General features: G+C 37.9%; 33 protein-coding genes and 3 pseudogenes (2 of these 36 cut by a window edge). 8 read left to right on the forward strand and 28 right to left on the reverse strand.

Annotated elements, in window-relative coordinates; genetic code table 11:
* Positions 1–583 carry the final stretch of a glycosyl hydrolase gene (locus BWI92_RS19200; protein WP_095165757.1) on the forward strand. The gene continues 2,246 nt to the left of window position 1, outside the view, so 583 of the gene's 2,829 nt are visible here — the last part of the coding sequence; its start codon lies beyond the left edge, outside the window; the stop codon is at positions 581–583.
* Between the two features lie 298 nt (positions 584–881).
* On the opposite strand, the gene BWI92_RS19205 is transcribed toward BWI92_RS19200, so the two are convergent.
* The 8 genes from BWI92_RS19205 to BWI92_RS19240 all read right to left on the reverse strand — a co-directional run bounded on the left by BWI92_RS19205 (position 882) and on the right by BWI92_RS19240 (position 8,268).
* The gene (locus BWI92_RS19205) at positions 882–1,658 is read right to left on the reverse strand and encodes a hypothetical protein (protein ID WP_095165759.1); all 777 of its coding nucleotides are present in this window, start codon (positions 1,656–1,658) and stop codon (positions 882–884) included.
* 200 nt (positions 1,659–1,858) lie between these two features.
* Entirely contained in the window at positions 1,859–2,494 is a 636-nt protein-coding gene (locus tag BWI92_RS19210) for a hypothetical protein (protein WP_141234842.1), read from the reverse strand.
* Positions 2,495–2,886: 392 nt separating this feature from the next.
* A complete protein-coding gene (locus BWI92_RS19215; RefSeq protein ID WP_095165763.1) occupies positions 2,887–3,315 on the reverse strand; it encodes a hypothetical protein in 429 nt (142 codons plus the stop codon).
* Positions 3,316–4,206: 891 nt separating this feature from the next.
* Positions 4,207–5,052 carry a hypothetical protein gene (locus BWI92_RS19220; protein ID WP_095165765.1) on the reverse strand — a complete coding sequence of 282 codons (846 nt, stop codon included), beginning with the start codon at positions 5,050–5,052 and terminating at the stop codon, positions 4,207–4,209.
* Entirely contained in the window at positions 5,049–5,915 is an 867-nt protein-coding gene (locus BWI92_RS19225; RefSeq protein WP_095165767.1) for an energy transducer TonB, read from the reverse strand. The genes BWI92_RS19220 and BWI92_RS19225 overlap by 4 nt, the downstream gene beginning before the upstream one ends.
* A 13-nt stretch (positions 5,916–5,928) precedes the next feature.
* Entirely contained in the window at positions 5,929–6,453 is a 525-nt protein-coding gene (locus BWI92_RS19230) for a hypothetical protein (protein WP_095165769.1), read from the reverse strand.
* Positions 6,454–6,639: 186 nt separating this feature from the next.
* Positions 6,640–6,933, reverse strand: a complete 294-nt coding sequence (locus BWI92_RS19235; RefSeq protein ID WP_095165771.1) for a hypothetical protein — start codon at positions 6,931–6,933, stop codon at positions 6,640–6,642.
* A 159-nt stretch (positions 6,934–7,092) separates the two neighbouring features.
* Positions 7,093–8,268: a patatin-like phospholipase family protein gene (locus BWI92_RS19240; protein ID WP_095165773.1), complete on the reverse strand. Its 1,176-nt coding sequence runs from the start codon at positions 8,266–8,268 to the stop codon at positions 7,093–7,095.
* Positions 8,269–8,668: 400 nt separating this feature from the next.
* On the opposite strand from BWI92_RS19240, the pseudogene BWI92_RS28895 reads away from it, so the two are divergent.
* The 4 genes and pseudogenes from BWI92_RS28895 to BWI92_RS19255 form a co-directional block, all read left to right on the forward strand.
* A pseudogene (locus BWI92_RS28895) lies at positions 8,669–9,711 on the forward strand (beta-L-arabinofuranosidase domain-containing protein); the annotation flags it as partial.
* Between the two features lie 21 nt (positions 9,712–9,732).
* The gene (locus BWI92_RS28900) at positions 9,733–10,419 is read left to right on the forward strand and encodes a hypothetical protein (RefSeq protein WP_409024757.1); all 687 of its coding nucleotides are present in this window, start codon (positions 9,733–9,735) and stop codon (positions 10,417–10,419) included.
* A gap of 24 nt (positions 10,420–10,443) precedes the next feature.
* Positions 10,444–12,036, forward strand: coding sequence for a hypothetical protein (locus BWI92_RS19250; protein ID WP_095165776.1), 1,593 nt, complete (start codon positions 10,444–10,446; stop codon positions 12,034–12,036).
* An 8-nt stretch (positions 12,037–12,044) separates the two neighbouring features.
* On the forward strand, positions 12,045–13,103 hold the full coding sequence (locus BWI92_RS19255; protein WP_095165778.1) for a serine hydrolase: 1,059 nt from the start codon (positions 12,045–12,047) through the stop codon (positions 13,101–13,103).
* Between the two features lie 279 nt (positions 13,104–13,382).
* On the opposite strand, the gene BWI92_RS19260 is transcribed toward BWI92_RS19255, so the two are convergent.
* The 15 genes and pseudogenes from BWI92_RS19260 to BWI92_RS19335 all read right to left on the reverse strand — a co-directional run bounded on the left by BWI92_RS19260 (position 13,383) and on the right by BWI92_RS19335 (position 45,150).
* Positions 13,383–15,146 (reverse strand): RagB/SusD family nutrient uptake outer membrane protein, encoded by a 1,764-nt coding sequence (locus tag BWI92_RS19260; RefSeq protein WP_095165780.1) that lies wholly within the window; start codon positions 15,144–15,146, stop codon positions 13,383–13,385.
* 195 nt (positions 15,147–15,341) lie between these two features.
* Positions 15,342–18,739: pseudogene (locus BWI92_RS28905) on the reverse strand (TonB-dependent receptor).
* A gap of 172 nt (positions 18,740–18,911) precedes the next feature.
* Complete coding sequence (locus BWI92_RS19275) at positions 18,912–20,027, reverse strand: FecR family protein (protein WP_095165786.1); 1,116 nt, start codon at positions 20,025–20,027, stop codon at positions 18,912–18,914.
* A 237-nt stretch (positions 20,028–20,264) separates the two neighbouring features.
* Positions 20,265–20,894, reverse strand: a complete 630-nt coding sequence (locus BWI92_RS19280) for an RNA polymerase sigma factor (protein WP_095165788.1) — start codon at positions 20,892–20,894, stop codon at positions 20,265–20,267.
* 272 nt (positions 20,895–21,166) lie between these two features.
* Positions 21,167–23,446, reverse strand: coding sequence for a heparinase II/III family protein (locus BWI92_RS19285; RefSeq protein WP_217903452.1), 2,280 nt, complete (start codon positions 23,444–23,446; stop codon positions 21,167–21,169).
* A gap of 33 nt (positions 23,447–23,479) precedes the next feature.
* Positions 23,480–25,123 (reverse strand): glycoside hydrolase 43 family protein, encoded by a 1,644-nt coding sequence (locus BWI92_RS19290; RefSeq protein WP_095165793.1) that lies wholly within the window; start codon positions 25,121–25,123, stop codon positions 23,480–23,482.
* Positions 25,124–25,298: 175 nt separating this feature from the next.
* On the reverse strand, positions 25,299–26,513 hold the full coding sequence (locus BWI92_RS19295; RefSeq protein WP_095165795.1) for a sugar MFS transporter: 1,215 nt from the start codon (positions 26,511–26,513) through the stop codon (positions 25,299–25,301).
* A 464-nt stretch (positions 26,514–26,977) separates the two neighbouring features.
* Entirely contained in the window at positions 26,978–27,826 is an 849-nt protein-coding gene (locus BWI92_RS19300; protein WP_095165797.1) for an ROK family protein, read from the reverse strand.
* Between the two features lie 20 nt (positions 27,827–27,846).
* Positions 27,847–29,748 carry a glycoside hydrolase family 97 protein gene (locus BWI92_RS19305; RefSeq protein WP_217903453.1) on the reverse strand — a complete coding sequence of 634 codons (1,902 nt, stop codon included), beginning with the start codon at positions 29,746–29,748 and terminating at the stop codon, positions 27,847–27,849.
* Positions 29,749–29,882: 134 nt separating this feature from the next.
* Complete coding sequence (locus tag BWI92_RS19310; RefSeq protein ID WP_095165927.1) at positions 29,883–31,070, reverse strand: glycoside hydrolase family 88 protein; 1,188 nt, start codon at positions 31,068–31,070, stop codon at positions 29,883–29,885.
* A gap of 214 nt (positions 31,071–31,284) precedes the next feature.
* On the reverse strand, positions 31,285–32,313 hold the full coding sequence (locus BWI92_RS19315; protein WP_095165799.1) for a LacI family DNA-binding transcriptional regulator: 1,029 nt from the start codon (positions 32,311–32,313) through the stop codon (positions 31,285–31,287).
* Between the two features lie 354 nt (positions 32,314–32,667).
* Positions 32,668–38,322: a cellulose binding domain-containing protein gene (locus BWI92_RS19320; protein ID WP_095165802.1), complete on the reverse strand. Its 5,655-nt coding sequence runs from the start codon at positions 38,320–38,322 to the stop codon at positions 32,668–32,670.
* 155 nt (positions 38,323–38,477) lie between these two features.
* The gene (locus BWI92_RS19325) at positions 38,478–40,205 is read right to left on the reverse strand and encodes a RagB/SusD family nutrient uptake outer membrane protein (RefSeq protein ID WP_095165804.1); all 1,728 of its coding nucleotides are present in this window, start codon (positions 40,203–40,205) and stop codon (positions 38,478–38,480) included.
* A 36-nt stretch (positions 40,206–40,241) separates the two neighbouring features.
* Positions 40,242–43,844, reverse strand: coding sequence for a TonB-dependent receptor (locus tag BWI92_RS19330; RefSeq protein WP_095165806.1), 3,603 nt, complete (start codon positions 43,842–43,844; stop codon positions 40,242–40,244).
* 208 nt (positions 43,845–44,052) lie between these two features.
* Positions 44,053–45,150 carry a FecR family protein gene (locus BWI92_RS19335; protein WP_095165808.1) on the reverse strand — a complete coding sequence of 366 codons (1,098 nt, stop codon included), beginning with the start codon at positions 45,148–45,150 and terminating at the stop codon, positions 44,053–44,055.
* Positions 45,151–45,437: 287 nt separating this feature from the next.
* Between BWI92_RS19335 and BWI92_RS19340 the strand changes: the two genes are divergently transcribed.
* Positions 45,438–46,067, forward strand: a complete 630-nt coding sequence (locus BWI92_RS19340) for an RNA polymerase sigma factor (protein ID WP_095165810.1) — start codon at positions 45,438–45,440, stop codon at positions 46,065–46,067.
* A gap of 228 nt (positions 46,068–46,295) precedes the next feature.
* Here BWI92_RS19340 and BWI92_RS19345 read toward each other — a convergent pair whose 3' ends face one another.
* Positions 46,296–47,846 (reverse strand): glycoside hydrolase 43 family protein, encoded by a 1,551-nt coding sequence (locus BWI92_RS19345; protein ID WP_095165813.1) that lies wholly within the window; start codon positions 47,844–47,846, stop codon positions 46,296–46,298.
* Between the two features lie 264 nt (positions 47,847–48,110).
* Here BWI92_RS19345 and BWI92_RS19350 point away from each other — a divergent pair, with 264 nt between their 5' ends.
* Positions 48,111–49,133: a LacI family DNA-binding transcriptional regulator gene (locus BWI92_RS19350; protein WP_095165815.1), complete on the forward strand. Its 1,023-nt coding sequence runs from the start codon at positions 48,111–48,113 to the stop codon at positions 49,131–49,133.
* A 140-nt stretch (positions 49,134–49,273) separates the two neighbouring features.
* Here the strand turns inward: BWI92_RS19350 and BWI92_RS19355 are convergent, their stop codons facing one another.
* From BWI92_RS19355 to BWI92_RS19370, 4 genes and pseudogenes are all read right to left on the reverse strand, one after another.
* Positions 49,274–51,199 carry a sialate O-acetylesterase gene (locus BWI92_RS19355; protein WP_095165818.1) on the reverse strand — a complete coding sequence of 642 codons (1,926 nt, stop codon included), beginning with the start codon at positions 51,197–51,199 and terminating at the stop codon, positions 49,274–49,276.
* A 44-nt stretch (positions 51,200–51,243) separates the two neighbouring features.
* On the reverse strand, positions 51,244–52,263 hold the full coding sequence (locus BWI92_RS19360) for a glycoside hydrolase family 43 protein (RefSeq protein ID WP_095165821.1): 1,020 nt from the start codon (positions 52,261–52,263) through the stop codon (positions 51,244–51,246).
* Positions 52,264–52,589: 326 nt separating this feature from the next.
* Positions 52,590–54,055: pseudogene (locus BWI92_RS19365) on the reverse strand (MFS transporter).
* Positions 54,056–54,278: 223 nt separating this feature from the next.
* Positions 54,279–56,765 carry a glycosyl hydrolase 115 family protein gene (locus tag BWI92_RS19370; RefSeq protein WP_095165823.1) on the reverse strand — a complete coding sequence of 829 codons (2,487 nt, stop codon included), beginning with the start codon at positions 56,763–56,765 and terminating at the stop codon, positions 54,279–54,281.
* A 749-nt stretch (positions 56,766–57,514) separates the two neighbouring features.
* Here BWI92_RS19370 and BWI92_RS19375 point away from each other — a divergent pair.
* Positions 57,515–57,671, forward strand: the 5' portion of a protein-coding gene (locus tag BWI92_RS19375; RefSeq protein ID WP_095165825.1) for a LacI family DNA-binding transcriptional regulator. Its footprint extends 878 nt past the window's final position; 157 of the gene's 1,035 nt are visible here — the first part of the coding sequence; it begins with the start codon at positions 57,515–57,517; its stop codon lies off the right edge, out of view.

Consider the following 57,671-nt stretch of genomic DNA (forward strand, 5'->3'; position numbering starts at 1 on the left):
AGTTTCGCCAACCCTTCTCAAAGGAAAAGAATATCCATTTTTCAAACCGTCTGAAAATACTCAGGAACTCAAGGGAGATTGGCAAGTCAGTTTTGTAGAAGGTGGCCCCGAACTTCCTGCTACCAGAACTATTACTAATTTAAGCTCTTGGACTACATGGTCGGACGAGGCATTGAATCGCTTTTCGGGTACAGCCAGTTACAAAACTACTTTTGCCAAACCAGCAAGCAATGCACAAAACTGGATATTGGATTTGGGAGAAGTACACGAAAGTGCACGAGTAATTTTGAACGGTAAAGCGATTGCGACCTTAGTCGGACCAAGTTTTACGGTAACAATCCCTAATGATTTGTTACAAAACCAAAATACGTTGGAAATACAAGTTTCGAATTTGATGGCGAATCGTATGGCTTGGATGGACAAAAATGGAATGCCTTGGAAAAAGTATTATAACATCAACATGGCAGCCAAACGGTCAGAAAACCGTAATGCGGAAGGTCTATTTGATGCCTCAAAATGGTCACCAAAACCATCTGGTTTAGTTGGTCCAGTAAGATTAACTGAGGCAAAACGGGTTGAGTAAGCTTTAATGGTGAATTGTGAGTGGTGAATTGTGAATGTAAATTTTTAAATATCAACAGTTTACACTTCAACCCAATTAAATCTTTTTTCATCCGTGGCGAGTGTTCCACTCGACAACTTGCGACAGCATAGCGGACTACATTTACAATCTTTACTCAAAAACTTTTGGGGTGAGTTTTTGCTGTCGCAAGTTGGTTAGTGAGACACTGACCACGGAGGTAATAATTGAGCTGAACTTAGAGTTCATAGACCCAGTTGTACTAGGCTCCATACGATTACTAGTTAGGACTGTTTACAAATTATTGAAACATCTCTTTAAAATGAGCCTCATATTTGTCCTGAAATTCATTCCGCAATGATAGAATTAGATAGGTTTTGGCCAGATGAGTCATCATTTCTCCCCATTCTTTAAATTTATCTGACTGATACAACTCATAATCAACTTCTGTTAACTCAAAGGTACAGCGCTCCGCATAAGGACCTCCATGTACAAAGGAAGACAAAAGATTATACCTATTTAATAAATCAAATAATAAATGATGAACAGCCTTCAATTTGGGCTCTAGCTCTTGATGTGTAATTAAAAATTTTCCTATATTCTTTAGGTTGAAGAATTGACTTGCAACTTGGTGATAATTCTGTAAGTCGCTCTGTGAAAACCCAATTAGTCCAGGATAAATTTCTTTTAGTGCATTAATATCTACAGTGGATCTTGGAGATTTATTTTTTAGATCTTCGAGCTGCAATGAATATGTTTCTTGTTTGAAGAATTCTGAATTTTGATATTTGTCATAATAGTCCTGTCCAACACTGTCATTATTATCAACTTTAATTTTTATGAATAAGTAGTAGGCAATTAGAAAATGTTCAATTAGGCTTCGTAGTAAAACCGATGAAGCGTATATATTTCCGTCTGTCTTTAAAATACCATCTTTCAAATACTCGATTGTCTTTATTTTTTTAGAAAGTGCAGTTAAAGATTGTCTAAATGATGATTTTTCAATATCTTCATTTACCACCGTTTCAATATTTCCAAAGTAAATTTGACCTTTTAGATATCTTTCATTAGCTGTCATTACAATATTCTTTAAGTGTATATATTAAGTTTTATTGTTGGTCTTTTTTCATCCTTGCATGAGATAACTCTGAGAACGATTGAAAAGTTATTAAACATTTAAGTTCTATTTTTTATTTGCTCATATAGCGTTATTCTATCCGAAACAAGTTTCCCACTACTAACAGATATAGGCATAAGTCCCAACTATATCATTTTACTTCAATTTGTCTGTTTTTGGAGTTTGATTAAATCATCTACATAATTGCCATAAATGGCGATTGCGTTACCATTTTTTATGTCAAAATATGGTTTAGGAAACATAGTTTTGCGTTGGTCTTCTGATAAATGACTAATTGGAGACGAGACTTCTTCTTTAAACAAGATTTTCTCTGGTCTAATAGTAATCTTGTCTTTGTAATAATCGTTAGTGTATCTACGCGAATACGGACTTGCCCATTTATTATCAGCCGTCAAATACAAATCAAAATATTGGTATTTCTCATGATATAGCTCTCCTTTTTGAGGAGTAACAAAAAGAAGAACTGTCTTGAACTTTGAAAATGCAGGTTCACCATAATGGTCGTATGCAGTAAATGTGATCGTGTCTTGTCTGAACGAACCATTAATTACTTGTAATATTTTGTATTTGGCGCGATAGCGGTTATCAAGTTTTAATCCAACCGTTATGACTGTGTCTTTTCCCAGAATTGTCGTATCAGAAGAAGACTTTTGAGGTATGTATTTCACTTCTATTTTTTCTCCAATAAAGACCAACAAACTATCTTTTGAGGTTTGCCCGAATGACGAAGTCAGTGAAAGAAATAGTGTCACTAGTGTAATTGCTATAGTTTTCATAGAGTTGTAGTTAAATGATGTGTACGCAGAATGATAGGATATTGGGAATACCGAACAGAATCATTCAAATATACTTCTCATTTGTATTTGTAGTTAAAATTATGAAATAAAATTAAAGTGTCCCCATTCGGCTAAAAAGGCTTTCTCGGTGGTGCAGATTAGCCTGTGATTTCACCTCCATCAGTATCTTTCCGTGGCGAGTGTCTCACTCGACAACTCGCGGCAGCACAGCGGACTACATTTATCATCTTTACTCCAATGTATTATGGGTGAGTTTTTGCTGTCGCAAGTTGGTCAGTGAGATACTGACCACGGAGTTTGAATCTATCATTTTATAAAACCCCATTATATCTCATAATTTCTATTTTTTGAGAAGTAATGGGGCATTGAGTTTACTTATCGGCTGGGAACAATAAATAAAGTATAAAAAAGACTATAAACATTTCTAAGCAGATTACGGAAATAATAAAAATTCTATTTTTATTAATACCTAAATCATTAGTCTCATCGATGGGGATTTTTTCAATTTTCTTAAAAATTAGGGAATAAACATAATAGAACATACCACCGAATAATATTACTAATGGAAGTACAACTCTATAATCGTGACTATCAAGATGAACAGGTTTATCTAAAGACAATACAAATAACCGACATGTAATACTTACTATAAATAAGAGTGGCGGTATAAAAAAGAGAGAAAATTTTACTTTAAAGTCTTTATAGTTACTCTCAGCAGTATCATCAGGATATAACTGATGACTATAAAACCATGATTTATCTCTAATACTTAAAATTATTTTTAGCATAAAATTCGACATAATTATTACGTTTAATAGTCATTATTGACAGACAGGCTGTCCATTAACTGTTTCTGCGTAAACTGAAATTCCAATTGAAACGGCACTCTGTCCAACTGCAACTCATCCACCAAACACAACCTTCTTTCCTTGGCGAGTGTCCCACTCAACAACTCACAGCAGCACGTTGGACTACTTTTACAATACTTACTCAAAAGCTTTATGGGTAAGTCTTTACTGGCGCCAGTTGGTCAGTGAGCCACTGACTTCGGAGATAGATAGAAAAATTAAAAATTACTAGTAAAGCTTGTTGTTTTATATGTGTATAAAGCAACTCCAAATACGGCTGTAATTGTAAGAGAGAGAGCTACAATAAGAGTGTACCCTAAACTTTGTGTTAGTCTATATGTTATTTCCCCTGGTATTACTACCGCAAGAAACCCCACAAAAAACCCCAATTAAATGACTTAGTTCTAATTGGATAAAGCTTGGTGCCACATTTATGACAAATTGTTACATGATTTTTGTCAATTTTTAGTGTTTCCCAGAATGGGACTTTTTGATTACATTTGTCGCAGGAAAAGTTCACATTTTAAGAGAATTTATTATTTTAGTGACGCATTTAGGTGATAGTATTTAAAATTTAACTCAAATATAAATCATCTAAAACCTTAAAATCAATGCTTATTACATTTAACTTATTAAACGGGATGTATACATATACTTCAAAACATACTTTGAGGTAATATTCTTCTTTCCGTGGCGAGTGTCCCACTCGACAACTCGCGGCAGCGCAGCGGACTACTTCTATTATCTTTATGAAAATCCTAAGCGATAAAAGCGAGTTTTGCTGGCGCCAGTTGGTCAGTGAGACACTGACCACTGAGGTACTTGGCAAACAATCGCTATTTTCTATTTCTCCTTATTGAAAAAGTTATGAGGCCTAACATTTTGTTTAATGAGTGTTGTATCCATTTGGGATAAATTGATACTGCCTTTAAACGGTTCAGAGTAATATAAAATGGTATCATTGAGCATTTTTAAGCGTAAGGTCGTTTCAAACTCTCCTCTGTAAGCTATGATTTTTGTAAAAATATATGAATTAGGTTTTAGTGCTATTCCTCCATAACTGTTTCCACAACTGCTAAATTGCCAAAATTCGATCGGTTTCCAATTGCCATTCTTATCTTTTGCTTCTTGTATAATCATTAACCTTCCATCTTGTTCCTCCACTCTAATTGTTTTATTAGTTGGGTTAACTATGTAAACGGGATAGCCTTTGACCATCGTTTGATGATCCTTCCATGTTTTTAGTTTTGCCTGATAAACAAGGCTGTCAATTATTATTTGATTTTTGGATTTGGGTCTTTCATCGTTTGGAATGTCTTCAAAAAGGAACGGTGGAAACGCCCATTGATAAAGGTTGACCGAAACTAATTTTGTATTGTCTACCAATAATTTCAATCCATCATGTTCTCTTAAAGATTTGTATAAAGTATCACTACCGTTAAAGTCATCTGTAAAAACATTTTCGCTAGTTGTAGTTTCATTTACATCGATATTTTCACCAAACTTCCAAACCGCTTCAACGTAAGTTTGTGGTGTCGTCATCACTGCTGGAGAATAATAGTGTTCCGCAAGTTTCAATGTATCAGTTAATGGCGGAAATTTAAACTCATTACTACTTTTATCATTTTTGCATGATGTCAACGCGGTAAAAATCGACAACCAAAAGGTTAGTTCTCTTAGCTTTATCATCGGATGGCTTTATAGGATCTGTGAGAATGTAGGGAATTCCTAGGTTTTTTAACTCGATAATTCCCTTTCTTTTCGGTGTTAAGTATAACTGGCAATATATAATTCATACGAATGAATTTACCATGACTATATAAAATATCCCACTGGGGAATTGATTTGACTACTCTAATGGCTTCTTTATCGAAGTATTTGTTATATCCTCGAATAACCTCTGCGCGGTCTATCAATCCATGGGTATTTGCTGAAAACTGCACAAATACTTTTATTTCTCCCTTAATTTTCGGTAAAATGCTCCAATTGATTTTTCTTTCAATGAACTTCATTAATGCCTTTTGATTTGCTCTGTAAAAGGAAGTTCTAGATTTTGAGTTGTCATAAGATTTAATGCCCAAAAGTTTTCCCTCTTTAAATTGAAATTCTAATTCCTTTTCGTACACAGAACCGTAACCCATATGAACGTAATGTAACAATTTTCCTTGTGGCGAAATAAAAGTGTCAGTAACCCAAACTGCTTTTACTTTACCGTTAACACACTGATTGCCAAACAATTCTTTCAAGTCTGCCTTAGTTTCACGATGCTCTTCGCAACAACTAAATATACCTGTTAAATAAATTTCGTTGCTAATTATCTCCCATTCAGCATAATAACCTCGCCAGCAACTAGTTGAAGTACACTCATGCTTACTTCCAAAAAAGTTGGGGCGTGAGCTGCTTTTCGCATAAAGTTGTTCGAGAGGATTGGCATAAATTGGAATAGTATCTCCTTTATAAATCAGTAGGTCTGGTAATTGTGAACTCGAAAACCCTTTGAAAAATAAAAGTGTCCATAAAAGTAAAGTGTAGAAATGAGTGCATTTTTTCATAATGTACTTATGGCTATCGTTTCGATTCGTTCATTATTTGCCAATGTTTAATATCACTATCAAACTCCTCTTCGTCATCTGCAGGAGCATATTCAAGCTGAATACATGTCTTGGTAGAGTTGGTAAGTTCTTGAATCTCCTTCTGGATTTCAAGGGCTTTATCATAACTATCAATTAATTGTCCTTCATCTGTAAGACTATTTTCTTCGATATATATACCGAAAATGATTTTATCATCAAAAGTGAATTTCAAGATAACTCCATCGATATCCTTTTTATAATTAGATTTTGTTCCAATGTAAAAAGCAAACCCAATATTTGGGCGACTTAATCCATAGTCAATTACCTCACTCAGCGTATTCACTGGTATATAGGTTTCTTTCACTCCATATTTTTCATTGGAATAGATTGCCACCTCAACACCTTTTACTTCAAAATTCTCAATTAAATCTCGCTGACAATAAAAGTTCAAGAAAAGCTCTATCGTTTCTTTGTCCCTACTTTTGGAAATCCCGTATATGTCATAAAATGGAGGCATTATGTTACAAGTTTTATTGGTGGTACAGCTATTGATTGGGGCTTTTATTACAAATCTACTTTTATCTGCTGGGATTTATCTGTTTTCAATTTTATGTCCAAGGTCAATAAAAAATTGTCGTAACCTCAAAATATTATATATGCGATTTTTTGCTGACGCAGATTAGTCAATGGTGATCATTTACAATCACAGTTTACTGTTTTTCCCCTTTACTGAGGGAATTTCCTCAAGATAAAGGACGCATATTGAGTCTTCATGAACAGAGCCTACCATGATTTCACTATTATTCTCATAGTCTTCTTCATTTTTATGAAATTCATATAAATAAGTTGCCTTTTGGTATCTTAAGCGCATTGTTTGGCTTGTAATTTTTGCTTTAATACAGCTTCCTAAATGGGGTAGGAAAATATCCGCAGAGAGGCGTCTCAATAGAATAAATGATGCAATTATTAATAAAATAACAATTAGTATTTTTTTCATTTCTATTGCTTAGCTATTTATCTTGCTTCGAATCTCTATCCCTGTCGAGTGTCCCACTTGACAACTAGCGGCAGTACAGTGGATTATCATTCTGATTCTTCATTTTTTGCTGTAGCCAGTTGGTCATTGAGACACTGACCACAGATGTAAAAATCGTCATTATGCTGTTGGTAATTTATCTATCCAACTTGCTTTTTGAAGATGTTTTTTGAGTTTTTCTCGATAATCGCTATCCATGCCAGTCACTAACTTATTCTCCCCTTTCAGGTCTGATTGAAAACCATTTTTCTCTTGAACAAAATCTGCCACGGCTTCCCCTAATACCTTCATTAAAGGTAACATGTTGACATCTGCCATATTGATTTTCGCTAATTCTTTGTTACTAAGTTGATGTAGAGAATTAGCATCGATATTGTCTAATTTCCTGAGCGATTTATTAGGTAATTTCTTTATAGACTCTCGATCCAATGAAAGTTGAAATCTTCGAAAATCGAGTCCTTTCATGAGTGTACTTCTTAGAAAATTGACCTGCATTTCACTAGCATCTTTGCTCGATTCATCCATTACGTAATCCAACCAAAATAATACATCAAGTCCTTTGGGCTCGGCTATTTCTTCGAGAGGTACAAACCGAAACAAGCTTGCTGTACCAAAACTAAAAACAGTTGTGTTGTCGGAACTATATTTGTCTTTTCCATTATAGTGAAATGCCTCCATAAGCGCCGCCATCACAGGATTATTGTACACGGTAGTACCTCCATCGATAAAGCGTTCAAAAGGTTGAAAATACGTGGGCGCCGACATCGTAGCCTCCACCACAGCACGCATCAGAGCATCTTGATAGGTATCTACAATTTTAGAGCTTTCATTTTTATTAAAAAAAGTAAAAAACGTTTCTTCGCCAGCAACCATATCTTTGGCGGTGAAAAATAAATCTATTCCTGATGATTCGCCTAGATTTTTCAATGATTTATTACCGAAAATATCTTTACAAATAGCCCTGTAATTGATTTTATCGAATTGAGGAGGATTTGTGTAACGATTACCAAACGCTCGATCTTTAAAGATCTTTGTCGCTAAATCTTCATAGAGGGCTTCTATTTCGGTTGCGGATTTTTGATTCGCAATCAAACTTGCGATAATTGCTCCAGTAGATGTTCCTGCCACCATATCTACCCATTCATAGATAGGTGCACCTACGATTTCTTCTATTTTTTTTAAAAGCTGAATGGTAAAAATGCCTCGAATTCCTCCCCCATCAAAACTAATAATCACCTTGTTGTCTGGTGCAATATTTAGGGCTTGGCGTGCTTTAATTTTTGATTCAGTTGACATAAATTTTGTGTGTTATTGTTCGACCTGAAAGTGGGAATATTCTCGCAAACTAGCAAATTAGGTTTATTATATTTATTATCTGGTAAAAAATAGTATTTATCACATTTTTCAAACCCAAAAATTTAGAACATAAAGACGTTTGAAAGATAATTTCTAAGAAAAAAAGGGTATCAAATAGGTCGTCGACTCATCTTTTCTGAAAACAAACCTTTTAACTATGTTCAGAAAAGGATTTTTCATTCTTGGAATAGCGTCACTTTTTTCATATTCCATTGAGGCTCAATCTCACTACCCCGGTCAGCATCAAGACAAGTTTGTCTTGCACGACCAATTATTTTCGCCCATTCAGGCTTTCGACTTACATCAAATTCGTTTGTTAGATGGGCGTTTTAAAGAAAATATGCTCCGCGAACAAGCATGGATTAAGCAACTGGATACCAAACGATTACTCCATAGTTTCAGAAATAATGCGGGCATTTATTCAGCCAATGAAGGTGGATATTTCGCCATGAAGAAATATGGTGGATGGGAATCGCTCGATTGTGATTTGAGAGGTCACACGACTGGGCATTTGTTGTCTGGTTTGGCATTGATGTACGCTCAAACGGGTGATGATTATTACAAAATCAAAGCTGATTCTTTGGTAAAAGGACTAGCAGAGGTGCAAACCGCCTTGAATCAGGATGGCTATTTGAGTGCTTTTCCTCAAGAATTAATCAATCGAAATTTGGCTGGAAAAAGTGTGTGGGCACCTTGGTACACTTTACACAAAATCTACGCAGGATTAATTGACCAATATTTGTATTGTGACAATAAACAAGCGCTAGCAATAGCAGAAAAGATGGGCTTGTGGGCGTACAAAAAGCTCCAACCTGTCTCGCCTGAACAACGACGTATCATGCTTCGCAACGAGTTTGGGGGCATCAATGAGTCTTTCTATAATCTGTATGCAATCACGGGAAAAAAGAATTTCAGTGGCTGGCTGAATTCTTTTATCATAACGAAACCATCGACCCACTAAAGGAGGGAAAAGATGTACTTGACCCCAAACATGCCAACACCTTTATTCCTAAACTGTTAGGACTCGCTCGCAATTATGAAATTGTAGGAAAAGGCGATGCCGATACCATAGCAGCATTTTTCTGGAATACCGTCATCAACCATCACTCTTTTGCCACAGGAAGCAACAGCGACAAAGAACATTTTTTTAAGCCCGACGAACTTTCCAAACACCTTTCGGGCTACACTGGCGAAACCTGTAATGTGTATAATATGCTCAAGTTGACACGCCATTTATACACGCATTCGGGTGATGTCAAATATGCCGACTATTACGAAAAAGCCTTATTCAATCATATCCTTGGTCAGCAAGACCCCGCTTCGGGCATGGTGGCGTATTTTCTCCCGATGTTGGCAGGGGCTCATAAAGTATATAGTACGCCCGAAAATTCCTTTTGGTGTTGTGTGGGAAGTGGCTTTGAAAATCATGCGAAGTATGGCGAAGGTATTTACTATCATGATGCCAATTCGGTATTTATCAACTTATTTATAGCGTCTGAATTAAATTGGAAAGAACAAAATTTTAGTCTAAAGCAAGAAACCATTTTCCCACAAAATGGACAAATGAAGCTTACCGTCACAGCAGCACCTTCACAGCCTTTGGGAATCAAAATTCGTTATCCATCTTGGGCAAAAAGTGTAAGTGTAAAGTTGAATGGAAAGGTTCAAAAACTCAATAATCTTGCAGGAGAGTACATCTCATTGTCTCAGAAATGGAAACCCAACGACATCATCGAAGTGGAATTTCCGATGGAACTTAGCCTAAAACCCACCAATGACAATCCCAACAAAGTTGCCATCATGTATGGTCCCATTGTGCTAGCAGGCAAAATGGGAACCGCTCAGATGAACAGTCCAGCCCCCTATTCAGATGCGACTGTGTACAACGACTATTATAAATATCTATACCATGTTCCTTCGGATATGATCACAAGTTTACACCTCAATCCACAAAACTTGACATCTACAATAGAGAAGCTTTCCAATGAGACATTAACCTTCAAAACAAAGACTGAGGGCATTATTTTGCAACCACTTTACGATATTCACCGAGAACGCTATGTCGTGTATTGGGATATGATTCATGACTAAATTTTCTTGGCTAAAAATACTTTTATGAAGAAGCTACACATCATTTTTACCCTCCTATTGCTGGGTATTTTCTCACATACGTACGCACAAGTCTGGCAATGGTCAACACCAGTGGAGGGGCTCATTAGCGAGGAAACCAACGCCAATCCGCAAGCCTTTTTGTGGATTCCTGAGAATTGTAAGGAAGTGAAAGGCGTGGTCGTAGGAATGCACAACATGATAGAAGAAGGCATGTTAGAAAACGAAAACTTCAGGAAAAAGCTTACCGAGCTAGGTCTTGCCGAAGTTTGGGTTACACCCGTTTTAGAATTTTCTTTCGATTTTCATAAAGATGCCCCAAAGCATTTTCAAACCATGATGGATGCCCTTGCCAAGGTTTCGGGATATACCGAATTATCGAATGCTCCGATTATTCCCTTAGGGCACTCAGCCATGGCGACTTACCCTTGGAATTTTGGTGCGTGGAATCCTGCCAGAACTTTGGCAATCATTTCTGTTCATGGCGATACACCCCAAACCAACCTGACAGGCTATGGCAGAGCTAATCCAGACTGGGGAAATAGAACGATTGAAGGTGTGCCAAGTTTATTTATTATGGGCGAATACGAATGGTGGGAAAAACGACTCGAACCAGGTTTTCAATATGTTTCCAAACACCCCAAAACACCGATTACTTTCTTTGCTGATGCTGGACACGGTCATTTTGACTATAATCAATCCATGGTCGATTATGTAGGATTGTTTATTGAAAAAGCTGTTAAATATCGACTTCCCAAAAAAAGCGGAGAAGCCTTACAACCAGTATATCCTCAAAATGGCTGGTTGATTGACCGTTGGCGAAAAGACTCCTTACCTATTTCTCCAGCTCGCCCCTATTCGCAATTTACAGGAAATAAATACACGGCATCTTGGTGTTTTGACAAAGAACATGCCCTAGCAACAGAGGCATTTTATGCAAAAGCCCGTAGCAAAAAAATGCAATATTTAGGATTAGTTCAGGAAGGGAAAATGCTTGTTCCATCCACCAATCATGCTCAATATCAACCTATTTTCAAACCTCTATCTGATGGCATTAGTTTTCGTTTCAAAGCTTTTTTTAGTGATACTACCAAAACTAAGGAGGTCACTAATCACGCCAAAACACCGATTAAAATAGACCGTATTTGTGGTCCTGTCAAAAAACTAGATGATAGTACTTTTCAAATCAGTTTTTACCGCATGGGATTTAACAACAAAAAACGAAGTAATGCTATTTGGCTATTGGCGCATAATGAGGGCGATGAGATCTATAAATCTGTTGTTCAGCAATTTGAACTAAAGTTTCCTTTGCGCAATACGCAAGGTATCACACAAGAAATTTCTTTTGAAGCTATTCCAAACTCCCAAAAGAATGTGCGTTCTATTGCATTAAGAGCTACCACAAATGCAGGACTTCCCATATATTTTTATGTCAAAGAAGGTCCTGCATTCATCAAAAATCAGCGATTAGTTTTCACCAAAATTCCACCAAAATCAAAGATGCCTCTTAAAGTAACCGTTGTAGCTTGGCAATATGGCATTATTGGAAAAGTACAATCTGCTGAACGTGTCGAACAAAGTTTTTGGATTGAAAAATAAGACACTCTATGAAACAACTCCTTATTATTCTTTGCTTGTGTGGGTGTTTTTGGTCAGCTTTTGCTCAGAAAACACCCAAGCGCTTTGTGTCTATTCAACAAAAAATTCAAACTTGGGTAGATAGTGGTCATTATGATGGCGCTTCAATCGTTGTTTTTCAAAAAAATAAAAAGATTTACCAAGCCTGTTTTGGAAATTATGACAAAAATAGAGTTGTTTTCATTGCCTCAGCTGGCAAATGGTTGGCAGCAGCTACCATTGGAGTTTTGGTAGATGAGGGTATCCTCCATTGGGACGATCCTGTAAAAAAATGGCTTCCCGAATTTAAGGATGCTAAGGGTAAGGCGACTTTAGCGCAACTTCTATCACATACTGCTGGCTATCCTGATTATCAACCCCAAGGTAATCCTGTCGATATATCTCAGGAATTAAAAAGCTCTGTTGACAACATTCTTTCTTTACCTGCTGATACATTATCAGGAACAAAATTCAAGTATGGAGGATTGTCTATGCAAGTTGCAGGTAGAATAGCAGAATTAGCTTCTGGTAAAAGCTGGGAAGAATTATTTCAAGAAAAAATTGCTCGCCCCCTTGAAATGACTCATACTCATTTTACTCCAGTCGATTCATCTGGTGGACATGCACCAATGTTGGGCGGCGGTGCTCGCTCTACCCTTCAGAACTACGCCAATTTTCTATCCTTGATTTTCAACAAAGGGGTATATAGAGGCAAAAGGATTTTGTCTGAAAAGACCATTTCTTTTATGCAGTCAGACCAAATAAAGTGTGCGAAAGTTCAGGCTGGGGAATTTGTCGAACGAGCAAGAGGGCGAAAGGGAACAGATATTTATGGCATAGGCGAATGGCGAGAGGAAGTGAACCGTCAAGGAGAAGCCACGCTCCTAAGCAGTCCTTCATGGGCAGGTGCGTATCCATGGATTGATAAAACCAACTGTATATATGGCTTCTTCCTGACCCATGTAACAGGTTTCAAGAAAGGGTTTTCGCCATTTTATACAAGTCATCAATTAGCTTTAGACGTCAGAAAAGTACTTTCTCAAAAATAATGTTGCCCTAGTTAGAGTTTTCTAGTTAAGTATCAAGTTGTTGTTTTTGCTGACGCAAGTTTGTTGGAAAAAATTCCAACAAAGGCAAAAAATAAATGCATAGCCCTCATGGGAGTTTTCTCTAATGAGCAGGGCGTAAGCAACTAGCCAAGTATCGCAAGCAACATCAAGTCAATTTGTTGCTGACGCAGGTTTGTTGGAAATAATTCCAACAAAGGCGCAAAGGTTAAAAAAAGAAGCCCTCGTTGAATTTATTTCCATCGAGGGCTTCTCTTTTTTTTACCAGCCTGGGTTTTGTACCATTTGCTTGTTACGGTCTATTTCAGATTGTGGAATTGGCCAGAAATAATGTTTTTTCTCAAATACACGTGTTTCAAATACTGCTCTTTGGTAAAATTCGGTATCTGTAAAACTCGTGCCTTTACTTACATTCATCCCATACATAGGTCCACCTTGAGTATTATCGGCAGTTTTCCAACGACGTACGTCAAATAGGCGATGTTCTTCAAATGCTAGTTCGATACGGCGTTCGTGACGAATACGCTCACGCATATCCGCTTGTGACAAGCCCGTTGGCAAAGCTGGAATACCTGCACGCTCACGCACCAGATTGACATATTTAGCAATATCCGCACTATTGGGACTATACTCGTTTAATGCCTCTGCATAGTTCAAATACATTTCTGCCAATCTAAAGTAAATCCAAGATTGAGTTGTATATCTATTGTTGGGAACATCACTGTTTGGACTTACAAACTTGGTTAATAAATAACCCGTTTCGGTATGGTCATGCGAACCATTTTTTCCAGAAGCACCAGTTGCATACAACTGTATTGGCGTTCCTGACGCTCCTGTAAACACCCATGTATCATGGTTGTAAAGAATACTTACATAAAATCTTGGTTCACGATTGAGGTACATATTCCAATCAAGTGCTTTGGTATATTTGGTATCTGCTGTTGATAAACCTGTTTCAACATAGCCCGAACCTGCTTCATCGATCCGTTTACCGTTGGCCATGTGGTAGGCATCTATCATCTGTTGGGTTACACCCAAACCATTCCAGCCTCTCATCTGGCGAGGTGCCGCATGAACAGTCCAGTTACTGATCCCTGTACTCGGACGGCTCCAAATTACATCGGCGTTCCATCTATCAATAAAAACATCACGATAAGAAGCAAAAGGGTCTAAAGCTCCTGTTGCATCAAACTTCTTATATAAACCGTTTGGCATTACATCGATGACAGCTTTGGCTGCATCAGCGGCTAATTTCCATTTGTTGACATCATAAGTATTGGTAATTAATGGCTTACCGTCTGGATTCTTAAAGTCGGAATAATCTTGATTATTACCGTTGAACATGGGACTTGCTGCATAAAGAAGTATCCTAGCTTTCATCGCCAAGGTAGTTCTTTTATCTACACGACCATAATCAATAACATTTTGTGTAACAGTGGGTAAATCTTTAGCAGCCAAGTCTAGTTCATCTACAATATATTTCACACACTCATCATAAGAATTACGAGGCTTGGTAGTTTCGGAAATCGAGGCGTCTACTGGAATAATATTGGGTAATAGCACAATAGGACCATACTGGCGCAACAATAGAAAATAATAATAGGCTCTCAAAGCTCTTGCCTCCGCTTTTGTACGAAGATTAATACCCTGAGTTACACCTTCACATTCAGCACATTTTTCTACTGAATTGATATATACCGATGCCGCACGAATTCCTTTGTAATAATGGCCATACCTATCATAGGGAATTGAAGTGGGTCCCCAGTTGCCTGTATTAACCGAGTTGGCGCCAATACTTGTCCACACAAAATCTCCCTCATCAGATACAGGAGTTAAATTTGCATAAGGGTCGGAAGGGTCTGGTAAATAGCTGTAAACATTGGCAAGATACTTTTCTACTTCCAATCGGGTGGTAAATACCGCATCGATTGTGAGCATATCGTCAGGTTGTTTATCCAGAAAATCATCGCATGAAATACTCAATGCGCTTATGACGAATAGGAAAAAAATAGAGATTCTTTTCATAGTGATATTTTGAAAAAATTTAGCCTAAGTAAGAAGATGTTATTAGCTAACAGTAAGTAAAAGACGTTATTAGTTAATAGTATATCAGTTATTGCAATGCACTCATAATAAGAATGATACTGTCAAAACATGCTACATTTATATTATTAATTTAATCTTTCCTTTTACTTATATCCATGATACGTTTGTCAAAGACTACAAATTGATGTTAACCCCAACATTGATATTTTTTTGAATAGGATAAACAGCCCCACGTCCATTCCCCAATTCAGGATCCCAATAATCAAATCCACTCCAAGTCAATAAATTTAGCCCTGCTACATAAAAGCGTAAAGTATTCACTTTGAGTTTTTGTGTGAGCTTCTTTGGAATAGTGTATCCTATTTCGACCGTCTTTAGGCGTAGATAAGTGGCATCTCGCAACCACCATGAAGACGAACGAAAATTGTTGGAGTTTGTGCCAAAAGATAACCTCGGAAAAACTACATCTTGACTTGGATTTTCGGGAGTCCAACGGTTCAAAGCACTCACATGTACATTGCCTCTGAGACCTCCCTCTGAGAATGGATAAAAACCTACGCCACCCAACATAAAGCTCATCGTACCAGCACCTTGAAAAAATGCAGAAATATCAAACCCTTTAAAACCAAGCGTTGTTCCAAAACCATAAACCAATTGTGGCGTAGGAGGATTTCCTATAGCCACTTCGTCATACGAATCAATCAATCCATCACCGTTTACGTCTTTGTATTTAATATCGCCTACCCTAACTGGGCCAAAAGTTTGTTTGGGAGAGGTCGTAATTTCATCTTCACTTTTAAATAAGCCTTCGGCTATCAAACCAAATGGTTGTTGGTATCTTTTTCCTCTTCTATTTTGATAAGTATATTTATAGTCTGGGGCATCATCGTTGAGGAGGGTATTTCTCACATAGGTTACATTTGCTTTCAAGCCAAGGTTGAGTTTACCGATTTTTTTGTTGTATTCCATGTTGGCATCGATACCTTTATTTTCAAATTCCCCGATATTTCCCCAAGGATTATTTTGAAGTCCCAAGGTAGCAGGCAATGAATTTCTTTGCATAAAAATGCCCGTTCTGATTCTCTTAAACACATCTGCTTGGAGGTAAAACCCTCGAAGAAATCGAAGTTCAAGACCGATATTAGCTTCGGTTTCACGCTCCCATGTCAAATCTGCTCCCCACTGATCTTCTCCTCTACCTCCAAAACCATTATTAACATCTTGTCCAAAGGTATAGCCTCCATTACCTCCACCAACGGTAGTAAGATAAGCAAAGCGACGTCCGCCAATTTGGTCATTTCCTTTAAGACCGTACGAACCTCTCAGTTTGAGGTATTGAATAGCATCGTTGTCTTTGAAAAAAGGTTCTTGAGAAACAATCCAACCAGCAGCTACAGCAGGAAAAATCCAAATCGCTGTCCTTTGGCAAAGTTTTCCGAACCATTATACCCAGCGTTAAATTCCAGAAAATATCTTGACTGATAGCTATAAGACAAGCGCCCCACCAAGCCCTGCAATCTAAATGGCAAAGAGCTAATAGCATCGGTAGCATCAGCATTTTGATAATCTTGCTGATTGTACAAAATCAATCCGCTGACGGTATGCCCCCCAAAGGTTCGGTCATAATTCAAGTTGGCTTGCATGTATATACGTCTATTTCCACCTGAAGATTTTGAAAAGCCCAAATCAGCGTTTCCATTCACCAACTTAGTCAGTAATAAGTTACCACTGGCATCTCTTGTAGGAGCTGTGTAAGTATCTACCGCAGAACGAGTGCGCTGAATAAAGTGATAATTATATCCATCAAAAGCGAATTTTCCAGAAATCTTCAACCCTTGGGTGATACTCGATAAATCTTGGTTTAATGTCAAATCTGATTGAATATTATTTCTCCATTCGGTAGCAAAACCCTTTCCTGTTAAGGACTGATAAGGATTCGTAATACCATTGACGCCGCCATACACAAACCCCGCAGGATTGTTGTACGGGTAGGTGGGTGCGTAACCTATTGGTGTGTTAAAGAGGGCATCGCTCCAAATGGTTGGCGCCCCTACACCAGGGTAGTTCGCTGTAATCAAAATACCGCCCAAGCCTAGTTTTAATTCAGTCGTTTTTCCTAATTTAACATCTGTATTGGCTCTGAAGTTGTAGCGCTTCAGACCTGCATTGGTATTATATCTGTTCAAATTGTCACCTTTCCAAATACCCTCCTCATCATAATAGGTGGCCGACACAAAATATTTAGCATTGGGCGAACCACCCGAAATATTCAAATTAGCTCGTTTGGTTGGCGTATTTTTCTTCACTAACAAATCTATCCAGTTTACATTTGGATAAAGGTAAGGGTCAACACCAGAAGCGTATTTGGCAATAACCTCAGGTGTATAAGGTGTGACAAAATTAGGATTAGAAGCCAACTGAGCTTCATTATAAAGTCCCAAATAGGTAGGTCCATCTACCATTTGAGGCAACATCGTTGGCGAGTTTGAGCCTGTTTCATACTTAAAACTAATAGAAGGCTTGTCATTTGTTCCTCTACGAGTAGTCACTAAGATTACGCCATTAGCACCCCTGATACCATAAACCGCCGTTGCCGAGGCATCTTTTAACACAGAAAAAGATTCTATCTCTTCTGGTTCGATATTATTGATAGGTCTTTCTACACCATCCACCAATACCAACGGAGACGCGCCTGCCCCAAATGTACTAATACCGCGTACCCAAAACTGAGCGTCATCATAGCCAGGCTCCCCGCTTCGTTGAACTGCGATTACCCCTGCCACTTTACCAGCCAAAGCATTATTCAGTGAGCGTGGAGCAGCAGATTTAATGTCAGCCATTTTCACTGTAGTAATAGCCCCTACAACGCTTTCTTTTTTCTGTTCTCCATAACCTACCACCACTACTTCTTCAAGCGCTTGGTTATTTACTTGCATTATGACTTCAACTTTTGAGCGACTGCCCACTGAAACTTCCTGCGTTTTGTAGCCCACAAACGAAAACACCAACACAGCACTGTTATTGGGTACTTGTATCGAAAACTTACCATCTGCATCCGAAGATACCCCTTTTGAGGTTCCTTTGATAGAGATATTGACCCCTGGCATTGGCTGGTTTTTCTCATCCAATATCAAACCTGTTACCGATTTTTCATAAATATAATCGAGCAACATGGGTCTCAACGAAAGCATCGACGAGAAGAGCGATTTGTTGGCCTTACTCAGGATAATTGTGGTACCCGAAACTTCATAATCGATTCCTAAGGGCGCAAGCAGTTTTGTTAGAATATTCTTAATCGATTCGTTTTGCGCCAAAATCGTCACATTTCGCTCAGAACCAATCAATTGAGGACTATAGACAAAACTCACAGAAGCGTTTTTTTTAATTTGTCGCAAAGCCATGTCCAAGGGTTTATTCTCCAAATGAAGAGCAATTCTTTGGTTCAAACACTCTTGCCCATGATTTTTATGTGCCACTGCAAAAGTTGCACATAAAAAAATTAACAGAATTTGATAAAGAGAAAAGCGCATGATTTTCAACAAAATCTTAATTTGTTTCGTAAATTTTTTCATAACTTGTTTTGACTTTTGTTAAGAATGAGCAAAATAATCCCAGCCCAACCTATTAGCGTAGGTTGGAAGTTGTTAGCGCAACATGTTGGGAAAGTCAAGTCGAAGGTGCTCCAACACCTTCGACTTTTTTGTTGAAATGGGTACTAAATCTTGATATAGAACTGTTTATAGGCTAATTACATTTCTTAGCATGTATGACTATCTGGCCATCTATAACTTCGTATTTAGCGTCGATTGCCCTGCAAATGAGGTCTAGCTTTTCGAACAAAGGTTGATTCCCCAGCTCGGCAGTAATTCTGCAGTTTTCCATCAGGGCATTGTCATACACTATTGGGATGTTATAAACTTCAAAAAGCTTTTCAAAAACTTTAGTCACAGGACTATTTTCAAAAACCAACGATTTACTAAAATCTGCACTATTTTTCAGAGGTTCTGGGATTTCGACCAAAGAGCGTTTCATTTGATTATCAATCCTATTAAATACAACCTTCTGGTTTGGGGTAAGCATCATTTCTGGCTTTTTATCCAACACTTCATCCTCAAGACCTAATGGAAAAACTGCCACTTTACCTGTTTTTACGATTACTTTTACCTCATCGGCTTTATCGTATGAACTAATCGTAAAACTGGTCCCAAGAACCCTAGTAGCCAGCTCATTGGCATATACAACAAAGGGCTTACTCGGATTTTTCACTACCTCAAAAAATGCTTCACCACTCAGATACACAGACCTTTGTGTTACGCCAAAAGGATTGGGATAGCTAATTTTGCTGTTTTTTGAAAGTAATACTTGGCTACCATCTGGGAGTTTTACCATTTTTTCATGGTTCCCATCGTTGCTTACTTCCACCAATGCTTTCTCAATAGCCTTTGTTCTTTTATCGTAGGCTGTTTCTGAAAAAGTTAACTTTTTGACGGTATCTTGGTTTGTTATCAAAGCAAAGCCAATTATTGCAATGGCCAGAACTGCAGCGTATTTGAGCCATGGTAGCCAAGAAAGAACTTTAATATTAGGTTTAGAGGTAAATTCTTTATTGTCGAGTTGTTTTCTTTTTTCAGAAAAACGTTGTATTTCATCGTTTAACTCACTTTCTGTAATCTCATTCTGCGCATTTTGGATTTTGAGGATAATTTCCTTAGCAATCATCACCTGATGCGACTTCTCAGAATTTTCTAGTAACCATTGGTTCCAAAACTGATTATCTGTCTCAGACTTTTGTAGAACCCATCGGCAAAAGGCATCGTCGAGAATAAAATCCTTTGTATTATAACTCTTATAATTTTGCATAGATAAATTTGGATTATTAGCCTTTGTAATATGATATAGTACGAGTTGGACACTCAATACTCCTTGTTTTAGAAAAATTTCAAAAAAAATTAAGACAAACAAATAAGTCACTAAAAATCAATAAGTTAATTATCATAAAATAAAAAACAGCAATTACAATTTGTCATAAACAAGCATAACCAAAGTCAAAACTTTGGTTGCGATAATCAAAATATGAAGATTGGATTTAGTTTATTTTTAGATTTTTAGGAAAAGAAGATTAATAAAAGGTAGGATTAAAAATTCGGCCAGCATCACTAAATTACGCTTTAAACTCGTAAGGGAGCGATGCAAAAAGTTGGCAACAGTTTGTTTCTCAATATTCATAATTGAGGCAATTTCTTCGTTTGAGAGACCTTTGTAATACTTAAGGAAAATTACTTCCTGCTGCCGTTTAGGAAGTTGTGAGATAGCATCACGAATCGTCTGCTCATTTTCTTGAAGCAATTCAGCGTCGATCCACTCCGACTCAATTGATTGGCCATCCGAAAGAAAATATAATTCATCGTTAAGATCGGTAGATTCTCCTAATCTTTTTTCAAGTTTCAGTTTTCGGAAAAGATTATTTCTTAAGGCTTTAATTAGGTAAACTGTTACATAGGGGCTATCAACTAAACCTTCTCGATGTGACCACATTTCAAGAAAAAGATCTTGAACACAGTCTCTAATAAACTCTTTGTCTTTCGTAAATCGAGTGGCATAATTGAACAGTTCACGGTAGCGCAATGCAAAAATTTGGTCCAAAGCCTCTCCATCACCACCTTTAAATCGTAACCATAATTCACTAACTAAGGCTTCATCACGAGGTATATTTTCATTCATTTTCATAGAAATTAGTTAAAGTTTAGAAATTCATAGTTTTGGTTTATTTGTCTTTACTAATGAGTAAAAAAAGTAATCAGTAAATAGTACATCAGTTATTGGATTGCACTCATAATCGGCAGGATACTTTCTAATTGAGGCACAGATATATTATTTTATCTTTCCCGTTACTTTTCTAGGCTTAATTTTAAAAAATGGAGGTTTTCATACTGGTAAAAGTTTCTTTTGATATGAAATACTCACAGAATACTTATAATCAAAAGAAACTTTTGATATTTCTACTTTTGTAAATTTATAGAAAAAATTCCTTTTTGAAAGTCTACTTTCTGCATTTGACCATTTACGCTTAAACTATTGGGTTTTAATGGAGCGGCAAAACTTGCCCTAATCAGCGGTTGTCCTGTTATTTGGATATCATAATTGGTATCCTTTGCCTTTACCACAAGTGATAATTTTGACAATGAACTAAACAACGTTTGTTGGTCTTTTCTAATAAAACTACCATATCCGATAAAATAATCCAAAATCGTATTGGGCTCATTTTCGGGATGCGACACCGCCGTCAAATAGGCATCTGTTGTAATATTGCCAAAGGTCTTCACACTATTGAGGTGCATCAAACGTCCGTCTGCTTTGAGATTGAGATACACATCAGTTACTTTCCCATTTTGTTTGATTTTTACTCCAATCATATCCTCTCCAGTCATTCTTTCTATCTCTGGAATATTGGTATCATTCACTGAATCTTTCAGAATAATGGCGGTAATAAACTTGGTTTGACGAACCTGTTCTGGATAAGCAATACCATAATATTTTTCTTGTTCCTTCACATTGTCCTCCTTAGGTGCCAAGACCTCATTCAGAATCATTTTTTCGGGAAAATCATGGTTAAACCCAGTCTCTACCAAGGTTTCAGGGAAAAGAGGTCTGACCAACACAGCCCCATTTTTATTTACAATACTAATATCTCCACGTACTTTCTGAGACTCGCCAGCTGGGTGTATAAGCCACTCAAATTTTCCTGTCTCGTGCGCCTTTACATCGTCGATTACTAAGATTACTTTTCCAATCCACAAAAAATGTCTGAAATTTCGACTGTAAATCGAGGAGGTTGGTCCTGTGCCGTTAGATAGCACATATTTGATATCACCTGCGTCCAGTAAATCAGTCATTTCGCCACGCAAGGGAGCACCATGATACTGTTGCTCGGTTGGTTGATATTTTCCATTGAAAGTCAACACATTGTGCGCAGGACTTTGAAAAAAGTAAGCAGGGTATTCTTTCGAAGCATACCAACTATGTCCAGCGTCTTTAATCACAAATTCTCCCTTATGTAATAGCAAAAATGAGTTTACATCTGCATGAGAGTGATTCCAAGTATGTCCAGATTTTACTGCCAACAATGTCGAATTTTTCTTCCAAGAATCCCTGAGTGTTGCCCAATCCATATCCTCATACAGTTGCGAAGTAGGGAGATTTGGTAATTGAGGTAGTTTTGAAAAATCTGGATGATATACTAATCCCATTGGCGCATTTTTTGCCAAACCTTCACGGTGCTGTCCAGTTTCGATACTGTTCAAATACCACAAAGAATTAGGGTTTTGATATCCTAGAGCCCATAGTAATTTTACAGGTCGCTCGCCTACAATATTTTTATGACTATCGCCAAAAGTCAAAGAATACATCATTCCATCTCGAGGATATCCTACATTCATAAAAAATGAAGGAATATTTTTGAGTAAAGGAATATCAGGTTGTTTTACTTTGGGCAATACATTTTGAAAGGCCAAGCGAAATAATAGATACTCAGAAACACCAAAAGAGGCATAATTTACACTTTCATACATACCTCCGTTGGCGTCCCAAGTTTTAACCTTATTTTGTAATTGGTCGCCCGCAAAACCAAACCATTCCTCTGAGGATTCACTCAAATCTTTTAACCATTTTCCAGATTCTGGCACCTCATCTTTGACCGAGAGCAAAGCAACACCCGCCATATACACACACGAAGACCACCAGTTATGCCCCATTGAATTGAGTGTATGGATTCTTTTTTCGGGTAAAAACCACTCGTCTAAAGCAGGACGAATACCCATGCGCATCAAGCCTGAAACGATGGTATTCTTTTCTTCTTTAGACAATTGGTCATAGATACCCTCAAGTCCCATCGTTACTATCCAGCAATTACCCGCAGTTCGCAAGTCTGAAGACCAAGCTGGTTGACGTTTCAGCATTTCTGGATTTGACCAAGTGTTACGGGTACAAAGTTTTAAGAGTTGCTCTTTTACTTTGTCGGCATACATTTGCTCACCAGTCATCAGGTAGGCCAAACTCAAATAATCTATTTTATCTAAATCAGGTTTTTGAAGTTGTAGCTTTGCAACTGAAAGTGCCTCCTCCCAGTTTTTACGAATCTCAGTATCAGTTTCTATTCGTTTTTTTAGAAGTGTGATACGTTCTGGTGTGAAGAATAGATTTTGATGTTTTTGTGCGATAGCCTTCATTTCCATGAATGGGCTAATCAAGAAAAGGAAAATAAGCTTTTTAAAATGCTTCATATTTTTACGCTAGAAAAATGTTTTATAACTAATTTATTTCTCGACTCTTACCCAATCAAAATCGGCATAACCAGCATCATTAATCGAGTCTTCACGGGTAACAAAGAGCCCAAATTTTGCGCCGATCCAACGTCCGACTTCTGCCTTAAAGGCCTCTCCTACCTCTACAAAATTCTGATTGTCGACACTGTAACTAAATTTACACAAACCACCTTCTTGGACTTTCACACGAAAATAAATCGCAGATTTTGGGTCGAATTGAGTAATTTTTGTTTCTATTTCTGGCTTATGATTATCGGCATCTTTACAAGTGGTATAGGTAAGCCAAACACCATCTTTCGTAGATTTTAAAGCAATATTGGCATAACTGAAACCCATGATAGCAAGTCCAACTTTTTCATTGGTGAGTCTGTCATTTGGTGTAAATTGAACTTTAGTGGTGACCGTAAAAGTAGGCGCAGGAAACTTTTGTAGCAATACATTCGGAGTCCACCAAAGGTTTTCGTTGGAGGGAATTTTATCTGAAAATAATCGCAAAACCCCTTTGCTCGGGTACATAAACGACCATGTGGGTTTTGGATTTGCGTTCCACTGCCATTGAAGACCCAAATCCAAGCTATTAAACTCATCTGTATCTTGAGGAGTTTCTATGACCGCAGGAAGAACACTTTTGGGCTTTTTGTAGGTCATGACAGGTTCACCCTTGCCATCACGATCGGGGTCGATACCAATGACTGGCCAATCATTCTTAAAACTCATTGGTTGTAAATGAACCACACGACCAAATACTCCTTTATCTTGAAAATGTAAAAACCAATCTTCGCCAGTAGGAGTTGTGACCCAAGCTCCTTGATGTGGACCATTAATAGTCGTTTTCCCTTGATCCATTACAATTCTTCTTTCGTAGGGACCATATATATTTTTGGAACGAAACACTAATTGCCAACCTGTAGCTACTCCACCAGCTGGGGCAAATACATAATAATAACCATTTCTCTTGTAAATTTTAGGCCCTTCCAGTGTTGGGTCAGTCTCGTGTCCATCTATGATAATTTTGCCAGCATCCAGCACTTTGGAACCATCCGTATTCAAAGATTTTAATACCAGAATGCTCTTTATACTCGCGCGACTTCCTGCATATCCATGAATCAGATAGGCCTTTCCATCCTCATCCCAAAAAGGACAAGGGTCAATTAATCCTTTGCCTGCTTCAACCAATACGGGCGTAGACCATGGCCCAGTTGGGTTTTTGGCACGAATTACATAAATCCCATAATCAGGATCTGGATAATAAATCAAAAATTCACCTTTGTGATATCGGATGGCTGGCGCCCATACCCCTTTTCCATGTTGTGGGGTATCAAATACCTCTTTTGGTGTTTGAACAGTCAATGCATTTCCAATTATTTTCCAATTAACTAAGTCACTAGAACGTAGAATCGGAAGTCCAGGAATATTTTCAAAAGAGGAAGAAACTAGGTAGTAATAATTTCCAACCCGAATAGCGTCAGGGTCCGAATAATCTGCATGAAGGACAGGATTTTTGTAGGTTCCATCACCATTGTCGGCCACCCATGCTTTTGACACAAATGGCGTTTGTGCCAGTAGTACTTTATCGTTAAAGCATAAGCCACCCAATAGCGTTATTTTGAAAAGTAGGTTTTTGAATGAATCCATTGATTTTAGATTAAGACGAGTATTGTTATATCAAGAATTTCCCTTAAACAAGTGATGTAGGTTTACTTGCTTAAGGGAAATCAATTTTCTGAAATAGAAAAAGTAATTTTGATATACTCAAAATTGAGTTTCTGAGATAAGGAGAAAAAATTGATGTTAGAATACCCTACTTGTATTATTTTTTTATTTTATATAACCAAAAAGCAAAGCTTGCAATTACTAGGTAGCAGACAATCGGTAAATAATAAGCTTGTGCTACATTTTGATTGGCAACTAATCCCATCAAAAGTGGAAAAAATGCGCCTCCAACTACTCCCATCGAAATAAAAGATGCTCCCTGTTGGGTATGCTTACCCAAACTCTTGAGACCTAAACTAAAAATGGTTGGAAACATGATACTGAAAAAGAAATTAATCATCATCAAAGCACCGTAAGATACCCATCCCCAAGCCTGTGCCACCAGCAGACACGACATGATACTGCCCAAAGCAAAAATGCCTAGAAGCTTGTTAGGCTCGATGTATTTCATTAAGAAAGTCCCTACAAAACGTCCAAGTGCCATCATAGCCATAAAGATTATCATGTAATTTGCCGCCTGCTCATCAGAGAATCCCATCACATCATGCCCATAATTGATAAAAAACGACCATGTTCCTGCCTGCGCCGCAACATTAAAAAATTGTGCAATAACTGCCCAAATAAAATGGCTTTGTCTCCACAATGGTTTTTCTTCAAGTGAGATATCTGCCTCATCACCATGATGACCAACCTCCAAATTAGGAACTTGGATCAAGGAGAACAAAACAGCAATAATAGAAATTGCAATGCCAATAGACACATACAAGCTTTTTACAGAGCCTAAATCACTGCCTTCGTTACCACCTGCTCTCAACAAAAAATATGAGCCAATGGCTGGGCCGATAATCGTACCAACAGCGTTGAATGATTGTGAAAAATTCAGCCGTTGATCGGAGGTCTCCTGCGAGCCAAGTGCAGCGGCGAATGGATGTGCAACCGTTTCTAAGGTAGCCATACCACATCCGAGGACAAATAGCGCTAGACGGAACATTCCAAAAGACTCGGCATTGGCAGCTGGAACGAATAAAAATGTTCCTGAGGCAAACAAGGCTAAGCCAAACAACACCCCTGCTTTATACCCAAAACGTTTCATGAATAACCCTGCAGGAATACTCATAATGGCATAGGCTCCGAATACTGAAAGTTGAATTAAACCTGATTGGGCTTTACTGACATGTAATACATTTTGAAAATGTTTATTTAACACATCGCTCATGGCGTGTGCTACACCCCAAAGTAAAAACAAAGAGGTAACGAAAGCGAAAGTCATTAGATACTTGCGCTCCGTAAGGGAAGCCTTAATATTGGACATGGATTATAAAAACTTTGGGCTAGAATAAGTTATTGGGCAAAACTGAATTGATTGTACCCGCAATAGACATTAAGATATACTTCACAAGCGAATGTATTTCTTTCAAAATCATGAATACATTTAGTATAAAATATTAATCATTAAAAAATTGATTCACCATTCATGAATAGTACTACACGAATGGTTTACAACTATTGCAACTTGGGAATTGCTGATTCTAGGAATAGAGTAAAATACCTCTATTCCCAAAATATATCCGAATAATTCAAAACTCCGAATTAGGGTTGTACTAAGGATTTTAAAACTTTCTATTTCGGATATCGGATGTTGGATTTCGGAGGTATAAGCTTTTATGTTTTGTAAAAAATAAAGGTATTTTACTTTATTTCCGAAATCAGAAATCCCAAATCCGGATTTATTAGTACAGCACTAACTCCGAATTCAACAGTATTAGGTACTGATGCTTACTTGTTACTGAGAGCACCGAGCAGAGCTGCCTCTTCATTCAAAATGGCCTTTCTGAGCTGTATAGGAGGTTGATATTCTGAAAGCTGTTGGGAAAGGTTTGGAAAAAACTTTTCAGAAGCATTCGCAATATTACCACCAATGACTACCACCTCAGGAGTAAACTGTTTGATGAATCCATGTACAAATGAGGAAAGGTTTTGTCCAAAATCCTCAAACAATTCACGTACGGCCTCGTCTGAAGAATACAACTGAACTAACTGTTTTACTCCCTCAACTGACTTCTGGGTTTTGAGTTGATAAGTGCTTACAAACCAACGGGTAGAGATATAATCCTCCGCAACTCCTTCCAACATAGGGTAATTGATACCTAGTGCCATATCTCGGGCTTCATTATGTTCGTAAATCGAGGTGCCTAAACCTGTACCAAGCGTAATACCCATACCTCGGTCAAAACCTTTACCAGCACCGAAGCGCATTTCTCCCGCTAAAAAAGCCTCAGAGTCATTTCTGAATACGATGTTCTCAGGGGCTATTCCAAGTCTTTCCGAAAATTCTTCCTTGATATTTAGTCCGTACAAGGCTTCGTATTTGTTGACGTTTTTCATCAAACAAATTCCTGTCAAATAATCGAAAGGTCCTGGCATTGCAATACCAATCTGCCCCTCTACCGAACCACCCAGTGCTTCTCTGATTGTATTTGCCCAAGTACCCAAAATTTCTTCGGCAGTTCCATGAGGGTGAACTTTTGCTCTCGACAAGGTAGCAGTAAGTACCTCTCCTTTATGTAAATCAACTTGGGCGGATGTAATATGTGAGCCTCCAATATCAACTCCTATATGTTTCATAATTAACCTGTTTCTCTAAACTATTTTTCCTCCTCAAACCAAATTGCATATCCTCCTGACGCTAACAAATCTACCTCTAACTTACTTGTATGATCAACACTGATTGTTTTCAATCCGACCTTAGTGGCGGTTGTTGCAGTTGCATCATCAAAATAAAGATGTGCTTTGTATTTTTTCCCAACTGCTAAAAAACCAAAGTCGAGATTAAGTTTACGAGCAGTATTGTTAGTCATACTACCCAAAAACCAGTCATTCCCAGACCTACGAGCTATCGTAACGTACTCGCCAATCTTACCATTTACAACCTTTGTTTCATCCCAAGTAGTTGGTATTTTGCGCCAAAATTCTAGTTCTGGCTCATCCTTACTTTGTGAAGGTTTGTCATACCAGAACAAGGTCTGAATAGGACTGTAATATACCGCTGCCATAGCTAACTGATGCGCATGCGTAGTTTTGATTCTATTGGTGTAATAACAAATCGTATAGTCAGCAGCGCCACCGATATATCTGGTAAATGGCAAAGTAACATTATGGGTTGCATCTGGCATCTCTTCATTGCCTCGTATACCTTCAGCCGTCATGAGGTTAGGATAGGTTCGCATTTCACCTGTTGGTCTCCAATCGTCGTGGATGTTCACCATTAAATCATTGGCAGCACATTTTTTAATAGCCTCCTCAACCCAAGACGTCCAATGTTGAGAACCTACCTGCACAAAACCAAATTTGATTCCTTTAATACCCCATTTTTTATAGAGAGGGAAAATCTCATCAGCCTGTTTGACAAGCGACTGGAGATTGACGTATAACCAAATACCTACTCCTTTTTGCTGACCATAAGCTACTACAGCTGGCATATCAATTGGAGCGACCACTTTGGCTGCGTCAGTGTCCCAGGTCAGCGCTGGACCGTACCATTTCCAGTCGAATAGAATATACTGTAGGTTATTTTTGGCGGCAAAATCTATCGCATCTTTGGCACCTTGCGTGGTCAGAGTCATTTCACGTATGATTTTCCCTGGCTTAATCCAATCTGTTTTAGCAATCTTGTTAGCAGGATTTAGATTCAGGAGAATATCATTATTTTCAATGAGTTGTCCTTCCGACTCCCCCACCATAACTACTCGCCAAGGCGTGCCAAAATAGGTAATAGCATCAACTCCACCATATAAGCTAGTTTGAATGGTATTCTTTTTGGTTTTGGAAAGCGCAAATTTTCCACGCGCATAATTCACCATTTCAGCTTCTGCCAAACAAGCCCACAACCCATTTGAAAGTCGCAAAGGCATAGGTCTTTCTCCTGAATCTACCCAATCTTTGAGAGGAAGCTCTTGGTACTTTCCTTGTGCCCATTGTGTGTAAAATGCGGTTGTTCCTTCAGGCATGGCAAACTCGGTGTTCTCCGCGGTAATTTGGTAATATGAACCTTTGGGATTTTCAGGAAAAAAATAACGAAGTGCCAAACCTTCATTATACAACCTTACCTGAATATCCATTTTATAGTCATGGTTACCAGCCTTTTGAAACGAAAGTGCCGTAGAAGTGTAGCGATTCTTAATGACTGATCGCTCTCCGTATAAAGGTTTCCAGACAGAATCAACCTCGGATGTACTCGCTTTGGTAAACTCCATATCTTCACACCATTTGGTAGTTTTGTCTACTTTCAAGGCCATTGCTAATTCTGACAAATGATTATCCAGCTGAATGTCAAGCTCTGACTCCAAAATGATTGGGGTATTTTTATAGCTTAATGTGTAATAAATAGCTTTGTTCCCTTTTTTGTCAAGCTTTTGATAAAGTTGACAGAGTAATTTCCCATCAGGTGATTTGACAGTTTGAAGTGTTTGAGTAATAAGTCCTTTTTGGGCAAAAACATAGGTTTGCATCAAAAAAATACACAAGGTTATGGTAAGTTTTCTCATCATGATTTTAGAAATGATTGTTTTTTCTGAGTTGCTCATCCGTCTATTCGGGAAAACTATCTAATCCCAATAGGTGTAAAACTAAAACCCCAATAGACGGGATGAGTAGGTACATTCGGAGGTTAAGTGATAAAAATTCAGTTACGTTTGAGTAATTTCTTATATTTCAACAAAGCTTCTAAGTAGTAATAATCCCCATAAATTATCGATGCATCCACTTCCCCGTTGATTGGTCTATTTCCTGTTGAATGTAGAAGAAATGCATTGTTTACCTTCCTGCTTTGGTATTCAGGGGATGACAAACTTTCTACCATTTTTTTGGCTTTTGAGAGATACAATGCCTTTTTTGTTGGGCTTTTTACATATGTTGCCAATTCAAATAAGGCCGATGCTGTCACTGCTGCTGCGGAGGCATCTCTCGTGGTATTAGGTATCTCAGGAGTGTTAAAATCCCAGTACGGAATCAAGGAATTATCTGGCAAATTCCTCAAATACACATCTGTCACTTTCTGCGCAAAATCTAAGAATTGAGGATTTTTGGTGAATCTATAGCACATCGTAAATCCATAAATAGCCCATGATTGACCTCTCGCCCACATAGTGTGATCTGCATAGCCCTGATGAGTTATTCCTTTAATCTTCTTACCCGTCAAAGAATCATACAAAACGACATGATATGAGGTGTAGTCGTCTCGAAAATGATTCTTCATGGTTGTCAATGCATGTTTTTCGGCTATGTTGTACAGCTCTTTATGCTTCCCATATTTTGCTGCCCAGAATAGCAGTTCGAGGTTAATCATATTGTCGATGATGGTGTTATGAGCGCCAAACTTTTTTACTTCTCTGGGCCATGACAAAATAGTTCCGACCTTAGGATTATAGAGCGTCGCCAACGTATCAGCTGTGGCTAATATTACCTTTTTGTATGATGCATCAGCCGTAAGTCTGTAACCATTTCCATAGCTACAGAAAATCTGAAACCCTAAATCGTGGTCAAACGCTTTTTCTTGGGATAGAGGTTTTAGTTGCTTGTCAAATCTTTTCGCTTGGACTTTAAACTCAGGATTTTTGGTACCCTCATACAAATACCACAGTGCTCCAGACCAAAAACCGCTACACCAATCTTTGTAATCGACATAACGCCAGTCTGTTTTATCCTTATCAATACTTCTTGGAATATTCTTTCCTTGACCTTCTTTTGGTAAAGACTGTATCGTTTTTAGCGCTTGATTGGCACAATAATCAATTTCTTTTTGAGGATTGAATTGTGCCTGTACAGTCCAAGCCAAACACATAGATAAACACGTTGTAATTAGTTTTCTCATAGCAATCATGTTAGCTTAAAGGATTAAGCTATAAATAAAAAAAGGGATATACATAAAAGGGCTGAAGGCTATAAGCCTTAGGCCATAAGCTAAAAGTTTAAAAGTATTATTTATGATAAGGAAATAGCTTTGCCTAACGCCTACGGCTTACAGAGGGTAATAATGCAATTTTGATTTGCATTATTACTTTCCTATCTACAATTCCAGTATTCCACTAAGCATTTTTGCGCGTTTTACTTGACGAATCTCTAATGATAAGATGTGCAGGTAAAACGGTTGTTCTGTTGGTATATTCGTTGGTATCTTGCATGTGTTCCAACAAATCGTTAATCAATTGTTGGGACATTTCCTGAATCGGTTGAGCGATGGCAGAAATAGAAGGTTGATGAATGCGAAACAAATCATTATCATCAAAAACCATCATCCCAAGCTCCTCTCCTATTTTTACACCCAGTCTATTAAGCAATTCTATTCCTGTGATTGCTAGATAGTTAGTGGCAAAAAATATCGCATCAATATGAGGTTCCGTGTTGAGCAGATGCTCAATTTCGGCCATGATCAAATGCTCTTTAGCTGCACGATACTCTACTTTTTTAACATAGGAAACCAAACGGTTTTCATAAATTGCTCTTTCGTATCCAAGTAAACGATCAATCATTTGCGGCTGTACGGAGTCAAGCGTGACGAACGCAATATTTTTATAATCTTGAGAAATCAGGTATTTGGCTGCTTGATACGAGCTTTCAAAATTGTTCATACCTACATAACTCACATCCAAATCATTACAATTTCTATCAAACAAAACTACAGGTAACTTACTATCAATCAAATATTTGATTTCACTATCAATACCCTCTGTAGGGGTAATAATATATCCATCGACATTACGATCTCTAAATGTGTCTATCAGTTCTTTGGCTTTTTTAGGATCGTTTTTGGTACTGCTATAAATAATTTTGTAACCATTTTCGTAAGCCACATTTTCGATATGTCCTGCAACACTCGCAAAAAACGGATCGGCAATATCCTCTACAATCAAGCCAATCACATTCGTTTTACCTGTTCGAAGGCTTTTGGCCAAATGATTCGGTCTGAAGTTATTTTCTTCAATAAAAGCTGTTACTTTTTTAGTTAATTCAGGACTAATACGTTTTTCTTTGGCCTTGCCATTAAGAATATAAGACACCGTAGCCGTAGAAATTTGAAGTGCACTTGCCACCTCTTTGATAGACATTTTTTTCATCTACAAACACAATCGTTTTAAATTTTTCGGGAAGTAGCATACAAGTTAAACGATTATTCTCATATAAAAACCTGGTTTTTGAAAAAACACACATCTGCATTCATTCTGTACCGCTATTCTAGCTTCAAATTGTTATTGAATTAATAATGTATCTTATACCCTAAGTACAATTTCTGTGGAGCTTACAATAGTAAGATGCCAATTTTTACATTTGATACCCTTTTTTAATAAAAAATATATAAAAAAGTTTTTGGGGTAAAACATAAGCACGTAAGCATGCGTATGGGAGGATTAGCAAGAGAGGCAAAAAATTAGAGAGCCTTAAAAAGACTCTCTAATTCGTAAAAACCTGATCTATTTTTGAAGGATTAGCTTCACAGATGGCAAATTTCCAACTTGGACATAATACACACCTGTTATCAAGGAGTCTGGTAAATTGAGATCTATTGTTCTCGCTTCAACAGCCTCTACTATCTTCTCTGTAATAAGCATCCCTGTGCTGTTATATACTCGAATTGGTACAGCATTTTCTATCTTTGCATCGTTTTTCAACTTTAGTTTAACGTTGCTCTGGGAAGAAGGATTTGGGTATACCGAGTACTGCAACAACTCTGAATTAAGAAAGAGGTTTTCTTTTATGACATTACTGGACATATTATTTGGCTCTGAACCAAACAGCAAGTTCCCCTGATAATACACTGAAATATTGGCATTGAGCGTTAATGCATTTCCGTTAACATTGAGATAGGAATAGTCATCATTTTGGTTAAAATTACTCCAGTCTGCTTTTGCAATTCTAAAGTTAATATTCCCCGAATTGGATAGCGGATAAAGTACTCCAGCACTAGGATTAAACCCAAGATCAAAATACGAATCTGCCCCTTGCTTGTTTGCAACACTTCCAAATGTTCCAGTAACTTGGGCATTCCCCAATTGTACAAAGTCAAAGAATGCGTTCAAATTAGCCGTTCCATCTTTCGTAAACCAATAGCGAACTTTGATATCCTTGTAGTTCAGCTGAGTATTTCCCTCATTATTCAAGGTTAAATATGTGCTAATGGTATTTGAATTAGGCTGTGATTTTGAATTCGCATAAACTTTCAGTGTTTGATTTATTGGGATTGAAGAAGGCTCTTGTCCCCAAATCAATTTACCATTTCGGTAAACCGTAATATTATTCACATAGACCGAGGTATTGGTATTTGTCCACGAATAATCGTTTTGTTCATTCAAATCCGACCAATCTGTATTGGCAAATCTGGATTGGATAACCCCTGAGTTCGCATTTGCTCCCAAATTACCTGCCGCCGCTAAAAAGCTATATTCTACATATCCGAGGGTATTGTTTCGAGGTGTTGCCAAATTAGTGTAACTCATCTTCACATTCGAATTACCCAAGGCAACATAATCAATCCATGAATTGATACCCGAATAGTTCTCTGGGGTAAACCAGTATTTCACGGTCAATTCGTTGTAAGGAATAGCATGATTACTTTCGTTAAACAATGTCAAAAATGGTTTTATTTGGTTGTTAGTCGTACTATTATCCCCATTTTGATATTTTATTTTAACTGAACTCAATACCGAAAAACTCCTAGAGATATTAGCAGCAGGATTGTAATTGTCATTTCCTGCCTGTGATGCTGTAATTTGGACGGTGCCCACGCCTACAAGGTTAATTTGTCCATTCGAAATTTTAGCAATACTGGTATCTGAGCTACTCAGCGAAATACCTAGACCAGCACTTGAATAAACCACAGGAGTAAAGTCTGCTTCATCGATAAACTTATTGCTAATTTCCTCAAAAGTAATTGACTGTTCTAGCTTTTTGATTTCCACATTTGCTACTTCGCTGATAGGAGAAACACATCCATTAACTAGGCAAGTAGCCGTGATTTCGTAGTTTCCTATACCAGAAAGTGTTAGCGTATTTCCTGAGGTATTATTTGACCAGCGAACGGTACCAGAACATCCAGACGCAGTTAATGTAACAGTATTTGGCATATAATATACCCCTGAGCCAGAAATACTCGGAGCTGTCAATGAGACTCCTACCTCCACTTGCAAGGTATCTGAATTTTCACCATCTGCTAAAGCATAAATGACTGTATGCATTCCAGAAGATAAACTTGCAGGATCGAATACACTTACGGGATTACCATCTACTGTAAAAGTCCCACCAGAAGGGGTTCCTGTAAGTGTTACAGCAGGAGCATTTTTACAGTAAAACGAACTAAGATTCGTAATATTCACTGGCACATAATATCTGTTGCTCAGAACAAAACTCGACAGTGGTGAAACATTATCATAAGAAACAGTAAGGCTGTTATTTTGACCTAATTGTGGCGTGCTATTGGCTACTTTTTCCCAAGTATTTGTTGAAGAGTTATAACGAATAAGCTTCATTCCTTGAGTGGCGCTTGCCCCTACATTCAAATCAGAAGTGTTGAATCCAAACTTTAAAGAGCTACTCACAGCATTGTTCGTTTTCAAACTCCATGTACGATTAACGGCTTTTTCGGTAGTTTGAGCCTCCAGCCCACTTGGTGCAAAACCTGTTTGAATACTAGCCTCAACAATTGTTGAAGCACTAGGAGTAATCGTTACAGGGTTATAATTGGTATTAGACACACCAACCCAAATTGGTGTCGCAACACCAGCAATTACAGCTTGTTTGTATAGGGCATTGGGCGCCATCGTAAACCATAACTGACCCGAACCGTTGGTCGTATGACCGTTGGTACTAATAGGCGCCGTTGTCAAATTTAAAGGAGTTGTCGAAGCGTCGAGTACGCCCCCATCTGCGACATTTACAAAGATATTTTGTGTCGCCACATTTTTTGCCATTCTAACATCAGACCCCAATTTTAGCGTACCTTGATTTCCGACATTAATAGTAATGGTCTGAACCGCCGAAGGATTAGAATTACTTGTATTTGAATAGACCACAAAGTGTGCTTGGCTTACATCTAAAGTTCCTAAAATATTGTAAGTCATATTCCCGAAGTTTGAGGTTCCACCTAATTTCAGCGCTGCCACTGTATTATCTTCTGTAGCATTGGTAGGAGAATGAAAAGAGCCATTTGGATTAGAAATCTTTACCGTTTTTCCTGCATTAATGGTCAATGTTTTATTGGAAGTACCTGCCAAAAGAGAAAAGGTATTTATTCCACTCGACTGCACACTGTTGTTTCCAAAATTCATATCCATATCAAAAATGATATTCTGGATATTGTTACCTGTTGGTTGAAAACGGGCAATATTCACGATGCCAGTTCCCGTTACCGTTGGAGAACCGCTTCCGCCGAGGTAGAGTCTAATACCTTCTCCTACCGTACTATTACCCGTAGAAGTACCTCCCAACGTTCCGTCCACTCGTACTACAGCATCTGTTCCATTAACAGTCAAGCTAAATACCGAACCACCAGGAGCTGTTGAAGATTTGTACACGCCTGAACTTTGAATAGAAAAACTCTTTGCCACGGTTAAGTTACTTGAGGCTGTCCAATTTCCACCTACAAAGACATCGCCATTGGTAGTGATTGCCCCAGTATGCGACATTGTACCATCCATAATAATGTTATTTGCTACTGTAAGTGCAACTGTCTCGGTAAGTGTAGCTTGCGGATTTACGGTCAAACTTTTACACGAACCTGCTACTGAAGATAAGGTCACAGTATGTCCTGCTAGAATATGAACATTCGTATTGGCATTTGGAGCAATAGTAGTTGAGCTTGCAATTCCTCCTTTTCCATCAGCGATATTCCAAGTGCCACCATTCCAATTCATATTGCCAGACGAAAGGTAATCCCCAGCAGCAATACCCGTTACCAATAGTGTACGACTCACACTCTGAGCGGGAGCATAATCATCACTTCCTACTTGAGAGGCTGTGATTAAACAAGAACCAACCCCTACAATTTGAACAAGTCCGTTCACGATCGTGGCAACTGAGGTATTTGAACTTGTGTATATTATTGGTAATCCAGAGCTTGCAATAGCTTCTGGATTGAAGTTTGCAGCACCAAATGACTTCGTCGCAATAGACGGAAAACTGATGGTTTGAGTAGGTAAAGCACCTAGGTATTCCACCACGATATTATCCAATTTGAAGGCGTTTGAAGTTCCTAAGATTTTTATTCTCATGCTTTGAACTCCTGCATGTAGACTTACCTGAGGTGCAATGGTAATTGTTTGCCAAGTAGAATTTCCATTTACAGGAATTTCAAATTCACCAGTCTTATCGCTTCCGTCAAACTCGATTTTGATTTTACCACCAGCAGCAAGTATCAAAGCATTGATATTGAGTTTAAAACGTCCAGCAGTTGGCACACTCACGGTATAGTTTAGCCATTCGCCAGCTTCTAAGGACGTAAGATGATAAGAACCATTTCCATGACTTTCGATATCAACAGCCTCGTTTGGACGATATTGACCGCCAATATTAGTGCTACTTAAATCATAATAGGTCTTATTCTGGCCATCGGTCGGGATATAATCAAAGTTCTCTGCTTCGATAGTGGCAGGAAAACTTGGAATGGCAAAGACAGGTTTTCCATCGACAAAATAACAGGCATCACCAGGAGAAAGAGAGGTTCTATGAAAAGTAAGTCCGCCCCAACCAGGATAATCCACTTCAAATCCTTGACTTTCTACCCCTAACTCTTGCGTAGAAATGTCATAGGCACGTTGAGTCCATTTATATTTATCAGCACTAACACCTATTCTGTCGCGATAATGCCCCAATACCATTTCGGTAATAGGCGCACGGTCAAATTTAAAGCCAGTTGCTCGAGTGGTGGCGGTTTTTCCTTCATTGAGTGGATTCATTCTTAAAGATTGCCACCTACCAGACCTATCCCTACGGCTAATAAACTCACCTGATTCTACGGTTGGTTCCCAAGGACTTGTCTGGTCGGGGTATGGATAATTGAGAGACACATTGTAACGATAGCTATACTCCATGCCTTTAAGCAATCTATTATCAAGAAAACCATAGATGTCGTCTCCCTGATTCCAAGCCATTTCACAAATAGTCAAAATATTTCCGACTCCGTTTAAAGAGTGTGTTTGATCTCTAGCACTTTCTTGACATTGACCATTTTCCCAAACATAGTTTTGAATTAACTCATTATAACCATAGTCAGGAACAGCATTATCAAAGCCATTCAACGCATATACCTCTTGGTACTCATTCGATGCACTTGTCGGAGTTGTACCATTGATCGGTGGTCCAGCTGGATAAGGAAGGTCATCTGCGCGGTGGGGTAAACCTTTTAGATATCTGATAGAGCGTTCATACATCACACGGTTATCCAGAAAAATACCCATAGCCGCAACACCTCTCATTCCGAAGATTCCTTGGTTTCCGTGTCGCCCAGCATCTCCATTGTACATAAACCAATAGAAAGTAACTTCTTCGCTGTTAATCTGGGACGTTGGTTCTATGGTAGAAGAATAACCCGGGTAAACCAACATTGACTTAAATCTTTCGAGATCTGTGCTGTTCCAACCGCTGTAGGTATGCTTAATTATTTCGGCACCCTCCAACAATTTCCATATTACACGACCAGCATCCAAGCTTCTGGTACCACCAGTCTTGATTCTTTGCAAATAGGACCAAGCATTAAAAATCTCCACAGCCTTTTTGGCATGACGTTCATCACCTGTTACATACCACATGAGGGCATTACAATAAGCTGCAAGTCCATCGTATTTGATGTCATCATAATTGAAACCAGATATGGTCGAAACCGTTGCCAAAGTTGTACTACCATTGCCTCGAACAGCATAGCTATAACTGGCATAGGGACTTTGAGAAAGAGATTTAAAGGAGGATTTCCAAGGCTCTACTCCAGCAGCAACCATGGCTTTCATTCTGTCTAAATCTGATTTTTTGTGAGATATACCGGGGTGAATAAAGGTTTGAGCCTGCGTATGGACATACGGCATTAATCCTACAATTATTAGAAATAATAATCGTAGTTGCCACGTTAAATTAGTTTTCATGTCAACGTTTAGTAAATGTTAGAAAGTCAAATTGCGAGGTTTTAAGTAGAAGTGTAGGATGTTTAAAAAGAGTATCAATAAGAAGTGAATAGGTATGTTAGGAATAACGTATAGGGTCTTACTTTGTACCCTATACGTCATCAGATTATTCAGGATTACCAGCCAGCGTTTTGCTTCAAATTTGTATTTAGCTGAATTTGTTGGGAAGGAATTGGTAATAGGTAGTTACGTTCTTGCCATCTTCTGCCTGTCTCGATTCGGTAGATACCATTCGAAATGTTGTTTCTAATACCCGTCCAATAAGTTTCGTAGGCTGTACCCGTCCATTGAATCCCTTGAATATCCATGGGCAACTCTGTTTCAGCCGTTTTCCAACGAATCAAATCATCTCTTCTGAAACCTTCAAAATACAATTCTATATTTCTTTCACGACGAATTTCTGTACGCATATCCAAGCCATTTGCCGAAACGAATGCATTGCTTAACCTTGGCATCGTCTTGTTTACACGATTTCTTACCAGATTCAATGAACGATTTAAGTCGACATCAGAGATAGAACCATTTCTTTCATAAACCGCCTCTGCATAGTTTAACAGTACCTCAGCATAACGAATTACAGGGAAATCATATCCTTCTTGGTTATCGTCCAAACGGCGTTCGGTCGCCCATTTCTGATTGGCATAGCCAGAGTTTGAATTTGATTTGTGTTTTCCTCTCGAAGCCGCTATATCAGCCGCATCTCCTTTCCATGTTACACGGGCACCAGGGTTTTCGTTATCCCAATAATAATTTCCATCAATCATCATGTTGTAGCGCATACGATTATCTCGGTTTTGAAACTCAGATGTTGTGGTCGCAAAGCCTTTGAATAAAGGCGATTTATCAATGGGCAAACCATCCTGACAAAGATATTGCGTAGCAAACTTGCGTGTTACCCAATAAATATTGTTGAGTGTGGAATGGGTAATATTTAACCTAATTTGGCGACTAGCAAAATCATATCTGTTCGCCAAAATATATTCTTTGTTAGCAGCCTTGGTAATATTGGCTGGGTTGGACTGCTGATTTTCCAAAATAAACATATATTTCTGTGCCGAATCACCCAAGGCCGTTGGGGCAAACAACTCATACAAAGCGCTTTTCATGACCTCGTCATTGCTCGAGATAGATTTGTCAAGCAAAGTATTCGCGCGGGCTGTATTTCCTCTAAATTTTTGCCAAGTACCTTCATACAAGGTTACTCTACCCAAAAAAGCCTGTGCTGCACCTTTACTTACTCTACCTTTATCGGAGGCAGCAATAGCAGATTCTAATGGCAAATCCGTAATAGCAGATTCGATATCTTGAATAATAAAATTAACAATTTCTTCTCTAGAATTTCGAGGAGAGCTTAGTTCGCTCGAAGTGGTCGTTAATGTTTTAGTAATCAATGGCACCTCGCCGTACTGTTGCAATAAGTCAAAGTACGTATAAGCTCTAAAGAACTTTGCCTCAGCGACAAACTGCTTAATGTCATTAGGTTGTGTATAAGTGCTTGCTTTTTCGATTAAGTAATTAGTTGCGCGAATTCTTGAATAGGCACTATTCCAGTTACCATCTGACAGTGGAATCGTGTTGGTACCATTACTGAAAGCATTTCCACCCGAAACAAATACAAAGTCTGCTCTACGGTCAGAGTGCGGTGAATCGTTTAGGATATCCGAGAAGCTGCGCAAGTAGGTATAAAATTCGTTGGCAGCTAATTTGAATTGATCGGAATTTTTCCAATAATCGGCATCCGAAATTTCATTGATAGGCTTTAAATCCACCAAGTCATTACAACTGGCCGTAGTAAACAAAAGTCCAACTAAAGCCGCTTTAATATATATCTTATTGATTTTCATAATCTTAATTCATTTATATTTTCCTAAATTCTCTTGCTAGAAAGTTAAGTTTACCCCAAATGTGAAATAACGATAGAATGGAAAGCGCTGACTCGTTGTACTAACATTCAGGTTGTTAGAATCGCCTGCGTTAGATACCGTTCTTGGTGCTTCTGGATCCCAACCATCTTTAATCTTAGAGAATTCATATAAATCATTTCCTGAAAAATATACTCTCAATCGTTCGATTTTAGCTTTTTGTGTGATAGCCTTCGGAATAGTGTAACCTACCACAAGGTTTTTCAGACGTAAATATGAACCGTCCTCTGCTACCCAGTCAGATGGGAAGTAATTGTAGTTGTTGATGGTACCCGTTGAGGAAATACGTGGTAAATTGGCGTTAGTTCTTTCTGGTGTCCACCACTGATCTAAGAAGGCTGCGTTTTGAGCTTGGAAAATTACCGCCGCAGGGATGCGCCAGTTACCATCGCGCACAATAGTGCGTTTGCCAACTCCTTGTAAAATAAAGCTAAAGTCAAATCCCTTGAATTGCAAACCACCATTTACAGAATAAGAATAACGAGGATTATCAGTGCCAAGATAAACAGCATCTTCTGGGAAAGTAATTTTTCCGTCGCCATTTACGTCTTTAAACATGTTGTCTCCAATTGCCAAACGGCTATTGGCTTGGGCCGTAGCCACTCCAGAAGGCATACCGATGTTGTTTCCAGTGATATACTTGCGATAATTATCTAATTGTTCCTGAGTTTGGATTCGACCATCGTATACCAATCCAAAATATGAGTTGATTGGATATCCTTCTACTGCTGCGTTAAATCCACGGTTGGCACTACTGATGAGATTTTGTCCACCAAAATTGACTAATTTATTTTGGCTATCTGAAATATTAAAACCTAAATTATAAGAAAGTTCTCCTACTTTATCTCTCCAATTCATTGAGAAATCCCATCCCCAAACGCTTAAATCACCATTGTTTCCCGTTGGTGCATTAGCCCCCATCTGCGCCGAATAGGTACGACTCAACAACATATTACCATTACGTTTCCAGAAATAATCAAATGACCCAGACAAACGTCTTTTCAAAAGTCCAAAATCTAGACCAATATTTTCGGTTTCTAGTTTTTCCCATGTGCGGTCGTACGCTACCAAAGTACCTGTTGGCGACACGCGAACTACTGGACTAGTACCCAAAATTGGATAACTGGCATCGGTTGAACTAGTAGAATACGCTAGGTTTAAGAATTGGATATAGTCATAATTGCTAATGCCACTCTGATTCCCCATCACCCCATACGAAGCTCTTAATTTTAATTCATCAAAAATATTCAAATCTTTGATAAAGTCTTCCTGACCAAGGCGCCAACCTCCTGAAACACCATAAAACAATTTCCAACGATCTTGTGCTCTAAATTTTGATGAACCATCGTAGCGAGCATTGGCTTCTACAAAATATTTATCATTGAAGTTGTAATTAAAACGAGCAAAATAACCTGCTAATGCGGTGTGAGTTTGACTTTCAGTTACCGTTTTGGAAGTAGGGTCACCAACACTCAGAGATAGTGAAGGAGGTACATTTGCTAATACATCAAATGTTTTTGCTAAATAAATATTACGCTGATACAATTCGTATTGTGCTCCCAACACAGCCTTAATCGTCTGATTTTGAGCAACCTCTTTCTCATACTCCAAGTATCCGTTCAAATTATAGTTATTCTCCAAACGCGATGAACGTTGGTAGAAACTTCTTGTAGGTAAATTCGAAATCAAAACATTTCCCGAATAATCATACCATCCAATCGAATTACCTAACGTACGAATATCAGTATCTAGTTGATAAAATCCTGCATATCCAACAGCTTTCAGATTTGAATTAAAAGCGTAGGTCAAGTTCACATTGGAGTTCAAACGGTTGTTATATTCCTTGTTATCGCCCCCTTGAATCGCAATTTGATTGACAGAAGCATTACCCAAACCCGACCCCCAAACGTAAGGCTTGCCTGTCAAACCCAAACCACTCAATGGTTTGCCCGGCTGATTACCATTATTCAAAACATCGCCTAAATAGGTTGGTTGAACAATATTTTGAATTTCATAAGAAATATTCGTTTCTAATTTCAACTTCTTAGAAAATTGGTAATCATGCGTAAGACGTGCATTGTATCTGTCTGAGAAATTATTTCCTACTTGCAACAAACTTCCATCTTTCAAATAGCCTAGGGAAATTCTGTAACCCGATTTTTCAGTAGAACCTGATATACTCAGTTGATGTTCGGTAGAAGTTGCCGAGCCCCAAAGCATATCTTGTTCTGTACCCGGGAAAAAAGTAAAATCCTTTACATCTCCAAACAAGGAGGCCCCATTGACACTCATAGCATCATACTCTGCTTTTGTCATCCACTGCTTACCAGCAGCCAACGCTTTTTCAGCCACAGCACCATAGTTATACCAAATATCTGTCGCAGGGAACCCATCAGTCGCACGTGCTTCTTTTACAAATGGCGCCCAACCTTTGATATCCACTAATTTTGGAAGCAAACCTACTTTTTTAATAGAAGTCGAACCATTATAATCAATTACAACCTTCCCTGATTTTCCTCGCTTGGTGGTAATCAATACCACACCGCCAGCGGCACGTGAACCGTAAATCGCCGCAGAACCATCTTTTAGGAAAGATATGTTTTCGATATCATTAGGGTTAAAAGAATTTAGTGCCCCTACCGATGGAACTGGCACTCCGTCTACAATTACCAATGGTTCGGTAGAGTTGACAGAGGCAGCACCACGAATCTGAAAATTCCAACCTTCACGGCCAGCTTGAGCAGAATTTCTTGTTACAGTAACACCTGGTACTTGTCCTTGTAAAGCAGCTAAAGGGCTTGATACGGGACCGCGGTCTTTGAAAGTTGCTGCTGATACTGTCGCAATAGAACCCGTCAATGTAGCCTTTTTGGCGGTACCATAACCTACCACAACAACTTCATTCAGCGATTTAACGTCAGATTCTAGGGTAACGTTAACAAGTACACGTTTTGAAACACTTACCTCCTTTTTGTTAAAACCCACTGATGATATTATCAAGGTGGCTGTTTCGGCCACTACAAGGCTATATTCTCCTTTTTCGTCGGTGGTAGTTCCTTTAGTAGTACCTTTGATAATGATACTGGCTCCCGGAATTGCCTGACCATTTTCGTCAGTTATTTTACCTTTTATGGTTTGATCACCCAAAATGGTTAGGGTATTGATACGAGTTTCCAAATTAGAAATGGTAGCCAACATCATATTCTTTTTCAAGATTATTTTATTACCAACCATCTCATAATCAACCCTTAAAGGTTTAAGCAAACGATCTAAAACAATATCTAATGACTCGTTTTTAACCGAAATTGTAGCAGTAGAATTAGCCGAGAAAATTTGAGGGTTATACAAAAAACGTACATCCGACAACTTTTCCAATTTATGTAAAATACTCTCAACTGACTGATTATTGCTTTGAACACTGAGTTTCTGATTAAGGACGTTTTGAGCCACACCTTCACGTGCCTCAGCCATCGTTGTACAGATAATCGCAATAAGCACCTGATAGAAACTTATCCGCATGACTTTTAGGATTGTTTTTTGAAATAGTACTTTGTTTTTCATACTTTTGTTTGATTTGTCGTTTCGAATCGGCAAACGCTCCCCCAGCACACTTTTTTAGTGTGTATCGTCATTGCCAAAGAAGATAGGGAGTTCTGAAGCGAGGGTGCGGGAACACCTTCGCTTCTTTTTTGTGGCTACTAGCCGAGTTTTTACATAATAATAATAAGGTTTACTTTATCTCAAAATAAAATTGTCTGCTTCCTAACGTTTAATAACAACCGTTAGAATATATCACAATTTGCGCATCCACTTGTTCATACTTTGCATCAAGGGTCTTACAAATGAGGTTGAGTTTTTCAAAAAGAGGTTCATCATCCAGCGAGGCCGTCAAATAACAATTTTTCATCACATCAGCATCGTACACGATATTCACACCATACGCTTTTTCAAGAACTTTGAATACCTCCGATATTGGTACATTAGTAAATTCAAACACCTGATTTTGTATAGGAACTTTTAACAAGTTTGGTGAATCAACCAAACTTCTAATCATTCTCTTATCGGTTTCGTCGAATACCACTTGTTGATTCGGCGTGAGTACCAATCCTTCTAATTTCTTGTGGTTGGTATGTTCATCCAAATTACTTTCTGTATTTTCAAAAACTGATACCTTACCTGTTTTTACAACCACTTTTACAGTTTTATCATTTCCATTTGCTTGTATTAAAAAACTAGTACCCAACACTTTAGTCACTAACTTATCAGCAAATACAAAAAATGGTCTCGATGGATTTTTTGCTACCTCAAAAAATGCCTCCCCGATAAGTATTACCTTTCTTTGTTCTTTTTCAAACTTTTCGGGGTACAGGATTTTACTATTTTTTTGTAAAACAATTGTACTTCCATCCTCCAAGTTTACGGTCATCTGATGATCGGTCGTATTCTCTTTGGTAATCCATTTTAAGGACGAACCTTGTGCCAAAGCAATACTTTTTTCGATTTGCAGAGAGGATTCACGACCTTTATTCAACCAAAAAACGCCAAGGATCAAAAGCACCGAAGCAGCAGCATAGAAAATTTTGTTCCAAGGCCAGCGAACTACCTTGTGCTGAGCTTCTGATTCATCCAATTGAGCATTTAACTTTTCTAGCTCAAGCGATACTTCTGCATCACTTACATGATCAAAAGCTTTGTAAATCGACAATAAAATGCCTTTGCTTTCCAAAATATCGGCTCTCTTATCAGGATTCAGTAGCATCCATTGTTCCCAAAAGGCGGTTTCTTCCTCAGAGTTTTCTAAAACCCATGCTCGGAAAGAATCATCCGAAATAAAATCTGTTGGCTTATATTGTCTATAATCTTGCATAGGATTTATTGCACTTTTTCTATTCTTCAAACAAAAGATGTAATAAGACTCTTGTCATACTCTTTTTTTGAAAACTTTTTTTTAAATAAAAATAAATTGCTTTCAAGTAAATCAATCCAGTATGTCCGAAAGACCTAAACTTGTTTTTAAACGATTAACCTTCAAAGATCATTAGTAAAAATAAAACCGTCATTTACCTCTATTTTAAAAAATGGAAAAAGTTTTTTCATAAAAATATATCATTATTTATTTTTTTGTTACATTTGCTTAATCAATTAAGCAAACTTATGGTAAAGTCAGCCTCTCTATCAAAAAATAATGAGTTGTATGTCTCTTTATGGGAACAATCTCAGCTAGGTGACCGTGCGGCATTCAGCAAATTATGCGAAGCACATTATCGTCTATTGTTCAACTATGCCGTGAACTTCACAAGTGATAAAGAAGCCATTAAAGATGGTATTCAAGATTTATTCCTACAATTATGGGAAAAAAGAAATACCATTGGCGCCATCAATGTGATAAGCATTTATTTGATAAGAGCTTTACGCAACAATCTACTCTACCAAATGCGTAAAAATAAATGGCAGGAATTCAGCACCGATGTTGACTCAGAGGAGGCTAATATTGCTGACGAAACTAATATTGAAGACCAGTGGATTTCGACGGAAATATATTCGCAAAATGAGCAACGTGTAAGAAAAGCCTTAGAATTACTGCCTAAGCGCCAAAGAGAAGTACTTTTTTTGAAATTTTATCAAGGTCTAAGCCACGATGAAATAGCTGATTTGATGAATATTAATAAACAATCCGTTTCAAATCACCTTCAAAAATCGATGAATACCTTGAGAACTTTATTCCCAAATCATTGGGAAATTTGGGTTGCTACCTACTTTATTCACTTGAAAATGAACTTATAATCCTTTCAAAAATAAGTATGCTCCAAGAAATTCTTGGAGCATAGCTTGATTATCATTATCTATCCAAAATAATTAATACACTGTCTTATTTAAGAGTGTTGAATTATGAGTTGTGAATTTTGAGTATAAATAAATAACTATCAATATTTTATACTAAAATCAGATTTCCCAATTCAGAATCTCTATTCCACAATTGTAGGCCTCAAAACTCTTATTTCACTTCTATTTTTAAAGGTCTTTACTGATTCTGAAATAGTCAAAATCAGCGTAACCTCCTATCTCTTTCGTAGCATAATTGAATAAGCCAAATCGATAGCCCATAAAATGTGGTAAAGTGTACTTCATTTTAAGAGGCTCGCCTATCTTAGTCCAGTTTTTTCCATCGAGACTGTAAAAGAATACTGCGGTATCTTTCAATTCAGTAAAATCGCAACTCGCTTTTAGGTAAACTTGATTTTGCTCTAATGGAACCTCTTCTATCAGCACGGGTTTTCCAGTATTAGCACTCACCATGATTATAACTTTCTTCCCATTTTTTACCTGCACTCCTACTTGTCCAAATAGTTTTTGTAAAAGACTTAATCCTGCAAAATCACCTTCTTTCATCTTTGAAACGTCGAGTAAAACGCTACCCGAACAAGTTGGGCCAAAGGTTCTTTGAGTTAATGTATTTCTTGCCAACAAATACGAAGTATCTATGCGAGCAGTTTTGAGACGAAGAAAACCTTTTCGCTCAGTCAAACTCCATAGTTTATGGTCAGGATTGTGGTTCCATTGCCAGACTAAAGGAAAAGATGCCTCTCCTTTCTTACGAGTAAATTCATCTGAATTCACCAAGTGTGGAATCAATCCAGTACTTACAGGCAAATCGAGGGTAGCAGGAACTTTGCCATTTTCACCTAATACTGGCCAGCCATTCTCCCATGTTACAGGCACCAAATAAGGGATTCGACCAACTGCACCATAATCCCTAAACAAATAAGAAAACCATTTTCCATCGGGTGTGTCAATCAAGCCTCCTTGCGCAACGCCTTTGTCTTGAAACGCCACTTTACCTTCCCATGGGCCAGTTAACTTATCTGCCCTGTGCACTACTACGGTTCTCATACTACCTTTTGGCCAAGCAATATTAAATAAATAGTATTTCCCATTTACTTTAAACAATTGCGATCCCTCAGATGGTAAACCAATTGGACCTGCAGGTACACTAGCATTTTCTATCAAAACATGGGGTACAGCGCCTTCCTTTACTCCAGAAGCATCACTTTTAAGTTCGATGATATTTAGTTTTCCTCCTCCGTAAATTAAATAAACTTTATCATCATCAAAAAATAAGGTATGATCATGATAAGAAGGAGCGAAAGTGTGGACTTTCCAAGGACCTTTTTCTATGTTCTTTGTAGTAAAAACGTAGGTTTTATTGGTCGTTTGAGCAAAGGTTGTAAGATAATAGGTACCCTTATGAAATCGCAAACTACTCGCCCATGAACCTCTTCCATAGGTACTTTTGCCATTCCGAAGATTTAGTTCATCAATTGACCCCAAGGTATCGATAGGATAACTCACCAATTGCCAATTCACCAAATCCTTTGATTTCATTATTGGTACGTTTGGTACCATGTGCATGGTGGTACTACTCATATAGTAGGTATCGCCTACTCGAATCATAGACATGTCGGGCACATCTGCGAAGATGACGGGATTTTGAGCTTTTTGGGCTTGTACTCCATTCCCAAAACTTACAAATAGGAATAAAGAGGTAATTATTTTTTTCAACATAATTCGTCTTTACAATGTGTCAAATTGACACTTTTAGAGGTAAAATAAAAGGCAAGTCAATTATGACCTGCTTTATGCATAATAATAGGACAAATTTAGCCATCGATTTAGGATAAACCAAACATTTTGAAATATTATTATTCATATATTTAATTATCTTATTGTTTGATTCTAAAAAAGAGTTAGGTAGATATTAATAAAACGTAACTTTACTTCATTATAAAGTAATGTAACAGTCCTAAACCCTGTTATTTTCAAAAAAGAATGAGTCAAAGAAGAATAACCATATATGATTTGGCAAGAGCCATGGGTATTTCGGCATCTTATGTGTCGAGAGCACTAAACGAACATCCTTCCATTAATCCCGATGTAGTAGCTGCGGTAAAGAAAAAAGCCAAAGAATTGAATTTTAAGCTTAATTCGCATGCGGCCAATTTGCGTCAAGGTTCTTCCAAAACGCTTGGGGTTATTGTGCCTCATATCAATCAGAGTTTCTTTTCGGAAATCATTGCAGGAATCGAAGAAATATGTTTTGAACATAATCACAGCCTCATTATATGTCAAACTCATGAGTCATACCAAAGAGAATGTCTGGCGGTTGATACCCTTGTGAGACAAAATGTAGACTGTATTATTCTTTCAGTCGCTGCCGAAACCACAACGACTGAGCATTTGGAAAACATAGCTCAGCATAATATCCCTCTAATTCAAATCGACCGTTATCTCGACCAATTAAATAGTTGTAAAGTACTGAACGACAACAAAAAGGCTGCTTACGATGTCATGCAAAGTCTTTTTGGACAAGGTTATGAACGAATCGCTTTTTTGGGTGGCCCCACTCATTTAACAACCTTTAAGCAACGTAGAGATGGATTTCTACAAGCTTGGGAAGATTCTGCCTTTTCAAGTAATACACCCTTATTGTTTGACGATGTCTTTGATTTGAATGTTGTTACTGAAGTTATAGACCAACTTTTAAAGGATGAAAATAGACCAGATGCCATTTTCACGGTATCTGATCATCAATCGGTTGCCGTACTTCAGAAGGCAGAATCATTAGGTATTCGAGTACCACAAGATTTGGGTATTTTTGGTTTTGCCAATGAAACCTTTACTGCTATTATGAATCCCTCTTTATCTTCTGTTGACCAAAAAAGCAAAGAATTAGGCATCAGAGCAGCACGAGTATATTTTGACGATATTCGTAAAAACAATGGTATTCCGAAAATAGACCAAGTTATCTTAGAAACAGAATTAATGACTAGGCAGAGTTCGATAAGGAGGTAAAGCACCAGAGACGCAAACATTGCGTCTCTAATGAATAACCATTTATACTTTTATATCTGTTCACTTTACCAACTGACGCAAGCATTGCTTCTCTACAATTAAGTTACAAATTAGAACCTATTCAATCCATTTGATACACACTAATTATCCGTCCTAAACGGCGAGGCTGGCAGTCCTTCTGCGTTGATTAAATTGGGATTTACGGGGTTATCTGCCCACGCATATCTGACAAATTTCGGATTCGAAATACCATCAGCCCAAACAATTACTTTATTTCCTTCAATTTTTGATTTTGCCCATACAAATTTCTTATCTGCTCCTGCAATCGCTAAATCCCCAATAGGTTCTCCGTCTTTGGTTTTGAGTCCATTTCCTATATTCTCGAAAGTCAAGATTATTTGATTATCCTTGATTTCGGAAGAAAGCAAACTTGGACCTGAATGAATGACATTTTCATGATATGCCAATTTTAAGGCGGTTAAAGCAAGTCGTTCACCCACATCTTTCTTGTTATCTGGGTGAATATCATTCCATTCGCCGAGGTCGATGGCAACTGTCATAGCAGTATTCGGTACTGATAAGGCTTTGGCTTGTGATTCTCGCAAAACAGCCCAACTGCTTTCAGAAGGAAGATAATCATAATCCATATATCCAGGCAATTGTATGTACAAGAATGGCAATGTTGTATTATTCCATTTTTGTCGCCAATCCTTAATCAAAGCGGGTAATAATTGTGCATATTCTGCAGGTTTCCCAGCGTTGCTCTCGCCCTGATACCAACAAATTCCTTTGATAGCGTATGGAATAGCGTGTGCCACCATAGCATTATAGAGTGCAGTTGGCTGATTTTGAGCACTTATGGGAAAGACAGCATTGGGATTAAATTGTCTTTGAAATACTGCTCCAACTTTATATTGCCATGTTCCTTTCAAATCAACGGTATCTTTTTCTGAAAAAATACAGTATGGTTTATCTGGTACAAAACCACCTTTCCCGCCGTTGTTGGTCACTCGAACGACAAAGATGTTTTTGCCTGCTTTTAATATCTCAGGAGCAACGGCATATCTTCGTTGTGGATACATATAACCTGTTGAACCCACTTTTTTTCCATTGATATATAACTCATCAGCATCGACAATTCTTCCTAAAAAGACCTTGGCATTTTTACCAATCATCGAGGTAGGAATCTCAATTTCTTTTCTATACCAAACAATACCATCCAAGTTGCGAATACCTTGGTCTTCCCAATACCCTGGCACATTGATATTTTTCCAGTTCTTAGGTATATAATTCGTTTCATACCATTTACCAGTCATTCCTTCGTCACTTGGTTGCGGCAACGAGCGACTGTATTCCTGACTTTTACGATTGACTTCATTGATGCGGGCAGTATCCTTATTATTGTTTACCAGTTCTTTCATATTGGGTATTTCGGGCAAACCTTCTTCGCTAATCCAAGCTTCTATTGGAGTTCCGCCGACGCTAGCGTTGATAATACCAATTGGAATCTGGTATTTTTGATGAAGCTGTTTCGCAAAAAAATAGGCTACTGCCGAAAAAGGTCTTACCTCCTCACCCAAGGCTTTTTTCCATTGTCCAACAGGAATATCTTCTTGTGCTGAAACGAGATTGGTTAGAGTAGGTACCCAAAATTGTCTAATCTGAGGAAAATTAGCCTCCGCAATTTCTTTGGCATAAGTCACATCATGGATATTGAGCTGATGTACCATGTTACTTTGACCGCTACAAAACCATACATCTCCAATCAAAATATCGTTGATTGTAATTTTGTTTTTTGTATCGCTCACCTCCATTTGATACGGACCTCCCGCCTCAAAAGCTGGTAAAGTCAATTGCCAACGACCAGATTTCGAAGCAATGGTTTTATAGGTTTTATTTTGAAACTTTACCTGAATTTTTGAACCTTCATTGTCCCAACCCCAAATTTTCAGAGCAGTTTGTCTTTGCAGAATCATGCCATCACTCACCAATTTGGGCAAACGCAATTGTGCATGAAGAGTAAAAGCAAAAACACAAAATGTGATCAGTAAAAAATACTTTTTCATAGTAAATAAAGCGATAGAGACGCCGAATAGACGTCTCTGGTAAGTTAAATATGATACGGTTCTATCAATTGAATCAATCCATTTTCATCATAATGAATCTCCGTCATTTTGATACTTCGCAAGTGCGTTACGCCTTTTGACAAGGTAGAATCATGATAGAATAAATACCATTTACCCTCGTATTCGCAAATAGAATGGTGTGTTGTCCAACCAATTACAGGGTTCATGATTCGTCCTGCGTAGGTAAACGGTCCATAGGGGTTATCGCCAATGCCATAACACAAGAAATGTGTGTCTCCTGTCGAGTAAGAGAAATAGTATTTTCCTTGATATTTGTGTACCCAACTGGCTTCAAAAAATCTGCGATCGTTGTCACCTGCTAACAGCTTTTCACCGTTTTCGTCCAAGATAAAAATCTCTTGAACTTCTTCTGCAAACTCCAGCATATCGTCGGTCAATTTGGCCACTCTTGGTCCTAAGGCAATTTCATTTGCCGTAGGTTCAAGGTTTTCTGCGTTAAATGTATTGTTGCGATAAGACTGTAATTGTCCACCCCAAATGCCCCCAAAATACATATATGCCGAACCATCTTCATCTACAAAAACAGCAGGGTCTATCGAGTAACTATTTTTGATAGGCTCAGGTTGTGCCACAAACGGGCCAACAGGCGAGTCGCTTACGGCAACACCAATCTGGAAAATTTCATCCTGATTTTTGGCAGGAAAATACAAATAATACTTTCCGTCTTTCTCCGCTGCATCAGGTGCCCACATTTGTTTTTTAGCCCAAGGAACATCATTTAAGTGCAAAGCCACACCATTGTCTACGGCTTCCGCGTCGGGATTTTCTAGCGAAATGACATGGTAATCTTCCATGGCAAAATGACTTCCTAAATCGTCAAAAGGAATACCTGCCTCGATGTCATGTGAAGGATAAATATAAATTTTACCGTTGAACACATGTGCTGATGGGTCAGCAGTGTAAATATGTTTTACTAAAGGTTGTGAGATTGCTTTTGAATCTATCGTATCAAAATCGATATGGTCTATTGGTTTTTCTGGCATGGTAATAGTTTTTTAATAGAATAGTGTTTGCTTTGATTTACTAGTTCAAGACTTAGTCTTGGACTCATTTTCTTAGCAGTTTGAAACTGTTTTTTATAAAATTCAGTCAAAAAGTCTAAACAACCGAATCACATTTTCTAGTTTTGTCAAGTAATTAAAGCTTACTTACTGATTACTGGACAAAACAAAAAAGAAGCTTTCACATGTTATCATCTCGTCAGTCAATTTTAAAAAACAGTTTTAAACTGTTCAAACAGTAAGTCCAAGACTAAGTCTTGAACTAGTAATAGTAAATTCAGTTTTGCCCAGTAGTTAGGCACTTTTATCTATTTTCTTCTCTCTTTTAAATCTGCTTCGATGGTTAATTCCATTTTTTTATCAATCATATATCCCAATAGCAAGGTTGCTCCCGCAATAAATAATCCCCCTGGAATCACACTCACAAGCAATTTTATTCCATTAATCGCACTTTCTGTTTGTTGTAAAGCATCAGCATCATAGCCAAAAATGCTCAGCATCCAAGTCGAGATAGCTCCACCTACACTTAAGCCGACCTTCAACCCAAAAATCATGGCCGAGAAAATAATGGCTGTAGCACGACGATTGTTTTTCCATTCACTATAATCGGCTACATCGGCAATCATTGCCCACAACAAAGGAATGGTTACGCCATACAATAAGCCATGTAAAGTTTGAATCACAAAAACCGCAGTTACTGATTCGTTTGAGATTACGTAAATTGACAATAGACAGAGTGCCGAAAGGCATAAAAATGAGGCAAAAATATTACGTTTACCAAATTTATCAGCTAATGGTTTTGAGAAGAAAATACCCACAATCATCGCAATCGTACTTGAGGCATTGATAATGCTCGAAGTAGCATAAGGTGCGCTATTTGATTGACTAAATTCAGAGAAGGCTTCTGCGCCAAAAATTTCACTCAATTGTTTAATCCACGAGGGAAAGCCTACATTTTCTAAAAATGCAACCTGACTATTTTCCGTTAAATAATATCTGAAGAAATAGATATTCATTCCGCCTTTCAATGCTAAAGTTATGAATACCAATACGGTAAGTACCAACATGATAATCCAAGGACGGTTGTTGAGTAAATCTTTTAAGTCTTCGGCAATTGGTGTTTTTTGAGTTACAGCAGGTACGATTCTCTCTCTCGTCGTAAAAAATGTTACTAAAAAACAAAGCACTCCTGTAATAGCGAAAATCAACATTACTTTTTCAAAGCCTACCGCTTTGTCACCATGCCCAACCGCAATAGCAGCGGGAAGCAAAATTACTTGAATGATAAATTGTGCTAACATTACCGCCACAAAACGATACGAAGAAAGGCTATTTCGCTCCTTCATATCTCCAGTCATTACACCACTCAAAGCAGAATAGGGCAAATTGTTAGCGGAGTAAATAACCACCAAAAAATATAGGTAATTAACGCATACAAAAACTTCCCTGAATCGCCTAAATCGGGGGTAGAGAATGCTAACAATGCCATTACACCAAAAGGAATAGCAGTCCATAACACCCATGGGCGAAATTTTCCCCAACGAGTAACAGTACGGTCAGCAATAGCGCCCATCGCCAAATTGAAGATTGCGCCAACGATACCTCCCGTTAGCATCACCAAACTTGCTTTGGAAGCAGGTATTTTATAAATATCTGTATAAAAAAAGGCCAAAAATGCCATTAAGGTTTGAAAAATCAAATTGGCGGCTAAGTCTCCAAGACTGTATCCAATTTTTTCTAGAACAGATAGTTTTTCAGATGGTTGTTGGTTCATAGTTAAATATGTTTGTTTTTCAGGAAATTAAATTGAAGCACAGAGGCACAGAGTGAAATTTATTTCTTGTTGAGTTGGTTCATTTTAATCATCTAATTTTCAATAGATTAAAATTATGTTATATCTATTCGAGACTTTGTCTCGGACTGGAGTTTGCTTCAGTTTTTAAATTGTTTTAAAACCTAGCTCAAGACTAAGTCTTGAACTGGGAAAGTATTGACAATCAATTTCCTAAATAAGTCTTTGGTGTGTTTCCAAAGTCTAGGGTGATTTTTTGCAAAACTACGCCTGAGCTAATCATCCAATATTTGATGGTATGTTTGCCTGCTTTTGCAATCGTGTGCTTGGTGGTTTTGATATTGATATTTTCGGCAGCCCACTGATTCCAAATTCCTCTATCGCTGGTTTTATCTTCTTTGTTAAGACTCACAATTTGTGGTGTTTCATCGTCTATAGAAATCGCATATTGCAGCCCTTCTGGCGTTGCATGGAAATTTAATGTTGGTGAGAAATAAGCCTTTACAGTTACCTCTACGGCTTCTGTAGTTTCTATCTCATATTCTACATGTGGAGAAGTTGCACTCACATTTTGCGATTTGGCTGTCACTGGAAAGGTTGTAATGGCCGAACCTGTACGCCCATGATCAGGCAAAACTTTCCAAGTAATCTCTTTTGTATGAATCAATTTTGTATAATGATCTGCCTCTATTGCAATTCCTTTATTTGCCTTCACATTATTCTCTAAAGGTTTTTCTGGCAAAGCCTCAGAGGGATTGAGGTATTTAACTTCTGGGATTTTTTGTTTTTCAGGCTGTTGCCAATACGTATAGCCAATATGGGTTTGACTCATCAAATGATTCCATTTACCCTGATTCAATTGATGATATTCGTTGGTAATCAATGAATCTTTGGCAAACAATTCTTTTACCTTATCGGCATATTGATTTGCTTTAATGGATTTTTCTGAAAAAGCTTTTTTATTTAATGCCACCTGAAAATACATTTCATAAAGGTTTGCACAAGCTTTAATCGGGTGCAAAACCAATTGAAAATAAGCATCTTGATACGACTGAGGGAGTTTACTTTTCACCACCTCCGCACGAGACAATAAGTGTTGGTATTCTTGATTGACTTCCGCCCATTCGCCAGTCTCCAAAGAGAATGTCTTGTCGTCCAATAATTCTGGTTTGCGACGAGCATTATACTTGGTATATAACCTCAAAAGTTGGGCAATTTCTTGGGCATTTTCCTGACCAAACTGTTGAGTAGCCCAGTTTTTGGCATATTTAGACAAATCATTTTCCTGTATTTTTTCAGGATTCCAAGCGTAGTCTAAAAAGAAAGAAATAGGATATTCCATTGGCTTGAGGTCGCCAACATTCACAATCCAGATATTTTTGGCTTGATGTTCCCAAGCCAAATGCATCTGCTCCCAAATACGTGGAATAGCATTGGTATTCAGCCATTTGTAATTACGAGGCCCGCCCACATAATCAAAGTGATAATAGATGCCATAGCCGCCTTTTCTGGGTGCATCGGTTAGTTTTGGTAGTTTTCGCAAATTTCCCCAGTTATCATCACAAAATAGCAAGGTCACATCATCAGGAACTCGCATACCTTTGTCATAATACTCCTGAACTTCTTTATAAATCGCCCAAAGCTGCGGGGTTTCCTCCGCTGGTTTACCAGTAGCATCGGCAATGATACTGCGCTGGTCTGCCACGATTTTTTCCAACAAAGCCGTAGCAGTTTCTCTCGACATCGGTTCGTCGCCATCACCACGCATACCTATACTTACAATTTTCTCGTTCCATGCACGTTTCATCCCATCTTTCCAAAATGTTCTTAATTTCTCTGCATTCGCTTCATAATTCCATGGTCCTGAGCCAAATCTACGCCATTCATCGTGCGCACGCATCAATGGCTCGTGGTGTGAAGTTCCAATTACAATACCATATTTATCTGCCGTTTTGATATTTAAAGAGTCATCAGCATAAAAAGCATTTCCCCACATAGCAGTCCAGATATAGTTGGCTTTCAAACGGAGTAAAAGTTCGAATACTTTTTCATAAAAACGATGATTAAATCCTCCAAATTTTTCTTTTGTCCAGCCAGAAAGTGCAGGAGCTTCATCGTTTAAGAAAATACCTCTATATTTTACCTTTGGGGCATCTGTTTGGATAAATTTTGTATTAAAATACAGTTCTTTTTGCTTCAGTACTGGTACATCTGCCCACCAATTCCAAGGAGAAATACCCATTTGTTTCGATAATTCAAAAACGGCATAAGCCACGCCACGGCGGTCGTTTCCTGCCAATACCAGCGCGTTTGCTATTCCTTTTTGTGGGTCTTGTATAGTCTGAACCAAATTTCCCTCCCATTGATGGGCAGTAGAATTAGGCTTAAGTAACTTTTTGGCAATAATTGTTTTTAGAAAAGTAGAATTTTCAAAAGTACCAATAACGATAGCGTTAGTCTTGATAGTTTTAAATTCAGAAACGATTTCAAGTTTTTTTCCTGTAACAGCCTCTATATCTTTTTGTAACAAAGAAGCCGAGGTTTTTACTAATTCTGTCTCTGAGTCATCTACATAGATAACCGACTTTGTAAGCGGAAAACCTGATTTTGGCACAAACATATTTTGCGCAAAACTTTGCTTGGTAAAAACACACAAACTTATGCCCAAAAGCCATTTAACGATATTTGACATAATAATTGATTTAAAATTCAATGACTTTTAGGATTACAGATTCCGTCGACTTGCGGTCGGTCACCTCCGGACGAGGATCATCGCAAATGCAATCATCGGACGTTTCGAATCTTTGAAAACGCCAATCTTTATTGTTATCATATCGCTCAGTGGTTCGAGCAAATGATAGAATAGAAGGCGGCAAACTCAATAGTATGGAGCAAGAGATAGCTCGCAACCAGCATCTTTTCAAAGTCATAAATCTAAGTTTAGAAAACAATTTTCGATAGATTTTGTGAACGCTATTGATAAAAGTCTAAATTTCAATATGGTACAAAACCAACGATTGCAAAATTAAATAAAAACCATAAAAATACAACCGATTGCATAAATTTTTAAATTTTAACAATAGCTTGATTTTTCAGTAAAAAAGTATGAAAATTGAGAATTATTAAAAGAATACTACTATTTATTCCTACAAAAACCAAATTGCAAGTGATTTTAATTTGTACTATTCTAATACAATAATATAGATATATTCGGTAAAACTCCTCAAGAATCAAATAACTAATGCAATCGGATACATTTTTACATACAACTTTAGGTACACCATTTCAATAAACACATAATCACCTAAACAACAAATACTTAAGTTAAAATATTAGTTTTAAAAATTAAATACCTTTTCTCAAAATCGGGTAGAATGACCTATCCTGAGTCTTCCTTAAACAAAAGATTTTTTTTAGTATTTTTACGCAAACGTTTGCGATATGAAGAACACAAAGAAAGAAACAACCATATACGATATTGCCCAAAAATTGAACATTTCGTCGGCGACGGTGAGTCGTGGATTACAAGATCATCCTGCTATTAAAAAGGAGACCAGAAAGAAGATTTTGGAGACAGCCATCGAATTGGGATACCGCA

This window comes from Flectobacillus sp. BAB-3569 (assembly GCF_002270355.1).
In the GTDB taxonomy this organism is placed as follows: Bacteria; Bacteroidota; Bacteroidia; order Cytophagales; family Spirosomataceae; genus Flectobacillus; species Flectobacillus roseus.

Coding starts and splice junctions, on each gene's coding strand:
- BWI92_RS19345 (WP_095165813.1), bottom strand. CDS start 47,846: ATGTTGAAAAAAATAATTACCTCTTTATTCCTATTTGTAAGTTTTGGG.
- BWI92_RS19225 (WP_095165767.1), bottom strand. CDS start 5,915: ATGAAAAAATGCACTCATTTCTACACTTTACTTTTATGGACACTTTTA.
- BWI92_RS19260 (WP_095165780.1), bottom strand. CDS start 15,146: ATGAAAAGAATCTCTATTTTTTTCCTATTCGTCATAAGCGCATTGAGT.
- BWI92_RS19300 (WP_095165797.1), bottom strand. CDS start 27,826: ATGAAACATATAGGAGTTGATATTGGAGGCTCACATATTACATCCGCC.
- BWI92_RS19335 (WP_095165808.1), bottom strand. CDS start 45,150: ATGCAAGATTATAGACAATATAAGCCAACAGATTTTATTTCGGATGAT.
- BWI92_RS19305 (WP_217903453.1), bottom strand. CDS start 29,748: ATGATGAGAAAACTTACCATAACCTTGTGTATTTTTTTGATGCAAACC.
- BWI92_RS19330 (WP_095165806.1), bottom strand. CDS start 43,844: ATGAAAAACAAAGTACTATTTCAAAAAACAATCCTAAAAGTCATGCGG.
- BWI92_RS19205 (WP_095165759.1), bottom strand. CDS start 1,658: ATGACAGCTAATGAAAGATATCTAAAAGGTCAAATTTACTTTGGAAAT.
- BWI92_RS19370 (WP_095165823.1), bottom strand. CDS start 56,765: ATGTCAAATATCGTTAAATGGCTTTTGGGCATAAGTTTGTGTGTTTTT.
- BWI92_RS19320 (WP_095165802.1), bottom strand. CDS start 38,322: ATGAAAACTAATTTAACGTGGCAACTACGATTATTATTTCTAATAATT.
- BWI92_RS19360 (WP_095165821.1), bottom strand. CDS start 52,263: ATGCCAGAAAAACCAATAGACCATATCGATTTTGATACGATAGATTCA.
- BWI92_RS19250 (WP_095165776.1), top strand. CDS start 10,444: ATGAAGAAGCTACACATCATTTTTACCCTCCTATTGCTGGGTATTTTC.
- BWI92_RS19275 (WP_095165786.1), bottom strand. CDS start 20,027: ATGCAAAATTATAAGAGTTATAATACAAAGGATTTTATTCTCGACGAT.
- BWI92_RS19210 (WP_141234842.1), bottom strand. CDS start 2,494: ATGAAAACTATAGCAATTACACTAGTGACACTATTTCTTTCACTGACT.
- BWI92_RS19315 (WP_095165799.1), bottom strand. CDS start 32,313: ATGAAAAAAATGTCTATCAAAGAGGTGGCAAGTGCACTTCAAATTTCT.
- BWI92_RS19285 (WP_217903452.1), bottom strand. CDS start 23,446: ATGAAGCATTTTAAAAAGCTTATTTTCCTTTTCTTGATTAGCCCATTC.
- BWI92_RS19240 (WP_095165773.1), bottom strand. CDS start 8,268: ATGTCAACTGAATCAAAAATTAAAGCACGCCAAGCCCTAAATATTGCA.
- BWI92_RS19340 (WP_095165810.1), top strand. CDS start 45,438: ATGGTAAAGTCAGCCTCTCTATCAAAAAATAATGAGTTGTATGTCTCT.
- BWI92_RS19290 (WP_095165793.1), bottom strand. CDS start 25,123: ATGGATTCATTCAAAAACCTACTTTTCAAAATAACGCTATTGGGTGGC.
- BWI92_RS19230 (WP_095165769.1), bottom strand. CDS start 6,453: ATGCCTCCATTTTATGACATATACGGGATTTCCAAAAGTAGGGACAAA.
- BWI92_RS19350 (WP_095165815.1), top strand. CDS start 48,111: ATGAGTCAAAGAAGAATAACCATATATGATTTGGCAAGAGCCATGGGT.
- BWI92_RS19325 (WP_095165804.1), bottom strand. CDS start 40,205: ATGAAAATCAATAAGATATATATTAAAGCGGCTTTAGTTGGACTTTTG.
- BWI92_RS19220 (WP_095165765.1), bottom strand. CDS start 5,052: ATGATAAAGCTAAGAGAACTAACCTTTTGGTTGTCGATTTTTACCGCG.
- BWI92_RS19295 (WP_095165795.1), bottom strand. CDS start 26,513: ATGTCCAATATTAAGGCTTCCCTTACGGAGCGCAAGTATCTAATGACT.
- BWI92_RS19280 (WP_095165788.1), bottom strand. CDS start 20,894: ATGAAAATGAATGAAAATATACCTCGTGATGAAGCCTTAGTTAGTGAA.
- BWI92_RS19235 (WP_095165771.1), bottom strand. CDS start 6,933: ATGAAAAAAATACTAATTGTTATTTTATTAATAATTGCATCATTTATT.
- BWI92_RS19355 (WP_095165818.1), bottom strand. CDS start 51,199: ATGAAAAAGTATTTTTTACTGATCACATTTTGTGTTTTTGCTTTTACT.
- BWI92_RS19215 (WP_095165763.1), bottom strand. CDS start 3,315: ATGTCGAATTTTATGCTAAAAATAATTTTAAGTATTAGAGATAAATCA.
- BWI92_RS19310 (WP_095165927.1), bottom strand. CDS start 31,070: ATGAGAAAACTAATTACAACGTGTTTATCTATGTGTTTGGCTTGGACT.
- BWI92_RS19255 (WP_095165778.1), top strand. CDS start 12,045: ATGAAACAACTCCTTATTATTCTTTGCTTGTGTGGGTGTTTTTGGTCA.